The sequence below is a fragment of the Stenotrophomonas sp. 364 genome, from assembly GCF_009832905.1.
GTDB classification, from domain to species: domain Bacteria; phylum Pseudomonadota; class Gammaproteobacteria; order Xanthomonadales; family Xanthomonadaceae; genus Stenotrophomonas; species Stenotrophomonas maltophilia_AP.
In genome coordinates, this window is record NZ_CP047135.1 from 3,052,379 (window position 1) to 3,110,049 (window position 57,671).

39 protein-coding genes (2 of these 39 running past the window's edge) are annotated in these 57,671 nt (G+C 68.9%); 16 read left to right on the forward strand and 23 right to left on the reverse strand.

The window, feature by feature from the left end:
* Window positions 1–3,777: the 3' portion of an autotransporter domain-containing protein gene (locus GQ674_RS13930; RefSeq protein WP_159497554.1), read on the forward strand. It extends 1,236 nt beyond the left edge of the window; the window shows 3,777 of its 5,013 coding nt (coding positions 1,237–5,013); the start codon falls outside the window, past its left edge; the stop codon is at window positions 3,775–3,777.
* A 506-nt stretch (window positions 3,778–4,283) separates the two neighbouring features.
* On the opposite strand, the gene GQ674_RS13935 is transcribed toward GQ674_RS13930, so the two are convergent.
* The 5 genes from GQ674_RS13935 to hflK all read right to left on the reverse strand — a co-directional run bounded on the left by GQ674_RS13935 (window position 4,284) and on the right by hflK (window position 10,567).
* Window positions 4,284–6,407 (reverse strand): methyl-accepting chemotaxis protein, encoded by a 2,124-nt coding sequence (locus GQ674_RS13935; protein WP_159497555.1) that lies wholly within the window; start codon window positions 6,405–6,407, stop codon window positions 4,284–4,286.
* A 268-nt stretch (window positions 6,408–6,675) separates the two neighbouring features.
* Window positions 6,676–7,968, reverse strand: a complete 1,293-nt coding sequence (locus GQ674_RS13940; RefSeq protein WP_088432983.1) for an adenylosuccinate synthase — start codon at window positions 7,966–7,968, stop codon at window positions 6,676–6,678.
* Between the two features lie 354 nt (window positions 7,969–8,322).
* Window positions 8,323–8,511, reverse strand: coding sequence for a DUF2065 family protein (locus GQ674_RS13945; protein WP_159497556.1), 189 nt, complete (start codon window positions 8,509–8,511; stop codon window positions 8,323–8,325).
* A 71-nt stretch (window positions 8,512–8,582) separates the two neighbouring features.
* The gene (locus GQ674_RS13950) at window positions 8,583–9,446 is read right to left on the reverse strand and encodes a protease modulator HflC (RefSeq protein WP_128098129.1); all 864 of its coding nucleotides are present in this window, start codon (window positions 9,444–9,446) and stop codon (window positions 8,583–8,585) included.
* Window positions 9,443–10,567: an FtsH protease activity modulator HflK gene (hflK, locus tag GQ674_RS13955; protein WP_128098128.1), complete on the reverse strand. Its 1,125-nt coding sequence runs from the start codon at window positions 10,565–10,567 to the stop codon at window positions 9,443–9,445. The genes GQ674_RS13950 and hflK overlap by 4 nt, the downstream gene beginning before the upstream one ends.
* A gap of 204 nt (window positions 10,568–10,771) precedes the next feature.
* Here hflK and GQ674_RS13960 point away from each other — a divergent pair, with 204 nt between their 5' ends.
* Window positions 10,772–11,767 carry a YhdH/YhfP family quinone oxidoreductase gene (locus GQ674_RS13960; protein WP_159497557.1) on the forward strand — a complete coding sequence of 332 codons (996 nt, stop codon included), beginning with the start codon at window positions 10,772–10,774 and terminating at the stop codon, window positions 11,765–11,767.
* Between the two features lie 89 nt (window positions 11,768–11,856).
* Window positions 11,857–12,240, forward strand: a complete 384-nt coding sequence (pilH, locus tag GQ674_RS13965) for a twitching motility response regulator PilH (protein ID WP_128098127.1) — start codon at window positions 11,857–11,859, stop codon at window positions 12,238–12,240.
* A gap of 145 nt (window positions 12,241–12,385) precedes the next feature.
* Here the strand turns inward: pilH and GQ674_RS13970 are convergent, their stop codons facing one another.
* On the reverse strand, window positions 12,386–13,282 hold the full coding sequence (locus GQ674_RS13970; protein ID WP_038686926.1) for a DnaJ C-terminal domain-containing protein: 897 nt from the start codon (window positions 13,280–13,282) through the stop codon (window positions 12,386–12,388).
* Window positions 13,283–13,528: 246 nt separating this feature from the next.
* Here GQ674_RS13970 and GQ674_RS13975 point away from each other — a divergent pair, with 246 nt between their 5' ends.
* The gene (locus tag GQ674_RS13975; RefSeq protein ID WP_128096978.1) at window positions 13,529–14,011 is read left to right on the forward strand and encodes a peroxiredoxin; all 483 of its coding nucleotides are present in this window, start codon (window positions 13,529–13,531) and stop codon (window positions 14,009–14,011) included.
* A gap of 29 nt (window positions 14,012–14,040) precedes the next feature.
* Window positions 14,041–14,628 carry a ferritin-like domain-containing protein gene (locus tag GQ674_RS13980; RefSeq protein WP_159497558.1) on the forward strand — a complete coding sequence of 196 codons (588 nt, stop codon included), beginning with the start codon at window positions 14,041–14,043 and terminating at the stop codon, window positions 14,626–14,628.
* Between the two features lie 105 nt (window positions 14,629–14,733).
* On the opposite strand, the gene pbpC is transcribed toward GQ674_RS13980, so the two are convergent.
* The 8 genes from pbpC to prpB all read right to left on the reverse strand — a co-directional run bounded on the left by pbpC (window position 14,734) and on the right by prpB (window position 30,531).
* Window positions 14,734–17,109 (reverse strand): penicillin-binding protein 1C, encoded by a 2,376-nt coding sequence (gene pbpC, locus GQ674_RS13985; RefSeq protein WP_159497559.1) that lies wholly within the window; start codon window positions 17,107–17,109, stop codon window positions 14,734–14,736.
* Window positions 17,110–17,164: 55 nt separating this feature from the next.
* Window positions 17,165–22,084 (reverse strand): alpha-2-macroglobulin, encoded by a 4,920-nt coding sequence (locus tag GQ674_RS13990; RefSeq protein WP_159497560.1) that lies wholly within the window; start codon window positions 22,082–22,084, stop codon window positions 17,165–17,167.
* A 110-nt stretch (window positions 22,085–22,194) separates the two neighbouring features.
* Window positions 22,195–23,652, reverse strand: coding sequence for a bifunctional 2-methylcitrate dehydratase/aconitate hydratase (locus tag GQ674_RS13995; protein WP_159497561.1), 1,458 nt, complete (start codon window positions 23,650–23,652; stop codon window positions 22,195–22,197).
* An 18-nt stretch (window positions 23,653–23,670) separates the two neighbouring features.
* Window positions 23,671–24,861 (reverse strand): 2-methylaconitate cis-trans isomerase PrpF, encoded by a 1,191-nt coding sequence (prpF, locus tag GQ674_RS14000; RefSeq protein ID WP_159497562.1) that lies wholly within the window; start codon window positions 24,859–24,861, stop codon window positions 23,671–23,673.
* Window positions 24,862–24,889: 28 nt separating this feature from the next.
* Window positions 24,890–25,597: a hypothetical protein gene (locus GQ674_RS14005; protein ID WP_159497563.1), complete on the reverse strand. Its 708-nt coding sequence runs from the start codon at window positions 25,595–25,597 to the stop codon at window positions 24,890–24,892.
* 99 nt (window positions 25,598–25,696) lie between these two features.
* On the reverse strand, window positions 25,697–28,312 hold the full coding sequence (gene acnD / locus GQ674_RS14010; RefSeq protein ID WP_159497564.1) for a Fe/S-dependent 2-methylisocitrate dehydratase AcnD: 2,616 nt from the start codon (window positions 28,310–28,312) through the stop codon (window positions 25,697–25,699).
* A 138-nt stretch (window positions 28,313–28,450) separates the two neighbouring features.
* Window positions 28,451–29,611, reverse strand: coding sequence for a 2-methylcitrate synthase (gene prpC / locus GQ674_RS14015; protein ID WP_128097020.1), 1,161 nt, complete (start codon window positions 29,609–29,611; stop codon window positions 28,451–28,453).
* 29 nt (window positions 29,612–29,640) lie between these two features.
* On the reverse strand, window positions 29,641–30,531 hold the full coding sequence (gene prpB / locus GQ674_RS14020; protein WP_159497565.1) for a methylisocitrate lyase: 891 nt from the start codon (window positions 30,529–30,531) through the stop codon (window positions 29,641–29,643).
* Window positions 30,532–30,691: 160 nt separating this feature from the next.
* Here prpB and prpR point away from each other — a divergent pair, with 160 nt between their 5' ends.
* Complete coding sequence (prpR, locus tag GQ674_RS14025; RefSeq protein ID WP_159497566.1) at window positions 30,692–32,311, forward strand: propionate catabolism operon regulatory protein PrpR; 1,620 nt, start codon at window positions 30,692–30,694, stop codon at window positions 32,309–32,311.
* A gap of 9 nt (window positions 32,312–32,320) precedes the next feature.
* On the opposite strand, the gene GQ674_RS14030 is transcribed toward prpR, so the two are convergent.
* Window positions 32,321–33,157 carry an ankyrin repeat domain-containing protein gene (locus GQ674_RS14030; protein WP_201290163.1) on the reverse strand — a complete coding sequence of 279 codons (837 nt, stop codon included), beginning with the start codon at window positions 33,155–33,157 and terminating at the stop codon, window positions 32,321–32,323.
* Window positions 33,158–33,276: 119 nt separating this feature from the next.
* Complete coding sequence (pdxH, locus tag GQ674_RS14035; protein ID WP_159497567.1) at window positions 33,277–33,876, reverse strand: pyridoxamine 5'-phosphate oxidase; 600 nt, start codon at window positions 33,874–33,876, stop codon at window positions 33,277–33,279.
* A 41-nt stretch (window positions 33,877–33,917) separates the two neighbouring features.
* On the opposite strand from pdxH, the gene GQ674_RS14040 reads away from it, so the two are divergent.
* Entirely contained in the window at window positions 33,918–34,748 is an 831-nt protein-coding gene (locus GQ674_RS14040) for a kinase (RefSeq protein ID WP_159497568.1), read from the forward strand.
* Between the two features lie 52 nt (window positions 34,749–34,800).
* Here GQ674_RS14040 and GQ674_RS14045 read toward each other — a convergent pair whose 3' ends face one another.
* Window positions 34,801–35,004 carry a dodecin family protein gene (locus GQ674_RS14045; RefSeq protein WP_159497569.1) on the reverse strand — a complete coding sequence of 68 codons (204 nt, stop codon included), beginning with the start codon at window positions 35,002–35,004 and terminating at the stop codon, window positions 34,801–34,803.
* A gap of 95 nt (window positions 35,005–35,099) precedes the next feature.
* Between GQ674_RS14045 and GQ674_RS14050 the strand changes: the two genes are divergently transcribed.
* The 4 genes from GQ674_RS14050 (at window position 35,100) to hemE (ending at window position 38,206) form a co-directional block, all read left to right on the forward strand.
* On the forward strand, window positions 35,100–35,642 hold the full coding sequence (locus GQ674_RS14050; RefSeq protein WP_159497570.1) for a shikimate kinase: 543 nt from the start codon (window positions 35,100–35,102) through the stop codon (window positions 35,640–35,642).
* A gap of 46 nt (window positions 35,643–35,688) precedes the next feature.
* Window positions 35,689–36,747, forward strand: coding sequence for a 3-dehydroquinate synthase (aroB, locus tag GQ674_RS14055; protein ID WP_159499458.1), 1,059 nt, complete (start codon window positions 35,689–35,691; stop codon window positions 36,745–36,747).
* A gap of 70 nt (window positions 36,748–36,817) precedes the next feature.
* On the forward strand, window positions 36,818–37,069 hold the full coding sequence (locus GQ674_RS14060; RefSeq protein WP_128097105.1) for a WGR domain-containing protein: 252 nt from the start codon (window positions 36,818–36,820) through the stop codon (window positions 37,067–37,069).
* 63 nt (window positions 37,070–37,132) lie between these two features.
* Window positions 37,133–38,206, forward strand: coding sequence for a uroporphyrinogen decarboxylase (gene hemE / locus GQ674_RS14065; protein ID WP_159497571.1), 1,074 nt, complete (start codon window positions 37,133–37,135; stop codon window positions 38,204–38,206).
* 448 nt (window positions 38,207–38,654) lie between these two features.
* Here the strand turns inward: hemE and GQ674_RS14070 are convergent, their stop codons facing one another.
* Window positions 38,655–38,801, reverse strand: coding sequence for a hypothetical protein (locus tag GQ674_RS14070; RefSeq protein WP_159497572.1), 147 nt, complete (start codon window positions 38,799–38,801; stop codon window positions 38,655–38,657).
* A 1-nt stretch (window position 38,802) separates the two neighbouring features.
* On the opposite strand from GQ674_RS14070, the gene mdtD reads away from it, so the two are divergent.
* Window positions 38,803–40,206, forward strand: coding sequence for a multidrug transporter subunit MdtD (gene mdtD / locus GQ674_RS14075; RefSeq protein WP_159497573.1), 1,404 nt, complete (start codon window positions 38,803–38,805; stop codon window positions 40,204–40,206).
* Between the two features lie 62 nt (window positions 40,207–40,268).
* Here mdtD and GQ674_RS14080 read toward each other — a convergent pair whose 3' ends face one another.
* From GQ674_RS14080 to GQ674_RS14095, 4 genes are all read right to left on the reverse strand, one after another.
* A complete protein-coding gene (locus tag GQ674_RS14080; RefSeq protein WP_236546085.1) occupies window positions 40,269–43,799 on the reverse strand; it encodes a two-component regulator propeller domain-containing protein in 3,531 nt (1,176 codons plus the stop codon).
* 103 nt (window positions 43,800–43,902) lie between these two features.
* Window positions 43,903–47,112, reverse strand: coding sequence for a two-component regulator propeller domain-containing protein (locus GQ674_RS14085; RefSeq protein WP_159497575.1), 3,210 nt, complete (start codon window positions 47,110–47,112; stop codon window positions 43,903–43,905).
* A complete protein-coding gene (locus tag GQ674_RS14090; RefSeq protein ID WP_236546311.1) occupies window positions 47,112–50,561 on the reverse strand; it encodes an ATP-binding protein in 3,450 nt (1,149 codons plus the stop codon). The genes GQ674_RS14085 and GQ674_RS14090 overlap by 1 nt, the downstream gene beginning before the upstream one ends.
* Before the next feature lie 205 nt (window positions 50,562–50,766).
* Window positions 50,767–54,207: an ATP-binding protein gene (locus GQ674_RS14095; protein ID WP_236546086.1), complete on the reverse strand. Its 3,441-nt coding sequence runs from the start codon at window positions 54,205–54,207 to the stop codon at window positions 50,767–50,769.
* Window positions 54,208–54,505: 298 nt separating this feature from the next.
* Here GQ674_RS14095 and GQ674_RS14100 point away from each other — a divergent pair, with 298 nt between their 5' ends.
* Genes GQ674_RS14100 through GQ674_RS14110 form a run of 3 tightly spaced genes read left to right on the forward strand, consistent with a single transcriptional unit; the run spans window position 54,506 to window position 56,327 of the window.
* Window positions 54,506–55,189, forward strand: a complete 684-nt coding sequence (locus GQ674_RS14100) for a YceI family protein (RefSeq protein ID WP_159497577.1) — start codon at window positions 54,506–54,508, stop codon at window positions 55,187–55,189.
* Complete coding sequence (locus tag GQ674_RS14105; protein WP_128097170.1) at window positions 55,186–55,758, forward strand: cytochrome b; 573 nt, start codon at window positions 55,186–55,188, stop codon at window positions 55,756–55,758. Before GQ674_RS14100 ends, GQ674_RS14105 begins: the two co-directional genes overlap by 4 nt.
* Before the next feature lie 2 nt (window positions 55,759–55,760).
* On the forward strand, window positions 55,761–56,327 hold the full coding sequence (locus GQ674_RS14110; protein WP_159497578.1) for a YceI family protein: 567 nt from the start codon (window positions 55,761–55,763) through the stop codon (window positions 56,325–56,327).
* Between the two features lie 172 nt (window positions 56,328–56,499).
* Here GQ674_RS14110 and GQ674_RS14115 read toward each other — a convergent pair whose 3' ends face one another.
* A complete protein-coding gene (locus GQ674_RS14115) occupies window positions 56,500–56,718 on the reverse strand; it encodes a glutaredoxin family protein (RefSeq protein ID WP_236546087.1) in 219 nt (72 codons plus the stop codon).
* 97 nt (window positions 56,719–56,815) lie between these two features.
* Here GQ674_RS14115 and GQ674_RS14120 point away from each other — a divergent pair, with 97 nt between their 5' ends.
* Window positions 56,816–57,671, forward strand: the 5' portion of a protein-coding gene (locus tag GQ674_RS14120) for an L-serine ammonia-lyase (RefSeq protein WP_159497579.1). 527 nt of this gene lie beyond the right edge of the window; 856 of the gene's 1,383 nt are visible here — the first part of the coding sequence; it begins with the start codon at window positions 56,816–56,818; its stop codon lies beyond the right edge, outside the window.

A 57,671-nucleotide genomic window follows, 5' to 3' on the forward strand; every position in this document is an offset into this window, starting at 1 on the left:
CCCGGCGCGCCCACCGTGGGCGTGGCCACCCCGGGCAACGGCCAGGTTTCGGTGACCTTCACCGCACCGGCCAGCGACGGCGGTTCGGCGATCACCGGTTACATCGTGACCTCTTCCCCGGGCGGCTTCACCGCCAGCGGCGCGGCCTCGCCGCTGGTCGTCACCGGGCTGGCCAACGGCACCCCCTACACCTTCACCGTCACCGCGACCAATGCCACCGGCACCAGCGTCGCTTCAGTCGCCTCGTCGGCGGTAACGCCGAAAGGCGCGCAGACCATTGTCTTTGGCAATCCCGGCACGCAGACCTTCGGCACCGCGCCCACTCTTGCCGCGATCAGCAGCGCCGGTCTGCCGGTCAGCTTTACCTCCGCCACCACCGCCGTGTGCACCATCACCAGTGGCGGCACCTTGACCTTCGGCGGCAGCGGCACCTGCAGCATCCACGCCGACCAGAGCGGCGATGGCACCTTCCAGGCAGCGTCGCAGGTCACCCAGACGTTCACCGTGGCGGCCGTAGTGCCGGGTGCGCCCATGGTCGGTACCGCTACCGCGGGCGATACCCAGGCCACGGTGAGCTTCACCGCACCGGCCACCACCGGCGGTGCGGCGATCAGCGGCTACACCGTGACCGCCCAGCCGGGCGGCATCACCGCTACCGGCGCCGGCTCGCCGATCACGCTGACCGGCCTGACCAACGGCATCGCCTACACCTTCACCGTGACGGCGACCAACAGTGCCGGGACCGGCGGGGCCTCGGCCGCCTCCAATGCGATCACCCCGGCGGCCGCCCAGGTCATCACCTTCAGCAACCCGGGTGCGCAGAATTTCGGCACCACGCCGACGCTGACGGCATCGTCCGATTCCGGGCTGACCCCGACGTTCACCTCCACCACCATCGGGGTCTGCACGATTACCAGCAGTGGTGCGCTGACCTTCCTCACTGCCGGCACCTGCAGCATCGCGGCCAACCAGCCCGGCAACAGCAGCTTCCTGCCGGCCCCGACCGTGTCGCAGACGTTCCAGGTCAATGCGGTCGCGCCCGGTGCACCGCTGATCGGCACGGCCACGCCCTCGGGCACCGGCGAGATCAAGGTGAGCTTCACCGCGTCGGCCTTCACCGGCGGCAGCGCGACTACCGGCTACACGGTGACCGCCGCTCCCGGGGGCATCACCGCCACCGGCGCGGGCAGCCCGATCAAGGTGACCGGCCTGACCGTCGGCCTGTCCTACACCTTCACCGTCACCGCCACCAACGGCACCGGCACCGGCAGCGCGTCGGCGGCGTCCAATGCCGCGGTGGCCGCCGAGGCGATCGTGGCCCACCCGTCCAATGCGGTCGTGGCATACAACACGGCCACGCCGATCCCGTTGGACATCGGCGGCATCGCCAGCAGCGTGAGCGTGACCACGGCCGCCGCCCACGGCGTGGCGACCATCAATGGCACCCAGGTGACCTACACGCCCAACGCCGGCTATGCCGGCCCGGATGCCTTCACCTACCGCGCCACCGACGGCAACACCACCTCCGCCGCAACCGTGGTGAGCATCACCGTGTCGCCGCCTACGCTCAGCCTGGCAGCGACCCCGCTGGCCGCCGGCACCGCCGGCAGCACCTATCAGCAAACGCTGAGCACCACCGGTGGCGCAGCGCCTTACCGCTATCAGGCGCTTGGCGGCCTGCCCGCCGGCATCACCCTGGCGGTCACCGGTGAGTTCAGCGGCACGCCGACCACCGCCGGCAGCTACAGCATCCTTGTGCAGGTGACCGACAGCAGCTCCGGTACCGGGCCGTTCACCAGCACCCGCAGCTACACGCTGGTGATCGCCGCCCCGCAGATCGCCTTCACCCTGCCCAGCCTGCCGCAACCGTTCACCGCAACGTCCTACAACCAGCGCCTGCAGGTCTCCGGCGGCGTCGCGCCGTATACGTTCGCCGTTACCGGCGGCGCGCTGCCGGGCGGCCTGAGCCTGGCCAGCGACGGCCTGCTGTCCGGCATGGCGACGGTCGCCGGCAGCCATGCCTTCGACGTCACCGTGACCGACGCCAATGGCTTCACCGCCCGCCAGTCCTACACGCTGGTGGTGATCGAAGCGCTGCAGCAGATCGATACGTTCGTGGCCAATCCGACCGCGCCGACGTACAGCGTGGACGGCCGCTTCTCGGTCTCGGCCAGCGGGGGTGCGTCCGGCAATCCGGTCGTGTTCGCCACCACCACGCCGGCGGTGTGCCGCGTGGACGGCAGCAGCGTGCTGATGCTGGACGCCGGGCGCTGCAGCCTGACCGCCAACCAGGCCGGCAACGCGCAGTACCAGGCCGCCACCCAGGCCGTGCTTGAAGTGGACATCACCGCCGCCGTGCCGGTGCTGCAGTGGCCTCAGGAGCTGCAGAAGCTGTACGGGCAGGCCGCGTTCGACCTGGTCGATCCGGCCAGCCCCAGCCGCGGCACATTCAGCTACAGCAGCAGTGCACCGACCGTGGCCAGCGTGCAGGGGCGCACCGTCACCCTGCACGGTGAAGGCGTGGCGATCATCACCGTTACCCAGGCCGCCGCCGGTGGCTTCGGCATCGGCACCGCACAGCTGCGCCTGACCGTCGCCCAGCGGCCCGACCCGACCCGCGACCCCGGCGTGGTCGCCGGCGTGCAGGCGCAGGTGGACGCGAGCGTGCGCTTTGCCAGTGCGCAGCAATCCAACATCCGCGATCGCCTGCGCCAGGTGCGCAGTGGCGACAACGGCTCCAGCAACCAGCTGTCGCTCGGCCATGCCGGCGGCCGCGACCGCCCCGGCCTGGCCTTGCCGCTGGGCCCGATGCAGGCCGCGCCCTGGCCCTCCCTGCCCACCGGCTGGGGCCTGTGGGCCTCGGGCAGCGCTACCTTTGGCGACGGTGACCGCAGCAGCAGTTACGCCTTCCACACCGATGGCCTTACCGTCGGCCTGGACCGCACTGTCGGCGAGCGCCTGCTGCTGGGCGTGGCGGCCAGCCTGGCGCGCAACGATAGCGAGAGGGACGGCAGCGAGTCGCGCGTGGAAGGCAGGCAGCACTCGCTGGCCGCCTACGGCCTGTGGCGCAGCGGCGAGCACCTGTTCGTCGACGGCGTCATCGCCGGCGGCGCGCTGGACTTCGCTACCCGCCGCTGGAGCACGGACGCGGACGCCTTCGCGCGCGGCAACCGCGACGGTGACCAGTGGTTCGGTTCGCTGGCCTTCGGCTACGAACACCGCAACGCCGGTATGACCCTCACCGGCTACGGTCGCGTGGAAGCCAGCCGCACCAGGCTTGATGCCTACCGTGAGACCGGGCTGGATCTGTACGACCTCGACTACCGCCGCCAGGTGGTGCGCAACAGCGCGGTCGCACTCGGCCTTGAAGGGGCCTACCTGGCAGGCGATGGCGAAGGACGCGTGCGACCGTTCTGGAACATCGAATACCGCCAGGCCATCGACGACAAGGGCGCGGCCTACCTCAACTACGTGGTGGGCCCACGCGCGCAGGACTATCGCCTGGACATGCACAGCTACAACGACAATGCCCTGTCGATGGCCGCCGGCATGGACGTGCGCCTGCAGCGTGGCTGGTTGCTGTCGCTGCTGCTGGGCCATGAGCAGACCCGCGGCTCCAGCCGTGCCAGCAGCGTGGGACTGCGGGTGAGTTATGGCGGTGCCGGTACGGGCGCTGCGGCCGACGCAATGCAGGGGAGCGATCTGGACCACGCAGCCGGTACCGCACAGCGCTGCCCGCCGCGTCGCTGCGGAGCCGGCAACGCCGCCGCGAAGTAACACGCTGCGGTGGCAGACCGACCGATCCTGCATGGGATCGGTCGGTCGATGGGTCAGCGATGGGATCAGCGAACCGAAAAAAGCACGCGCGTAGAGCCGACCGTTGGTCGGCTTCCGGCAACGCCCGGCGATCACCCGTAGAGCCGACCGTTGGTCGGCTTCCATCAACGCCCGGCGATCACTCGTAGACCCGACCGTTGGTCGGCTTCCGGCAACGCCCGGCGATCACGCGTAGAGCCGACCGTTGGTCGGCTTCCGGCAACGCCCAGCGATCACGCGTAGAGCCGACCGTTGGTCGGCTTCCGGCAACGCCCGGCGATACCAACGCAAGTCATCCCAAGATCGCGCCAGGTGGGCGTGTGCGCCAAGGGCGTCACCACCAACGGTGGTGACCTACCGTGTTGGAGCGAACCGCCAAAAAAGAAGGCCCTGCGCAAGCAGGGCCTTTTCATTGCCACCCCGGCGCCACGCTGCCGGGGCAGCGCGACGTGCGGGGGCGCGGAGCACTACGCCGCGCGGCGGGCAGCCACGGCCCGGCTGCCCTGCTCCAGCTTGAACACCGCCACCGATTCGCTCAGCGCGTGCGCCTGTTCTTCCAGCGCGCGGCTGGCCGCGGTGGCTTCTTCCACCAGCGCCGCGTTCTGCTGGGTCACCTGGTCCATCTGCACCACCACCTGGTTCACCTGCTCGATGCCGGCGGCCTGTTCCTTGGTGGCTGCGGCGATATCGCTCATCAGCTGGTTGGTGCGTGAGCTGGCCTGGGTCAACCGGGCAATGGCGGCTTCGGATTCCACGGTCACGCTCAACCCGGTCTTGACCTTGTCGCTGGCCTCGCCGATCAGGTCCTTGATCTCCTTGGCCGCCGTACCCGCACGCTGTGCGAGCGTGCGCACTTCGCTGGCGACCACGGCGAACCCGCGCCCGTTCTCGCCGGCACGCGCAGCCTCCACGGCGGCGTTCAGCGCCAGGATGTTGGTCTGGAAGGCGATGCCGTCGATCACCGAGGAAATCTCGGAGATGCGCGCGGAGGATTTGTCGATCTCGCTCATCACCGTGGCCATCTGTGCGATCGCCTGTTCGGTAGCGCGCACGGCAACGCCGGACGCGTGCGCTTCCTGGTCGGCCTGGCTGGCGAGCTCGGCGTTCTGGCGCACGGTGGAGGTCAGCTCTTCCATCGAGGCGGCGGCCTCTTCCAGGTTGGCGGCCTGCTGCTCGGTACGACGCGACAGGTCGTTGTGGCCGGCCGCCAGCTCCTGCGCGGCGTCGTTGATGCTGCCAGCGGCGCCCTGGATCTGCTGCACGATAGCGGTCAGCTGAGCGGCGGTGACGTTGGCATCGTCGCGCATCTGCGCGAACACACCTTCGTAGTGGCCTTCCATGCGCGTGGTGAGGTCACCGGTGGAAATGGCGCGCAGCACCTCCGACAGATCGGCAATGCTCGACTGCGAGCTGGCCATCATGCCGTTGAGGTTGGCCACCATGGCGCGGAACTGGAACTGGAACGCGGCTTCGTCGCCACGTACCGAGAAGTCACCGGCGCGCGCGGCGCTGGCCAGCGTATCGATCTGCTGGTTGATCGCCATCAGGCTGGTCTTGACCGTGGCCATGGTGCGGGTCAGCAGCGCCTTCTCGCCCGGGTAGCTGTCCAGGTCACGACTGAGGTCGCCGATGGCGTAGTCGGCCATCACATCGACCATGTGCGACTGCACGGCAACGTGCGAGCCGACCAGTTCGTTGGTAGCGCGCAGCATGCGGCCGTAATCGCCCGGCAACACGGCCGCGTCCATCCGGTAGCTGATCGCGCCGGCTTCGTGCTGCTGCGCCATCTGCAGCTGCGCGGTGATCGCGGCCTGCACGTTCTGGCGCACGCTGCCCATCGCGTTGCCCAGCAGGGTGAGCTCGTCGCGGCCGCCCAGGCGGAAGTCCTGGTCCAGCTCGCCACGGGCCATGCGGTCTGCCAGGCCCACCGCGCGGGCCAGCGGGCCGGTCAGGCTGCGCCCGATCAGGATCGAGGCGGCAATGCCGACCAGCAGCGCGATGCCACCGAGCACCAGCAGCTGCAGCAGGGTGCGCTCGCCCAGGCGGATCGCTTCGGCAGCGGCCTCGCGGCTTTCCTTCTCTTCATAGGCCACGCCATTGGCGAGCGCCTTGTTCCAGCCATTGGCCGCTTCCTGCACCGGGCCCAGGGTCAGGGCGACGGCGCCGGGGAAATCGCCCTGTCCCATCAGCTCGCTGGTCTGCTTGTTGAGCGGGCGTGCGGTGGCGCGCCTGGCCGCGATCTGCTCGCCGATCGCCTTGCCTTCGGCATCGGTGGGCAGCGCCTGGTAGGCGGTCCAGCTGGCCTCATAGCGCTTGACCAGCGCGGCTATGCGCGCCTCGTCGGCCTCGCGCTCCTGACCCTGGCGGATCAGCATTTCACGACGCACGACCATCATCTGGTTGTTCGCATCGAGCATCTCCGACAGCAGTCGCACCTTGGCGACGCCAACCTCGACCACCTGCTGCATCGCGTGCTTCTGCACCGCGCTGCCGGTGGCACCGGTGGCCACCACGGCCGCCACCAGCAACAACAACAGGCCAAAGCCCATACCAAGACGCCAGACCACTCTGACGTTACGCAAAAAATCCATGGGGACATCCAAGAACGTGGGGGGTGAGGGGGTATCGGCCCCCTGTTGCGCGTTCTTGACCACACTTTCTTAACAACTCGGCCGCGGTTCACGTTGCCACCGCCATGGCCGGGCGCTTCCTACCCAGAGTGGGTAGGCTCGTACCCAGTTTGGGTATCCAGGCCCACAGAGGCGCCGCCCCACGAAAAAGCCCCGCTTTCGCGGGGCTCCATCGTGCATCTGCCTGGACTGGGGCAGTGCCAAGCTGGGCTCGGCACTACCGGGGCACTCAGGCGAACGGATCCTGCAGGACCATGGTGTGGTCGCGGTCCGGGCCAGTGGAGACGATGCTCACCGGGCAACCGGCCAGCTCTTCCAGCGCGCGCAGATAGGCGCGGGCGGCCGGCGGCAGGTCGTCCCAGTTGGTGATGCCGTGGGTGTTCTCGGTCCAGCCCGGGAACTCCAGGTACACCGGGGTGCACTCTTCCCAGCCCTGCGCGTCCAGCGGGGCGTACTCGGTACGCTTGCCGCGGTATTCGTAGGCGATGCAGACCTTCAGCTTTTCCATGCCGTCCAGCACGTCCAGCTTGGTGATGCACAGGCCGCTGATGCCGTTGATGGCCACGGCGCGCTTGAGCGCGACGATGTCCATCCAGCCGCAGCGACGCGGGCGGCCGGTCGAAGCGCCGTACTCGGCACCGCGGTCGCGGATGCCCTGGCCGACTTCATCGTCCAGCTCGGTCGGGAACGGGCCACCGCCGACGCGGGTCGCGTAGGCCTTGGCGATGCCCAGCACGTAGTCGATCGCATCGGCGCCGACGCCGGCACCGGCCAGTGCGCCGCCCACGGTGGTGTTGGAGCTGGTGACGTACGGGTAGGTGCCGTGGTCGATGTCCAGCAGCGCGCCCTGGGCGCCTTCGAACAGCACGCGCTTACCCTGCTTGCGCAGGTCGTGCAGGATGCCGGCGACGTCGGACTTCATCGGCTCGACGTATTCGCCGAAGGCCAGGGCTTCGTCGTAGGTCTTCTGGAAGTCGACCGCGTCGGTCTTCAGGTAGTTGGTCAGTACGAAGTTGTGGTAATCCAGCGCGGTGCGCAGGAGTTCTTCCAGCTGGGCCGGGTAATGCAGGTCGGCGATGCGGATACCGCGACGCGCCACCTTGTCTTCATACGCCGGGCCGATGCCACGGCCGGTGGTGCCGATCGCCTTGCCGCCGGCAGCGCGTTCGCGCGCCTGGTCCAGGGCGATGTGGTACGGCATGATCAGCGGCGCGGCCGGGGAGATCTTCAGGCGCGAACGCACTTCCACGCCGGAGGTTTCCAGCTCGGCGATTTCCTTCTGCAGCGCGGCCGGCGAGATCACCACGCCGTTGCCGATCAGGCACAGCGCGTCTTCGCGCAGGATGCCCGACGGGATGAGGTGCAGCACGGTCTTCTTGCCATTGATGACAAGGGTGTGGCCGGCGTTGTGGCCGCCCTGGAAACGCACTACGGCACCGATTTCCTCGGTGAGCAGATCGACGATCTTGCCCTTGCCTTCATCGCCCCACTGGGCACCAAGCACTACGACAGACTGACCCATGACGGGCTCCTCATATGTTGCGGCCATCGGGGCCGCGGACGGGTAAACCGTGGCAGGGCTGGCCAGCGCGGTGATGGCGGCTCCAAACGGGGAGCGGCCGGCGATGGAAGGCCCAGACACGGAAAAAGCCGAACGGGGAGGCCCGTCCGGCTTTTTTGCATTATCCGGGTTTCCCTGGGCAGGTGCCACCCCGGTGGAGGCGGGCGTTGGCAACCGGTCAGGACCGGGGTCCGTAGCACCGGGCTCTGCCCGGCCGCTGGTCCGATCCGGTAGTGCCGCCCGCTGGCCGGCTCCGGTAGTGCCGGCCGCTGGCCGGCTCCTCAGCCAAGGTCGGAAGCCGGGCAGAGCCCGGCGCTACGCGTGGCGGAGCCACCACAGGGTGGTCAGCCCGGCCAGCAGGATCGCCCCGCCCCAGGTGCGCAGCGTGGCGCTGCGCAGCATCAGCAGCTGTTCGGCCATGCGCTTCCAGGCCAGCGGAGCGGCGAACAGGAACAGGCCTTCGAGCACGGCCACCAGGCACAGGGCCGAGAACAGGTCTTTCATGACATCTCCACCAACAAAACGGGGACCCGGTCTGCACCGGGTCCCCGTGGGGCTACCTGCCGCCTGCGTCCTCAGCGATCGCTCTTGAGGTACTGCAGGAACGGGTCGTTCTTGTCGAGCACGATCACGCCGTTACCGTCGGCCATCGACCCACGATAGGCCTCCAGGCTGCGGTAGAAGGCGTAGAACGACGGGTCGGCCGAGCCGGCCTTGCCGTAGATGCGCGCGGCTTCGGCATCGCCGGCACCGCGCAGCTGCTGCGCATCGCGCTCGGCTTCGGCCACGATCACCGTGCTGTCGCGGTCGGCCTGGGCGCGGATGGTCAGCGACTGCTCCTCACCCTCTGCACGCAGCTTGGCCGCTTCCTGCTTGCGCTGGGCGCGCATGCGCTCGTACACATCGTTGATCACCTGGCTGTCGGTGGGCAGGTCGATCTGCTTGATGCGCAGGTCGATGATCTGCATGCCGAGGCCCTTCACCGCTTCGTTGATGCCGGTCAACTGCCCGGCAATCAGTTCGCTGCGGTCACCGGACACCAGCTGCTGCAGCGAGCGCGAGTTGATCTGGTTGCGCAGCGAGTCGGTGATGATCGGGGCCAGGCGCGCATCGGCCACGCTGGCATCGCCACCGGTGGCACGGTAGTAATCGCGCACGTTGGAGATGTACCCGATGGCGAAGAAGTCGACGCTGACGTCCTTCTGCTCGGCGGTGAAGTAACGCGCCGGGGCAGTGGCAAGCACCTGGAAGCGGCGGTCGAACACCCGCACCGTTTCCACCAGCGGCACCTTGAAGTGCAGGCCCGGCTTGATGTCCGCACGGACCACCTTGCCCAGGTTCAGCACCATCGCGGTCTGGTCCTCACGGACCACGTACACCGAGCCCAGCAGGCCCAGCAGGGCGGCCACGGCCAGCCCGATCCAAAGGGAACTCTTCATCGGCTGACTCCTTCACGACCGGTGGGGCGGGTGGTCGGGCGTTCGGTATTGCGCACCCCATCCACCGGCGTGCTGGCCGGCAGCGATGGCAGCATCACTTCCGGGGTCACGGCCGGTGCGGCCGGTGCGGCAGCGCCGCGGTTGTCGCCGGGCATCGGCACGTAGATCAGCTGGCGGCCATCGCCACCGATGATCTTGCGGTTCTGGCCGAGCACCTGCTGCACGGTTTCCAGCCACAGGCGCTTGCGGGTGACTTCCGGGGCGTCCTTGTATTGGGCCTGCAGCAGGGTGAAGCGTTCGGCGTCACCCTCGGCCTTGGCCACGGCCGCCTGCTTGTAACCTTCGGCAGTGGTACGCGCACGCGAGGCCTGGCCGCGCGCTTCCGGCACCACCTTGGCCGCGTAGGCCTGGGCTTCGTTGATCAGGCGTTCCTTGACCTGCTGGGCGCCGTTGACCTCGTCGAAGGCCGGCTTGACCTCCTCGGGCGGGCGCGCATCGGGCAGGGTCAGGCCGGTCACGGCCAAGCCGGTGCGATAGGCCTTCAGTGCGGCCTGCAGGCGCTCCTGGGCCACCAGTGCCAGCGGGCCACGGTTGTTGAGGACCGCGTTGAGGTCGGCACGGCCCACCTGCTCGCGGACCGCGCTCTGCGCGGACTGCTCCAGCACCTGGTCGGCCGCGACCGTCCCGAACAGGTACAGGCGCGGGTCGTCGATGCGGTACTGCACGTTGACCGAGACGTTGACGATGTTCTCGTCACGGGTCAGCACCGGTACCTGGCTGCTGAACGTCTTGATCTGGGTGGCATTGACCTTGGTCACCGATTCGATCGGCCAGGGCAGCTTGAAGTTGGGGCCGGGCTGCAGGATCCGCGAGAACTGGCCGAAGCGCAGCACCACGCCGCGTTGCTGTTCGCCGATCAGCTGGAAGCTGGAGAACAGCAGCAGCAGAACCACCGCGACCGCCACCCAACGCAGGATGTTGCCGTCGAAGAGATCCTTGAGCGGGCCGGGAAACCCGCCCCAACCGCTGCCATTGCCGCCACCGCGGGGTCCAAACGGCCCTCGTCGGTTCTCGTCGGGACCTTGTCCGCCCTTGTTGCCGCCGGGTGTATTCCAGGCCATGCACGCTCCATCAGTGAAAGGTTGCCTGCGGGCCATTCCGCACCGTCAACCATGAATCCGGTTCGATTCTACTAGATGGGGCGGATTGGCAGGATTGGAAGGGGCAACGTGCCGAAGGGAGCGATTCATGCGCCACCGCCACGGGGGTCCCGGCCCACGCGGGCACCGGGTAAGGTGTCGTTCCACACCCCATCAGGCCACCCCATGCCCCTCCCCGACCGCTTCAACGCCTTCCGCATCCACCAGGACGAGCACGGCCACCGCAGCGGCATCGAGGCCATCGGCCTGGACCAGCTCAACCCGGGCGAGGTGGTGATCCGCGCGCAGTGGTCGTCGGTGAACTACAAGGATGCCCTGGCCGGCACCGGCAAGGGCCGCATCCTGCGCCGCTTCCCGCTGGTGGGGGGCATCGACGTGGCCGGCACGGTGGTGGCCTCCACCGACCCGGCCTACCGCGAGGGCGATGGGGTGCTGGCCACCGGCTGCGGGCTGAGCGAGACCCGCGACGGCGGCTACAGCCAGTACGTGCGGCTGGCAGCGAGCGCAGTGATCGCCCAGCCGGCCGGGCTGAGCCCGCGCGAGGCGATGGTGCTGGGCACCGCGGGCTTCACCGCCGCGCTGGCGCTGCTGCGCATGACCGACAACCGGCTGACTCCCGCACATGGCCCGCTGGCAGTCACCGGGGCCACCGGCGGGGTCGGCTCGCTGGCGGTGGACATCTTCAGCCGCGCCGGCTTCGAGGTGCATGCCGTCAGCGGCAAGGCCGACCAGGCCGACTACCTTCACGGGCTGGGCGCCAGTCAGGTGTTGCCGCGCGAGGCGCTGGCCACGGGCAAACCGATGGAATCGGCGCGCTTCGGCGGCGGGCTGGACAATGCCGGTGGCCCCATGCTGGCCAGCATGCTGGCGCAGACGGTGCCCTACGGCAGCGTGGTCAGCGCGGGCCTGGCGGCCAGCCCGGCGCTGGACATGACGGTGATGCCCTTCATCATCCGCGGTGTGTCACTCCTGGGGGTGTCTTCGGCGGCTGCGCCACGCGCGCTGCGCGAGCAGGTCTGGGAAAAGCTCGCCGGCGACTGGAAGCCGCGTCACCTGGCGACCATCTGCACGCGCGAAGTGGGCCTGGACGGATTGGCCGACGTGTTCGAGGCGATGCTTGCAGGCGGCGCAGTAGGCCGCACGGTGGTGCGGATCGACTGAGCGTTGCAGGGGGGCGACGGACGGCATGCCGGACGCTTCCCGGCCATGCGCGCGCCGCACTACACTGCGGGCATAACCTGGGGAACAACATGGCACGCATTCTGATCGTCGACGATTCACCGTCGCAGCTGCTGGGGATACAGCGCATCGTCGAAAAGCTCGGGCACGAGATCCTGACCGCCACCGATGGCGCCGCCGGGGTGGAAGCCGCCCGCGCGCAGCTGCCCGATCTGGTGCTGATGGACGTGGTGATGCCCAACCTCAACGGTTTCCAGGCCACCCGCACGCTGGCGCGCGATGCGACCACCAAGCATATTCCGGTGATCCTGGTGACCACCAAGGACCAGGACACCGACCGCATGTGGGGCATGCGCCAGGGCGCCAAGGCCTACATCACCAAGCCGTTCTCCGAGGACGAGCTGTCCGAAGTGCTGGAGCGGGTCTTCAGCAACCAGGAACCGCCGACGGCGTGAGCCCGGCGGTGGGGTGAGCCGACCAACGGTCGGCGCCTCCCCAAAACCGGCCGGTAGGTACCGACCGTTGACCGGTACGCAACGCCGGTCGGCACGCAACGCGCAAGAATGGCCGGTACGCCGATGCAACGGCGCACCGCCTGTCTCACACCTTTTCGCCGAACGCCTTGGCCAGGGCCTTGTAGGCCTTCTTCTGCGCCTCTTCGGTCGGGGCCGGCGCCACGATCTCCAGCTCCACGATCTGGTCGCCGTCGGGATTGCCCGGCAGGCCGCGACCGCGCAGGCGCAGCTTGCGCCCGGCATCGGATTCGGCCGGCACCTTCAGTTCCACCGACCCGCCCAGCGTGGGCACGCTGATGCTGGTACCCAGCGCGGCCTGCCACGGCGTCACCTGCAGGGTGTACAGGATGTTGCGGCCGTCGACCTCGAACTGCGGGTGCTCGGCATATTCCACTTCCAGCAGCAGGTTGCCGCCGCCGGTGCCCTGCCCGGTCAGCCGGATCACTTGGCCGGGGCGGATGCCCTTGGGCACGCGCACGTCCAGCTGCTTGCCGTTGACGTTGATGCGCAGGCTGTCGCCGGTGTGGGCTGCTTCCAGCGGCACCGACAACTTGGCGCGGGTATCGCGGGTGGGCTGCGGGCCCTGGCTGGCGCCGCCGAAGCCACTGGCCCGGCCACCGCCACCGCCGCGCTGGCGGGCGAACAGGCTTTCGAAGAAGTCACTGAAGCCGCCACCGCCGGCGCCGCCGCCAAACACTTCCTCGTAATCGAAGCCCTGCCCGCCGCCGTAGTTCGGCGGTGCATGGAACTCTTCGCCCGGCCGGTAGCCCTGGGCCTTGAGCTGGTCGTACGCGGCGCGCTTCTGCGGGTCGCGCAGGGCCTCGTAGGCCTCGTTCACGGCCTTGAACTTGTCTTCCGCCCCGGCCTCTTTGCTCACGTCGGGGTGGTACTTGCGCGCCAACCGGCGGTAGGCCGTCTTGATCTCGGCATCGCCCGCGGTCGGTTCCACCCCGAGCGTGGCGTAGTAATCCTTGAATTCCATCGATACACCTCGAATAAGTTCGGTCGCCCGCGCTGGCGGGCACCGTCCCGCAATTCTAGCTGCTGCCGTCGCCGCTGCCGTGACGCGCAGGCTTGATCCGGCGCAATGCGCCACCCACGGGCGGCGGCTACGCTGGCCCCGGCAGCGCTGCTCTGCCGTTGAAATGGGTGCCCACGCGTTTTTTTCAACGTTTTGACGCCACCCTCCCACCCCGCTCACTACGCTGTCCGTGTCCAAGGAGTCCGCATGACCATCCACGTTGGCGACCGCATTCCCGAAGTCACCCTCAAGCGCATCCGCGAGGGCATGGAGACCATCGACACCCATGCCCTGTTCGACGGGCGCCGGGCGGTGCTGTTCGCCGTGCCCGGTGCGTTCACGCCCACCTGTTCGGCCCGCCACCTGCCCGGCTATGTGGAGCACTTCGCCGATTTCCGCCACCGCGGCATCGACGTGTTCTGCATGGCGGTCAACGACCCGTTCGTGATGAAGGCCTGGGGTGAGAGCCAGCACGTGCCCGACGGCCTGCAGCTGCTGTCCGACGGCAACGGCGAGTTCACCCGCGCGCTTGGCCTGGAGATGGATGCCAGCAGTTCCGGCATGGGCCTGCGGTCGCGCCGCTTCGCGCTCTACGTCGAGGACGGCGTGGTGCGCCAGACCTTCATCGAGGCCCCCGGCCAGTTCGAGGTCTCCTCGGCAACCTACGTGCTGGAGCACCTGCCCAGCTGAACCCACGCAACAAAGGAACCCGGCCAGCCATGTCAAAGCCAGCCAAGCAACCCAGCTCCGCCCCCGCCCCCCACAGCGCGCGTCCTGATGGCATCAGCGACACCGCCACCCTGCGTGCCCGCGCGCGCAAGGACATCGACGATGGCGCGATCACGCCGACCTACAGCGCCGACCGCGAGGCGGTGATCAAACTGCTCAACGATGCACTGGCCACCGAGTATGTGTGCGTGCTGCGCTACTACCGCCACTACTTCATGGCCAAGGGCATGCTCGCCGATGCGGTCAAGGCCGAATTCCTGGAGCACGCCCAGCAGGAGCAGGCGCACGCCGGCAAGCTGGCCGAGCGCATCGTGCAGCTGGGCGGCGAACCGGACCTCAACCCGGACACCCTGACCGCGCGGTCGCATGCCGAGTACAAGGAAGGCAAGGACCTGCGCGACATGGTCCGTGAGAACCTGATCGCCGAGCGCATCGCCATCGACAGCTACCGCGAAATGATCAACTTCGTGGGCGACAAGGACACCACCACCAAGCGCATCCTCGAAGAGATCCTGGCCCAGGAAGAGGAACACGCCGACGAGTTCGCCGACCTGCTGGACGGGTGGATCGGGGAGTAATCCCGCCGCCGAAGGACGTCGGAAACGGGTAATGCCGGCCGCTGGCCGGCGCGCGAACGACCGAACCGGTCACAGTGCACTGGATGCACGCGAGGTCGCCCGCCGCTACCGCAGGATGCGGAACCGCACCTGCGTCCAGGCACCATCGGAGGCCAGCGCGGTGAGTGTGTGCTCACCGGTTTCGTCGAAATCGCACTGGAACAGGCGCGCGCCCTCGGTGCGTGCGATCCAGCGCCCATCCAGCAGCCAGTCGATGCTGTTGTCGTTGCCCAGCGCGCGCAGCTGCAGGCGCACGCCGTGTTCGGCATTGGGCGCGCGGGCCAGCGTGGCGCGGTCGTTGAGGCCCTCGATGTGCAGGCTGCCTCCGCTCTCGCGTCCATCGTCGCTGCAGTCCGGGGACAACGCCGGGAGCTGCGACGCATGCCGTTGCGCCAGGGGCAACCACGGTGACAACAGGGCCGGCCAGCGCGCGATCTCGCGCACCTCGGTCTCGTGCGGCAGGCGGCAGTCCGGCGACACCCGCAGGCCGGTGCGTGCGTCCACGTTGAAGCGCTGGCGCCCCGGCTGCCACAGCCGCGCGTCGCGCTCGGCGAAGGTGGGCGGCACCACGCCATCCAGCACGAACGCATCCAGGCGGCGCTGGCACAACGCGTCCTCGGTGCGCTCGGCCAGCTCCCCGGTCGGCCAGCAGATCGCCTCGCGGGTCACGTTGGGCGGCATCGGCGCGCCGCTGGCATCGCCGGCCTGGCGCGGCAGGCTGTCCACCACCTCGAACATCAGCGGCAGCGCGGTCACCGCGCCGTACTGCCCGGGCAACGGCGTGCCATCGGGCCGGCCCACCCACACCCCCACGGTGTAGTGGCGGGTACTGCCGATCGCCCACGCATCCCGGTAACCGTAGCTGGTGCCGGTCTTCCACGCCACGCGCGGGCGCCCGGTGACATCGAAGGTGCCGCTGCCATACCCGGGCCGCGGATTGGACTCGAGCACCTCGCGGGTGATCCACGCCGCGCCCGGCGACATCAGGCGGCGTTCGATCACCGGGTCGGCCGCGGTATAACGCACACGGCCGGCGATGCCGTTGCGGTTGAATCCGGCGAACGCACCGACCAGGTCTTCCAGGCGGGCGCCGGTGCCCCCCAGGATCAGCGAGAGGTTGGGCGCACTGCCATGCGGGAAGCGCAGGGTGATGCCAGCGTGCGACAGCCGCGCGGCGAAGCGGGCCGAGCCGACCCGGTCCAGCAGGTCCACCGCCGGCACGTTGAGCGACAACCGCAACGCCGTGGCCGAACTGACCGGGCCGTTGAAGGCCGCATCGAAATTGCCCGGGCGGTAACCACCGAACGCCTGCGGTGCATCCACCATCAGGCTTTCCGAATGGATGAGACCGTCATCCAGCGCCATGCCGTACAGGAACGGCTTGAGCGTCGAGCCGGGCGAGCGCCAGGCCTGCACCATGTCCACGTGGCCCAGCCGCTGTTTGTCGCCGAAGGCCACCGAACCCACGTAGGCGCGGGCTTCCAGGGTGCGGTTGTCGACCACCAGCAACGCAGCGGACGTCCGTTCGGGCAGCTGCGAGAAGTACGACGACACCCGTTCTTCCAGCGTGCGCTGCAGGCCGATGTCCAGCGTGCTTTCGATCCGCGCCGCACGCGGCTGCGCCGAGCGCAGCCGTTGCGCCAGCAGCGCGGCATGCAGCGGCGGCTGCAGCGCGCGGGTGACCACCGGCTCGATGCGGGCATCGTCCACGTCGTCACGGCTCCACACGCCCAGCGCGACCATGCGCTCGAGCACCTTGTCGCGCGCGCGTTGTGCCGCTTCGGGGTGGCGGTCCGGGCGCAGCCGGCTGGGCGCCTGCGGCAACACCGCCAGCAACGCCGCTTCGGCCTGTGACAACCGCGCCGCGGGCTTGCCCAGGTAGGCCCAGCTGGCCGCCTCCACGCCTTCGATGGTGCCGCCATACGGTGCGCGCTCCAGGTACAACGCCAGGATCTGCGCCTTGCTCAGGTGCACTTCCAGCTGCACCGCGCGCAGCATCTGCTTGGCCTTGCCCCACGGCGTGCGCGTATGCGGGTCGAGGATGCGCGCCACCTGCATGGTCAGGGTGGACCCGCCGGACACGATCCGCCCCTGCAACAGCCATTGCTTGCCGGCACGCAGCAGCCCCCACGGGTTGATGCCCGGGTGCCGCCAGAACCAGCGGTCTTCGTAATTGAGCAGGGCCTGCAGGTACAGCGGCGATACGCTGTCGATGGACGCCGGGTACCGCCACACGCCGTCGGCATCGGCGAACGCGCGCAGCGGCGTGCCGTCGCGGGCGACCACCAACGTGCTGGTGTCACGCAGCTTCGGCAGCGGCGGCGGGAACGCCAGGTCCAGCACCAGCAGCAGGCTGAGCACGGCCACGGTGCCCCAGCGCAGCGTGGGCAACAGCCACGGCCGCGCCCGTCGTGCCAGGCGCTTGAAAGGGTATGACGTCATCGGCTGAACGACAGCGCGGTGCGGGCCATCGCCGTGGCGACGGCCCGCACCCGGCTCACGGTTGGACCACGGTCAACGTGGTCGGGTAGCTGCGGCCCACCCCACGCAGGTCGGGGCGGTACATGTCTTCCACCAGCGGCGGCGGCACCGTGTAAGTGCCCGGGCTGACCGCGCGCACCAGGTAGAACACCTTGGCGGTGCTGCCCCGCGACAGCTTCAGCGCGGCCACGTAGCGGTCGTCGCGGAACTCTTCGTGGCGAAGCGTGGCGGCATCGCCACGGTCGTTGACGTTGAGTCCGTCCACCACTACGTCGGCCCACTGCTTGGCATCGCCCAGGTTGAAGTTCTCGATCTCCAGGCCCGCGGGCAGCAGGTCGGTGAGCAGCGCGTCGGGCATGTCCACGTTCGGGGTGATGCTGACCCGCACGATCAACGCCTCGCCTTCCTTCAGCGCACGCGGCGTCCACGGCTTGCCGTCGGTGGTGTACCAGGTGCGTTCCACGCCCAGGTGGCGGCTGTCCGGCTCCGGCGCGGTGCGCGGAATGCCGGCCACGTCCAGGCTGGCGAACATCGGCGGCTCCCCCTGCGGGGTGAAGCGCACGCCCTTGGCCAGCGCGGCGTAGTCGAAGCTGCGCCCGAACAGGCGGCGCGCGGCGATGGCCTCCACCTCGCCGCCCACGGCCAGCTCGCCGGACACCAGCTTCTTCTGGTTGGCCGACAGGGCCTTGCCCAGGCGCGCGATGGCCACCTGTTCCTGCGTGCTCAACCACAACCCGCTGCTGCTGCGGCGTGCATCCAGGGCCCGTCCCAGGTCGACTGCACGCGCGTCATAGCCCGGCTTGGACAGCTTGCGCTCGTGCAGCAGCGCGATCATCAACGCATCGTCGCGCACCGCGCTGCCGTAGTCACCGAAGTACTGCGGGCGCTCGCTGCTGGGCTTGGCGAAACCGGCGGCAATGGCCGCATCGCCGCGTTTGTGGTCGCCCTGCAGCGCCAACGCGATGCCCAGGTGGACCAGCGGCAGGCCGGTCAGCGCCTTGCTGCGTTCGTTGTCGTACAGCGCGCGCAACGTACCCAGCGGCGCGCGATTGACCCGGGCAAGCACGTAACCGGAATACGCCTGGTTGGCGAACTTGAGGTTCTCCCGGCGATCTTCACCGTAGAACTGGTTGCCACCGGACAGCAGGTCTTCGCTCAGGCGGTTGAGTGCCTTCTGCAGCACGGTGTCGGGCACCGCGAAACCACCGTCCTTGGCATCCAGCAGGAACTCGGCGATGTACGGGGTCAGCCACGGGTTCACATAGCCGTCGTCGCCCCACATCGAGAAGTTGCCATTGGCCACCTGCATCGAGGCCAGCCGGCCGAACGCGCCTTCCATGCGCTCGCGGCGGGTCTTGGCATCCAGGCCATCGGCGCCGAGCATGGCCGAGGTCGCCTCGTCCAGCATCAGCGCCGCGTAGCCCTTGCTGGTGGTCTGCTCGGCGCAGCCATAGGGATACTTCAGTGCATCGTTGAGCGCGCTGGCAAACGGAATCGGCGGCAGCGCGCTGACCAGCATGCGTGCGGTCACCGAATCGGTCATCAGGCCATCGGCCAGGCCGCTGCCCATCTCCACCGCGCCCAGCGGGTCCAGCGTGCGGGTCTGCGAGCGCAGGATCTGCGGCCAGGCCGCGCGCACCGGCAGGTCGTAACGGCGGTCTACCTTGAAGCCATTGCCGTCCACCCGCACCCGCACCTTGGCCACGGTGTAGCCCTCGCGCGCGGTCAGCGGGAAGCTGAGGGTGGTCTTGCCGTCGGCCTTGAGCTGCAGCGTGCGGGTCGGTTCCCCCAGGGCGAGCGGACCGATGCCCTCGACCTGCACCTTGAACTCGCCCGGCGTGCCGGTGAAGTTCTGCACGTCCAGGGTGACCGTGCTGCGGTCGCCCGGCGCCATCACGCGCGGCATGCTGGCTTCGGCCAGGATCGGCGCGCGCACCACCGTTTCCACATCGCGCTTGCCGTACTGGTCATCGGAATACACCACCGCCGACACCCGCAGGGTGCCGTTGAAGTCCGGCACCTTCAGCGCGACCCGGGCGATGCCCTTGGCGTCGAGCTTCACCGGGCCGGAGAACAGGTCCACGGTCTGCACGCGCGCGGTGGGACGCTTGGCCTGCGGCATCGCCGCCAGTGCCATGTCGCCGCCGAACTTGAGCTTGCCGCTGCTGCCGTCGAAGCTTTCGATCACGCGGCTATAGATGTCATAGGCATCCACGTCCAGGCGGCGCTGCGCGAAGAAGTGGCCGGCCGCGTCGGGCACCGGGAAGCGGGTGATATTGAGGATGCCCACGTCCACCGCCGACACGGTCACGTGCGCGACCTTGCCCGCCAGCTGCGGCGCGCTCACCGTCACCGGCAGGGTCTGCTCGGGGCGCATCTGCCTGGGCGCCGACAGGCCGACCGCGATCTGGCGCGCCTTGCGGTCCATCGGCACGTGCACCACGCCCACCGCACGGGCCGGGGTGATCTTGCTCGGCGCACTGCCGCCACGGAACACCAGCGCGGTGATGTAGACGTCGTGACGCTCCCACTCGGCGGTGACCGGGATGTCGAAGGTGCTGCCCGGCTTGGCGTCGATCTCCTGGACGTACAGCATCTTGTCGCTTTCCACCATCAGGATGCCCTTGCCGGCATGCGGCGGGGTGACGGTCACGCGGACCTTGTCGCCGGCCTTGTAGCCGGTCTTGTCCAGGCCCAGCTTGATCTTGTCCGGGCGTGCATCCAGGCCGCGGTTGTCGTCGTTCCAGCTCCAGCCGGCGCGGAACGGATAGCGGCTGGTCAGCCCGGTGGTCGGATCGAACACCTCCAGGCGGTACTCGCCCCACTCCACCGGCAGGTCGACCGTGGTGGCCGCGGTGCCGGCGTCGACGGTGCGGGTGTCCTTGTTCTCGAAGCGGCGGGTGAAGTCGTAATCCCAGCGGTTGTCGTTGAAGGTCCAGTGGTAGTCGCGCAGCTCGCGCACCAGGGTGATCTTCAGCCCCTTGGCCGGCTGCGGCTTGCCTGCGGCGTCCACGCGCATCACTTCGAAGCGCGCGGTGCTGTTGGCGTCGGCGCCGTCATCGGGATTGAACAGCGGACGCACGCCGACCAGCGCCGGCGCCGGCCACATCACCCGCTTCAGGGTGCGGGTGACGGTGCGCCCGCCGGTTTCGTACACGCTGCCGGACACCACCACCGCGATCGGGGCGGTCGGCTTGACCTCATCGGGCAGCGCCACGTCCTGGCGCAGCTTGCCGTCGGCGGGGAATTCGGTGTCGATGATGTCGCGTGCCTCACGCGGCAACGCGATGGTGGGGTCACCAAAGAAGTAGCCCGGCAACGCCTCCACCGGGGACTGCTCGGCCGCCACGGCCAGGCGCGCGGTGAAGCGGTTGCCGTCGGCGGGCGCACCGTACAGGTAGGCCGCATCGGCGATCAGCTTGAGCGGCTCACCCGGCTTGAGGGTCTTCTGGGCACTGTCCAGGTCCAGCTTCATGCGCTCGGGCAGGAACTCCTCGATGCGCAGGGTCATGCCCTGGATGGCTTCCTTGCTGGCCGGGTTGGTGCGGAACTCCACCTGCCAGCGCCCGGTCGGGGCTTCGGCCGGAATGGTCTGTTCGAAGCTGAAATAACCCTGCTCGCCCGGCTGCAGGCGGGTTTCGCGGAAGGTCTTGCCGTCCGGCTGCTTCAGGCGCAGGAAGACCGGCTGCGGCTTGGTCGGCTTGCCATCGTTGTCGCGCAGCAGCGCGGAGATGCGCACCGTTTCACCGGGGCGGTACAGGTCGCGGCCGGACCAGGCGAACACGTCGAACCAGGCGTTGTCGCGCCCGGCCACCGCGAACTCGCTCAGATCCAGCGCCGGCTGGTTGAACGGCAGCATCGAGGTGTCGGCACCGCTGCTGGCGATCAGCACGTGGCTGGCGTCCAGGGTGTAGTTGAGCAGGGCGTTGCCGTTGCCGTCGGTACTGCCCTTGAGCACCACCTCGCCCTTGCCGTCGAGAATGCGCAGCTCGATCTTCTTCAGCGCCGCCCCGCTCTGCAGCGAGGCGGTGTGCACGAACAGCTTGTCCTTGTAGGCGCGGGTGTGCAGGCCGATGTCGCTGACGGTGAAGAAGGCGGTATCGAACTCGCTCTCGAACGAGCCGCTGCGCTTCATCACCGCGAAGTACAGGCCGGGCTCCTGCAGCTGCTTGATCTCCTGGGTGGGCAGGTAGGTCAGCACGCGTTCGTTCTGCTTGCCGCCCAGCACGAACCGGTTGACGTACACCGGCTCGGCCAGCTTGGACATCGGCACACGGTCGTCATAGTCGCTGTCCAGATCCCAGCTGCCGCGACGCCCGCCGCGCTGGTACTGGCTGAAGAAGGTGGGCAGCTGGTTCTCGCGCACGCGCAGGAACTCCACGTCCACTTCCTGCACGTTCACCGACACCACCGGCAGGCCACGGCTGTCCTTGGCCGGCAGCACGCTGCCCTGCGAAGCGAAGCCGGCCACCGGCTTGAGCTCGCCGGTGAACACTTTCTGGCGCAGCTCCTTGCCGATGCGGCTGCCATCGGCGGCCAGCAGGTCGGGCGAGACGATCAGGTTGTATTCCTTGGCCGCCTCCACGAACGGGTAGCGCAGGGTCAGGCCGTCATCGGACAGGGTCCAGCTGCTGTCCTCGGTGCCCACCTTCTCGGCGAAGCGGACCAGCGCGTCGAAATCCTGGGTGCCCACCAGCGGGCGCGAGAATTCCAGCGCCAGCGACACGCCATCGCCTTTCTGATCGGGGTAGGCCCGCACCAGGGTGAACTCGCTGACCTTCTCGGCCTTGGCCGCGATCGGTGCGCCGGACGGGGTGGGCAGCTGCCCGCTGTTGTTGCGGTTGCAACCCCCGATGCCCAGGGCGAGCCCGGCGACCAGCGCCAGGCCCGCGATTCCCTTCCAGCTCCACTGCCCGACCCGACTGCGGCTAGCCATGATGACGCTCCTTGATCAAGGCGGCCAGTATAGAGGGCGACCCGGCTTGAGCGGTGTCCGGGGCGCGCGGGGCAAGGGTCGGTTGTGTGGTAGCCGACCAACGGTCGGCTCTACCCGGGCAGGTAAAGGTCTACGTAGTCGTGCACGGGCATCGCTTCCAGCACCACCGGGTCCAGCGAGGCGTCCAGGATGCGGCGCTGCTGCTGGGTCGGGTAGGTGGCGGTGAGGTGGGCGCGGAACTTGTCCTCCAGCAGCGGGATGCCCTCCGCGCGGCGGCGGGCATGGCCCAGCGGGTACTCCACCTCCGCATCCAGGGTGCTGCCGTCGGTGAACGTCACCGCCAGCGCGTTGGCGATGCTGCGTTGGTCCGGGTCCAGGTAGTCGGCGGTGTAGCGCGGCTCCTCGACGCAGGTGATCTTCGCGCGCAGCGCATCGATGCGCGGGTCGGCGGCCACGTCGTCCTCGTAGTCCTCGGCCACCAGGCGGCCGAAGATCAGCGCGATGGCGACCATGTACTGCACGCAGTGATCGCGGTCGGCCGGGTTATGCAGCGGGCCCGGCTTGTCGATGATGCGCAGGCAGGCCTGCTGGGTGCGCAGGGTGATGTGGGCGATGTCCTCGCTGCGCTTGCCAGCCGCGCGCATCCGCGCGTGCAGTTGCATCGCCGCCTCCACGGCGGTCTGCCCGTGGAATTCGGCCGGGTAGCTGATCTTGAACAGCACGTTTTCCATCACGTAACTCCCATACGGGCGCTGGAAGCGGAACGGCTGCTCGCCGAAGCTGACATCGTAGAACCCCCAGGTGGGGGCGGTCAGCGCACTCGGGTACCCCATCTCGCCCGCCGCGGCCATCAGTGCCAGCCGCACGGCGCGGCTGGTGGCATCGCCGGCCGCCCAGCTTTTGCGCGACCCGGTGTTGGGCGCGTGCCGGTAGGTGCGCAGCGCCTGCCCGTCGACCCAGGCCAGCGACACCGCATTGAGCATGCGCTCGCGGTCCAGGCCAAGCAGGTGCGCGACCACGGCGGTGGAGGCCACCTTGACCAGCACCACGTGGTCCAGCCCGACCCGGTTGAAGGCGTTTTCCAGCGCCAGGCAGCCCTGGATTTCATGCGCCTTGACCATCGCCGCGAGCACGTCGCGCATGGTCAACGGCGGGCGCCGCAGCGCTTCTGCGTTGCGGCTGAGCCAGTCGGCGGTGGCCAGGATGCCGCCGAGGTTGTCCGACGGATGGCCCCACTCGGCAGCCAGCCAGGTGTCATTGAAGTCCAGCCAGCGCACCATCGCGCCGATATTGAAGGCCGCCTGCACCGGGTCCAGTTCGAAGCGCGTGCCCGGCACGCGCGCGCCATTGACCACGCGGGTGCCAGGCACCAGCGGGCCGAGCAGCTTGCTGCAGGCGGGAAACGCCAAGGCCGCCAGACCGCAGCCCAGGGTGTCGATCAGGCAGTGGCGCGCGGTGCTGAAGGCCAGCGGCGACTCCACCCGGAAGTCGCGCACGTAATCCACGATGTCGGTCATGACCGCATCCCATGGCGGTCGCTGGTTGCTGCTGTTGTCGTGACCGGACATCGTGATCTCCTGTTGAACCTACAAGGTGTCGCCGGGTACCCGCACCGTACCTTCCATCAGCACGCGCGCACTGCGGCTCATGATGGCCTTGGTGACCGTCCACTGCCCGTCAACGAACGCCGCCTGTGCGCCCACCCGCAGCGTGCCGGACGGATGCCCGAAGGTCACCGCCTCGCGCTCGCCGCCACCGGCGGCCAGGTTGACCAGCGTGCCGGGGATCGCGGCGGCGGTGCCGATGGCGACCGCCGCGGTACCCATCATCGCGTGGTGCAGCTTGCCCATCGACAGCGCGCGCGCGTGCAGGTCGATGTCGCCGGCCGCGATCTGCTTGCCGCTGGAAGACACGTAGTCCTGCGCGGGCGCAACGAAGGCCACTTTGGGCGTGTGCTGGCGGGTGGCGGCCTGGTCGATGCTGTCGATCAGGCCCATGCGCATCGCACCGTGCGCACGGATCGCCTCGAAGCGGGCCAGTGCGGCCTTGTCCTCGTTGATCGCCGGCTGCAGTTCGGTCCCGGTGTAGCCCAGGTCGGCCGCGTTGAGGAAGATGGTGGGAATGCCGGCGGTGATCATCGTCACCTGGAAGCTGCCCACGCCGGGCACGTCCAGGGTGTCGACCAGGTTGCCGGTCGGAAACATCGACCCGCCCTCGCCGTCGCCATCATCGGACGGGTCGAGGAACTCCAGCTGGATCTCGGCCGCCGGGAAGGTCACCCCGTCCAGTTCGAAATCGCCGATCTCCTGCACCTGGCCGTCCACGATGGGCACGTGCGCGAGGATGGTCTTGCCGATATTGGCCTGCCAGATCCGCACGGTGCAGGTACCGTTGCGCGGGATGCGCGCCGGGTCGATGAAGCCGTTGCTGATCGCGAACGGGCCCACCGCCGTGCTGAGGTTGCCGCAGTTGCCGCTCCAGTCGACGAACGCGGTGTCGATGGCGACCTGGCCATACAGATAGTCCACGTCATGATCGGGCACCGACGCGGCGGCGATGATCACGCACTTGCTGGTGCTGGAGGTGGCACCGCCCATGCCGTCGGTGTGCTTGCCATACGGGTCGGGCGAGCCGATCACGCGCATCAGCAGCGCATCGCGGGCCGGGCCCGGCACCTGCGCCGCCACCGGCAGGTCGGTCAGCCGGAAGAACACACCCTTGCTGGTACCACCACGCAGGTAGGTGGCCGGAATGCGGAGCTGGGGGAGGAAGGTCATAGCGGATGCCCTGGAAGTCTCGGAAAAATCAGCGCTGGGCGACCAGCGCGGGAAGAGGATGACGTTTGTGCGCGGCCAGGGCGCTGCGCTGCTCCCAGCGGAACAGCCACAGGATGGCAATCTTGGTGCTGCCGCTGACCAAGGCCAGCAGCAAGAGCGGCCAGCCCAGGTGCAGCCCCATCGCGAAGGCGAACACGACAGTGGAAATATCCATCAGCAGGATCAGCTGGCTCATCCGCAGCGATACCGCACCGGTGCGGCCGGAGCGCCAGATCAGCAGGATCTGGTGCGCATACCCCTGCGCCAGCAACGCGGTGATGGCCACGATCATCGCCGAGGCCAGCACCCGCCCTTCGTCGACGTGGCGCTGCCCCCACACCAGCCCGGCCAGCGCACAAAACAGTGCCACGCAGGCCAGCGCCAGCCCGGTGGTGGCCGCGCGGCTGCGCCGGTCCGTCCAGATCTCGCGCAGGATCAGCAGCACCAGCACCGAGGCGAGCAGGCGCGGCCAGACAATGAAGTGGTTGAACGGCTGGATGGTGTAGCCGTAGACGAAGAACGACAGATAGGCCAGGAAACTGACCGTGAACTGGTTGAGCGACAGGATGTCGGTGGCGCCACCGTTGGCCGCGCCCGCGCTGCGGCGGCGCCAGACCGTGCGCAGCTGCGCCCACACACCGACCAGGCTGAGCAGGATGAACGCGGTGTTGATGATGCCCGCCACGGTGTAGAACATGTCGCCGACCGTCCTGTCTGGTATCGCTTGCCAGCGCATCGGTGGCCCCATGCCACCGACGCTGCGGGCGCGCACACCGGGTGCGCGCCCGTGTTGCCCTCACGCCACCTGCGCAGCTTCCAGGAAGTCCTGGGCGAAGCGCTGCAGCACGCCACCGGCCTCGTAGATGGACACTTCCTCGGCGGTGTCCAGCCGGCAGGTGACCGGCACCCGCAGCTGTTCGCCGTTGCGGCGGTGGATCACCAGGGTGAGCTCGGCGCGCGGCACCCGCTCGCCGATCACATCGAAGGTTTCGGTGCCGTCGATGCCCAGCGTCCTGCGGTTCACGCCTTCCTTGAACTCCAGCGGCAGCACGCCCATGCCGATCAGGTTGGTGCGGTGGATGCGCTCGAAGCCTTCGGCGGCAATCGCCTCCACGCCGGCCAGGCGCACACCCTTGGCGGCCCAGTCGCGCGAGCTGCCTTGGCCGTAGTCGGCACCGGCGATGATGATCAACGGCTGCTTGCGCGCCATGTAGGTTTCAATGGCTTCCCACATGCGGGTGACCTGCCCTTCCGGCTCCACGCGCGCCAGCGAGCCCTGCTTCACCTGACCATCGACCACGGCCATTTCGTTGATCAGCTTGGGGTTGGCGAAGGTGGCGCGCTGCGCGGTGAGGTGGTCGCCGCGGTGGGTGGCGTAGGAATTGAAGTCCTCCTCCGGCAGGCCCATCCTGGCCAGGTATTCACCGGCGGCGCTGCTGGCCATGATCGCGTTGGACGGCGACAGGTGGTCGGTGGTGATGTTGTCGCCGAGCACGGCCAGCGGCCGCATGCCACTGAGCGAGCGTGCGCCAGCCAGCGCGCCTTCCCAGTACGGCGGTCGGCGGATGTAGGTGCTCTGCGCGCGCCACGCGTACAGCGGGCTGATCGGCGCGCCGTGCTCCACCTTGAAGGTGAACATCGGGTCGTAGACCTGGCGGAACTGTTCCGGCTTGACGCAGGCCTTGACCACCGCATCGATCTCGGCGTCGCTGGGCCACAGGTCCTTCAGCGTGATCGGGTTGCCGTCGGCATCATGGCCCAGCGCGTCCTTCTCGATATCGAAGCGCACAGTACCGGCGATCGCATAGGCCACCACCAGCGGCGGCGAGGCCAGGAACGCCTGCTTGGCATACGGATGGATGCGCCCGTCGAAGTTGCGGTTGCCCGACAACACCGCCGTGGCGTACAGGTCGCGGTCGATCACTTCCTGCTGGATTTTCGGGTCCAGCGCGCCGCTCATGCCGTTGCAGGTGGTGCAGGCGAAGGCCACGATGCCAAAGCCCAGCTGTTCCAGGTCGCCCAGCAGGCCGGCCTCTTCCAGGTACAGCTGCACGGCCTTGGAACCGGGCGCCAGCGAGCTCTTCACCCACGGCTTGCGGGTCAGGCCGGCGCGGTTGGCGTTGCGCGCCAGCAGCGCGGCGGAGATGACGTTGCGCGGGTTGCTGGTGTTGGTGCAGCTGGTGATGGCGGCGATGATCACCGCGCCATCGGGCATCAGGCCCTGTTCCTGTTCCAGCTTGCCCGAGGCCAGCTTGGCTTCGTCGGCGATGCCGCGTGCGGCCAGGTCGCGGGTGGCCACGCGCTTGTGCGGGTTGGACGGGCCGGCCATGTTGCGCACCACGCTGGAGAGGTCGAACTGCAGCACGCGCTCGTACTGCACGTTGGCCAGGTCGTCCGACCACAGGCCGGTAGCCTTGGCGTAGGTTTCCACCAGCTGCACCTGGGCTTCCTCGCGGCCGGTCAGGCGCAGGTAGTCCAGGGTCTGCTGGTCGATGGAGAACATCGCCGCGGTGGCGCCGAACTCCGGGGTCATGTTGGAAATGGTGGCGCGGTCGCCGATGGTCAGCGCGGTGGCGCCTTCACCGAAGAACTCGATCCACGCCCCCACCACGCGTTCCTTGCGCAGGTACTCGGTCAGCGCCAGCACGATATCGGTGCAGGTGATGCCCGGCTGCGGGCGGCCGGTGAGTTCCACGCCGATGATGTCGGGCAGGCGCATCCAGGAGGCGCGGCCGAGCATCACGCTTTCGGCTTCCAGGCCGCCGACGCCGATGGCGATCACGCCCAGCGCGTCCACGTGCGGGGTGTGGCTGTCGGTGCCCACGCAGGTATCGGGGAAGGCCACGCCGTCGCGCACCTGCACCACCGGGGACATCTTCTCCAGGTTGATTTGGTGCATGATCCCGTTGCCCGGCGGAATCACGTCGACGTTCTTGAACGCCTTCTTGGTCCAGTTGATGAAGTGGAACCGGTCTTCGTTGCGACGGTCCTCGATGGCGCGGTTCTTCTCGAACGCGGCCTTGTCGAAGCCGGGGAACTCCACCGCCAGCGAGTGATCGACGATCAGCTGGGTCGGTACCACCGGGTTGATCTGGGCCGGGTCGCCACCGGCATCGGCGATGGCGTCACGCAGGCCGGCCAGGTCCACCAGCGCGGTCTGGCCGAGGATGTCATGGCACACCACGCGCGCGGGGAACCACGGGAAGTCCAGGTCCTGGCGGCGCTCGATCAGCTGCCGCAGCGAGGCCTCGAGGGTCGCCGGGTCGCAGCGGCGCACCAGGTTTTCCGCCAGCACGCGCGAGGTATACGGCAGCGTGGCATAGGCGCCGGGCTGGATCGCATCGACCGCGGCCCGGGTATCGAAATAGTCCAGCGCGGTGCCGGGGAGATTCTTGCGGTACTGAGTATTCATGGCTGGCGATAGCTGCTTGTTGGCGGGCCGGGGCGTCGTGACACCGGCAAAAAGGGAGTGGCGACGCCGCAACGGAGACGGGCTGGCATGGCCAGCCCGCTCCGCGTTGCACCCGTTACCGGGTGCGGGAGGAACACATCACCTGCGCTGGTCGATCGGCACGAAGGCCTGGTCTTCCGGGCCGGTGTAGTTGGCGCTGGGGCGGATGATCTTCCCATCGATGCGCTGCTCGATGATGTGCGCGCTCCAGCCGGAGGTGCGCGCGATGACGAACAGCGGGGTGAACATCGCCGTCGGCACGCCCATCATGTGGTAGCTGACCGCGCTGAACCAGTCCAGGTTCGGGAACATCTTCTTGATGTCCCACATCACCGTTTCCAGACGCTCGGCAATGTCGAACATCTTCACGTTCTGCTGCTCGGCCGACAGGTCGCGCGCCACTTCCTTGATCACGTTGTTGCGCGGGTCGCTCACGGTGTAGACGGGGTGGCCGAAGCCGATCACCACTTCCTTGCGTTCGACACGGGCCTTGATGTCGGCCTCGGCGTCGTCCGGGCTGTCGTAGCGCTTCTGCACTTCGAAGGCCACTTCATTGGCGCCGCCGTGCTTGGGACCCCGCAGCGCGCCGATGCCGCCGGTGATGCAGCTGTACATGTCGCTGCCGGTGCCGGCGATGACGCGGCAGGCAAAGGTGGAGGCGTTGAACTCGTGCTCGGCGTACAGGATCAGCGAGGTGTGCATCGCCTTCACCCACGAATCCTGCGGCTTTTCGCCATGCAGCAGGTGGAGGAAGTGGCCGCCGATGGAGTCATCGTCGGTTTCCACGTCGATGGCGCGGCCGTTGTGGCTCCAGTGGTACCAGTACAGCAGCATCGAGCCCAGGCAGGCCATCAGCTTGTCGGCGATGTCGCGCGCGCCCGGATGGTTGTGGTCATCCTTTTCCGGCGACACGCAGCCCAGCACGGACACACCGGTGCGCATCACGTCCATCGGATGCGCCGACGGCGGCAGTTCTTCCAGCGCGGCCTTGACCGCGGCCGGGATACCACGCAGCGACTTCAGCTTGGCCTTGTAGGCCACCAGCTCGGCGCGGGTGGGCAGCTTGCCGTGCACCAACAGGTGAGCGATTTCCTCGAACTCGCTGGTGTTGGCCAGGTCCAGGATGTCGTAGCCCCGGTAGTGCAGGTCGTTGCCGCTGCGGCCGACGGTGCACAGCGCGGTGTTGCCGGCGGCGGTGCCCGACAGGGCGACGGACTTCTTCGGCTTGAAGCCGGGGGCGGTGGTTGCTGCTTCGCTCATGATCCCTCCAGAAAACAAGTGGTGCGACGTTACTTCTTGGCGGCGAACAGCGCATCGAGCTGCTGCTCGAAGGCGTGGTAGCCGATACGGTCGTACAGCTCTTCGCGCGTCTGCATCGCATCGACCACATTACGCTGGTGGCCGTCGCGGCGGATGGTTTCATACACGTTCTCGGCGGCCTTGTTGGCGGCGCGGAACGCGGACAGCGGGAACAGCTGGATGGCAACGCCGGCCGAGGCCAGTTCGTCGCGGGTGAACAACGGGGTCTTGCCGAACTCGGTGATGTTGGCCAGCACCGGCACCTTCACCGCGTCGACGAAGCGGCGGTAGGTGGCCAGGTCGTAGGCGGCCTCGGCGAAGATGCCATCGGCACCGGCCTCGACGCAGGCGATGGCACGTTCGATCGCCGCATCCACGCCGTCCACCTGGATCGCATCGGTGCGCGCGATCAGGAAGAAGTCCGGGTCGGTCTTGGCATCGGCAGCCGCCTTCACGCGATCGACCATCTCGCCCTGGGTGACGATTTCCTTGCCCGGGCGGTGACCGCAGCGCTTGGCGCCCACCTGGTCTTCGATATGGCAGGCGCCCGCGCCGGCCTTGATCAGCGACTTCACGGTCCGCGCGATGTTGAACGCGCTGGGGCCGAAGCCGGTGTCGATGTCCACCATCAGCGGCAGGTCGCACACATCGGTGATGCGGCGCACGTCGATCAGCACGTCTTCCAGGGTGTTGATGCCCAGGTCCGGCAGGCCCAGCGAACCGGCAGCGACGCCGCCACCGGACAGGTAAATGGCGCGGTAGCCAGCGCGCTGCGCCAGCAGGGCGTGGTTGGCGTTGATCGCGCCGATCACCTGCAGGGGCGATTCGGCAGCCAGTGCGGCGCGGAAACGGGCGCCAGCGGAAGAAACAGGGGTGCTCATCGGGCAGCATTCCAGGGTGGTAGACGGGAGTGAAGGCGCAAGGGCCGTGCCAAGTGCCAAGTGTCTGATTTGATTGAGACAGTGCGGCAACACACATGTTTCACCGTGCAACATTGAAACACCTGTAACATGGATGGAACTGAAACATTGAAACGCCACCATGTCGATCAGCCTGCCCCGCCACCGCTCCCGCCTGCCCGACCCCGACGGCGGCAGCCTGCCGGTGATCTGGACCGTCAGCGTGTCGCGCCTGACCGGGCTGCTCGGCGATGTGATCCCCGAGTTCGACCGCCGCGCCCGGATCGTGCCGATCAACCTGGGCTTTGAGGAAGCGGTGGACGTGATCGGCCAGCGCCTGCGCCGCGAGCACTGCGACGTGGTGATCGCCGGTGGCTCCAACGCGGCGTACCTGCGCAGCCGGCTGGAGGTGCCGCTGGTGCCGATCCAGGCCAACGGCTTCGACCTGATGGAAGCGCTGGCGCGGGCGCGCCGGATCGCGCCCCGGATCGGGCTGGTCACCCACGCCACCGACGTGCCCACCTTCGGCAGCTTCCAGCACAGCTTCGGACTGGACATCGAACACCGCCGCTTCGTGACCCGTGAAGACGCCCGCGACTGCATCGCCGACATGCGCGCCAACGGCATCGAAGTGATCGTCGGCACCGGCATGGCCATCGACCATGCCGAACAGATGGGCCTGCCCGGCGTGCTGCTGTACTCGGCCGATTCGGTGCGCCAGGCGTTCGAACACGCGCTGGAACTCACCCAGACCCTGGCGCGGGTGGGCGCGCCCTCGCCGCGACGTCGCCCGCCGGCCCGGCGCCGCGAAACCGACCACGCGCTGCTCGGCGACAGCACCGCGATGCAACAGGTCCGCGACCGTATTGCGCTGTACGCCCCGCACGACAGTACGGTGCTGGTCACCGGCGCGACCGGCACCGGCAAGGAGCTGGTGGCCCGGCAACTGCATGGCGCCAGTGGCCGGCGCGGGCGTTTTGTCGCGCTCAACTGCGGGGCCATCAGTGAATCGCTGCTGGAAGCCGAGCTGTTCGGCTACACCGAAGGTGCCTTCACCGGCGCACGACGCGGCGGCCGTGTCGGCCTGGTCGAGGCGTCCGATGGCGGCACCCTGTTTTTGGATGAAATCGGCGAATTGCCACTGCCGTTGCAGACGCGGCTGCTGCGGGTACTGGAGGAACGCGAAGTGCTGCGCGTGGGTGCCACCGAACCCACGCCGGTGGACGTGCGCGTGGTGGCGGCCACGCTGCAGACGCTGGAATCGCTGGTGGAGGCGCAGCGCTTCCGCCGTGACCTTTACTACCGCCTGGCTGCGTTGCGGATCGCGCTGCCCACCCTGCACGAACGCCGCGAGGACGTGCCGCTGCTGCTGGAACACTTCTTCAACGTGCTCGGCGGCATGCCCTCCCCGCTTGCCGCCACCGCGTTGCAACGGCTGTGCGATTACCCGTGGCCGGGCAACGTGCGCGAGCTGCGCAACATGGTCGACCGGTTGCGCATCCATTGGTCGCAGGGGCGCGGCGAACTGCCGTTGGCGCAGATGCAGGCCTGGCTGCCGGAGCTGGCGTCCTCGCCTGTCGCCGTGCGCGCCGTGGCAGACGCCGCGCCGGACGGCCTGCCCCAGCGCGCGGCCACGCGTCCCGGCAACGACACGCTGCAGCAGCTGCTCGATGCCCACGGCGGCAACCGTGAGCAGGTCGCCCAGGCGCTGGGCGTGTCGCGTACCACGCTGTGGCGCTGGCTGCGCAGCACCGCCGGGTAAGGACGCGGCTTACGCCACGCCGCGCAGGTCCACCGTGGGCCGGTGCGCTGCCGAGCCATCCCAGTGCACCGCCAGCCCTGCTGCAGTGAATGCATCCACGATCCTGCGCCCGACCTGCTCCATGGCAGCGCTGGCGCCCTCCGGCCCGGCCCAGAAGCCCAGGCTCAGATCGCTGCTGCGCTTGGCGCGGTTGAGGTCCTGCCGGGTGTAGAAGCACAGGCCGACCAGGCCGGCCTCCATACCGCCGCGTTCGATGAACTGCTGGGCGGTGTCGGTGAAGCCATCGTCCTGGGTGAGTCCAACGTCCTGCGCGGTGACGATGCCCTGGTCTTCCAGGCGGGCGAACACCGCGGTGATCTTCGCGTGGGCGGCGCGCCAGTGGGTGGCCCGCATCTTCTGCGGCGGCCGGGGCTCTGCCTCCACCGGGATGGGGTAGCCGGTCACCGCAGACAGCAGCGCCTGCACTTCCGGCACCATCGCGTTGACGACGATGGAGTTGCCACCGCCGTCGTGCACCGCCGGGTTCGCACCGGCGTCGAGCAGCATCTGCACGGGCGCACACGCCAGCGCGAATTCAGCGGCCAGGTACAACGCAGTCCGCCCACCGCCACCGAGGTGCTCCAGCGGGCTTCCTGCATCGATAAGCAAGCGCAGGACCTGCAGATGCTGGGCCGCCGGAGTGTCATGGGTTGCGCGCGCCGCACATTCCAGCGCAGTGAAGCCGTAGGCGTCTTCCGCGCTGACATCGGCGCCCGCTGCAAGGGCGGCCTGCACTGCCGCCACGTCCGCCGCCAGGGCGGCCGCGCACAGATCGATGGCAGGCGAAGAAGTGGATGCGGTCGTCATGCAGCAGGTCCGTGCGCGGATGGATTCCTCCGCAAGTATGCAGGACATCGTCGTCCGCCCGATTCTCACCGGCGCCTTCCCACCCGGCGCACCCCGTGCGGTGGCCGATGGATACGCCCTTACGGGAACAGCAACCGCTTGCTCCACTGCCCCTCGTGATCGACCTCATAGCACCAGCGCTCGTGCAGCCGGAACTGCGCGCCGTACCAGAACTCGATCCGCTGCGGCACTACGCGCAGCCCGCTCCAGCCCTCCGGGCGTGGCACCTCGCGGTCGGCGAAGCTGGCCTCGGTGGTGGCCACGCGCGCGTCGAACTCCTCGCGCGATGCCAGTGTCTTTGACTGCAGCGACGCCCATGCGCCGATCTGGCTCATGCGCGGACGCGAGGCGAAGTAGGCATCGGCGTCGGCATCGTCCACCTGCTCGACATGGCCTTCGATCCGCACCTGGATGCCCGCCTCGCGCAGGCTGCGCCACAGGAACAGCAGGGCGGCGCGCGGGTTGCTGCGCAGTTCGCGGCCCTTGTGGCTGTCCAGATGCGTATAGAACACGAACCCGCGCGCGTCGAAGGCCTTGAGCAGCACGGTGCGTGCCGACGGCTGGCCGCTGGTGTCGGCCGTGGCCACGGTCATCGCATTGGGTTCGACTTCCGCGCTGCGTTTGGCTTCCTCGAACAACGCGGCAAAGGTGGACAACGCTTCGGTATACAGATCGGTCATGGTTGGTTTCTTGCCATTCGATTTGGGTTTATTGTCACCGCATGCCTGCCAACGCGTACATGCCCCGCAACAAAGGATTTCCCGACGCACTGGTCGCCCAGGCACTGGACGATGCGCTGGCAGCAGGTTCGGGGGTACCAGTATTGGCGATCAGCGGGCTGCAGGGCAGCGGCAAATCGACGCTGGCCGCCCAGGTGGTCGCGTTGGCCGAACAGCGCGGGCTGCGCGCCGCCGCCCTGTCCATCGATGATTTCTACCTCACCCGCAGTGACCGCCAACGCCTGGCCCGCCAGGTACATCCCCTGCTGCTCACCCGTGGCCCACCGGGTACGCACGACCTGCCACTGGCGCATGCCACCCTGGATGCCATCGCCGCACGCCAGCCGGTGGCCTTGCCGCGTTTCGACAAACTGGCCGACGAACGCGTGGCACGGTCCGATTGGCCACAGGTGCACGGCCCACTGGACCTGCTGGTGTTCGAAGGCTGGTTCCTGGGCACGCCCGCGCAGCCCGAGGCGGACCTGCAGGCACCGTTGAACGCCCTGGAGCGCGACGCCGACGCCGACGGACGCTGGCGGCAGTGGTGCAACCAGGCGCTGGCCGCACACTACCCCGCGCTATGGCAGCGCTGCGACCGCCTGTGGTTCCTGCAGCCGCCGGACTTTGCGGTCGTGCCGCGCTGGCGCTGGCAGCAGGAACAGAACCTGCAGGCTGCGCAACCCGAACGCAGCAGCATGAGCCGCGCCCAGCTGGAGCGCTTCGTGCAGTACTACGAACGGGTCAGCCGACAGGCGCTGCGCACCCTGCCCGGCCTGGCCGACCGGATCATCACGCTGGACGAGCAGCGGCAGGTCGTCACGCCACCTGCGTAAGCGACGCCGACGCCGTCCCCGGCCGTACCGACCGGGCGGCCGCCGGGTGTCCTCAGCCCACCACGAAGGTCACGCGCAGGTTGACCCGCCATTCGGTGATGTTGCCCTCCCCGTCGGTGACCACCTTGGTTTCATTGATCCATGCGCCCTGAATGCCCTTGACCGTTTCGGACACCTTCTTCAGCCCGCTACGCACCGCGTCTTCGACGCTGGTCGTGGAGGACGCGTTGATCTCGATGATTTTGGCCACTGACATGGGCACGCTCCGGCTGCCTGCGGGACATTCCGCAGCCCCCACCATGGGGGCCGGCGCGTAAAGGCCACGGCACGGAAATGTTAGGATCGGGGGTAATGAACCCTGCTCCGAACCTGATCCTGATTGGCCCGATGGGCGCCGGCAAAACCTGCATCGGACGCCGCCTGGCCGAGCGCTTCACGCTGGACTTCGTGGACGCCGACCAGGCCATCGTGGACGCCGCAGGGGCCAGCATCCCGGCGATCTTCGAGCACTCCGGCGAGGCCGGCTTCCGCCAGTACGAACGCCAGGCGCTGCAGACCCTGCTGCGCGGGCGCAACCAGCTGGTCTCCACCGGCGGCGGCGCCGTGCTGGACCCCGACAACCGCGCCATCATCGCCGGGCGCGGTTTCGTGGTGTACCTGCGGGTCAGCGTGGCCGGGCAGCTGGAGCGGCTGGCGCGCGACCGGACCCGGCCCCTGCTGCAGCGCCCGGACCGCAAGCAGGTCCTGCACGACATGGCCGCGCTGCGCGACCCGCTGTACCGCGCACTGGCCGACCTGACCCTGGACACCGACCTCTACACCCCCGCCGAGGCCACCGCGCAGCTGGTACTGCGTCTGGCCGCCCAATGGCAGCGACAGGACCCACCCGCATGACCCCCGCCCCCGTACCGTCGCCGTTGGCGGCGACACGCCCTACACCATCCATATCGGCCCCGGCCTGCTGGGCCAGGGCGAGTTGCTCGCCCGCCATGTGCGCGGCCGCCACGTGCTGCTGCTCAGCGACTCCTCGGTGGCTCCGCTGTACCTGGCCGGCGTGAAAGCGGCACTGCTCGCCGCGCGTCCGGAGCTGCTGATCGGCGAACTGGTGCTGCCGGCCGGCGAAGCGTCCAAGACCCTGGCCAACTTCGGTGAAGCCATCACCGCGCTGGCCGCGCTGGGCGCGACCCGCGATGCCTGCGTGCTCGCCCTGGGCGGCGGCGTTGCCGGCGACCTGGCCGGGTTCGCAGCGGCCTGCTGGATGCGCGGCGTCGACTGCGTGCAGCTGCCCACCTCGTTGCTGGCGATGGTGGACTCTTCGGTAGGCGGCAAGACGGCGGTGGACATTCCCGAAGGCAAGAACCTGGTCGGTGCGTTCCACCCGCCGCGTGCGGTGATCGCCGACACGGCCGCTCTGCGGACCCTGCCGCCGCGCGAACTGCGCGCCGGGCTGGCCGAGGTGATCAAGTACGGCGCCATCCGCGATCCGCTGTTCTTCCGGTGGCTGCAGGCCGAACACGCCGCGTTGCTGGCCGGCGACGATACCGCGCTGGCCCAGGCGATCGCACGCAGCTGCGAGCACAAGGCCGAGATCGTCGCCCGCGACCCGCATGAAAAGGGCGAACGCGCCCTGCTCAACCTGGGCCACACCTTCGGCCATGCAATTGAAACCGAACAGGGCTATGGCGCGCCCGGCAACGACAACCTCAACCACGGCGAAGCGGTGGCGGTGGGCATGGTACTGGCCGCGCGCCTGTCCGCGCAGCTGGGCATGAGCAGCGAGGCCGACACCGCGCAGCTGCGCGACCTGCTGCTGCGCTACGAACTGCCGGTGGAAATTCCCGCCGGACTGGCCCCCGAGGCACTGCTGGCGCGCATGCGCCTGGACAAGAAGAACATCGCCGGGCGGCTGCGGCTGGTGCTGTGGCGGGGCATCGGCCGCGCCGAAGTGGTGGCCGACGTCGACGAAGCCGACGTGCTGCGCGTACTGGCCGCGGCCTGACCTGCGACTGTTGGCCGCAGGTGGGGGGCCGTTACGGCCTGCCCCGGCGTTCACGGCTACAATCGCGGCCATGCGCGTCTTCCTGCAGCACCACCCCGGCGGCACTGAACCGGCCCGCTACCTGCAGCTGACCCTGCAGCCGGACCTGTTCGGCAGTTGGGAACTGCTGCACGAATCGGGCGTGGTGGGCGGTCGCGCGCGGTTGCGTTGCGAGGTGTTCGCGCAGGCCGAGCCGGCCCAGCGCGCCTTCGAAAAGACGCGCGATATCCACCTGCAACGTGGCTACCAGATCACCTACACCAGCGGCGTCGCGCCGCGCTGAGCGCCGGCACAGCCCCGCTCTTTCACCCCGGCCCCGCGCCACCAGAGTCCAAGGAAGCGTTACGTGACCAGCCCCTCCCGCCATGATCGCCTGCTGCGCGCCCTGCGCCGCGAACCGGTGGACTGCACCCCCGTCTGGCTGATGCGCCAGGCCGGCCGCTACCTGCCCGAGTACCGCGCCACCCGCGCCAAGGCCGGCAGCTTCCTGGCCATGGCCAAGAATCCCGACATCGCCTGCGAAGTGACCCTGCAGCCGCTGCGTCGCTTCGACCTGGATGCGGCGATCCTGTTCTCGGACATCCTCACCATTCCCGACGCGATGGGCCTGGAGCTGTACTTCGTCGATGGCGAAGGCCCCAAGTTCCGCCACCCTGTACGCGACACCGCCGCCATCGCCAGACTGGCCGTGCCGGACATGGAAACCGAACTGCGCTACGTCATGGACGCGGTCCGCGTGATCCGCCGCGAGCTGGACGGCAGCGTGCCGCTGATCGGCTTCTCCGGCAGCCCGTGGACGCTGGCCTGCTACATGGTGGAAGGCGGCGGCAGCAAGGACTTCGCGCGCATCAAGGCGATGGCCCTGAACGAACCGGCCGCCCTGCACCAGCTGCTGTCGGTGGTCACCGACGCGGTCATCGCCTACCTCGCCGCCCAGCGCGCCGCCGGCGCCCAGGTACTGCAGGTGTTCGACACCTGGGGCGGCGTGCTCAGCCCCGGCATGTACCGCGAATTCTCGCTGCGCTACCTGACGCGCATCGCCCAGGAACTCGAACGCGGCCAGGGCGAGCAGCGCACCCCGCTGATCCTGTTCGGCAAGGGCACCGGCCTGCACCTGGGCGCACTGGCCGACACCGGCGCCGACGCCCTCGGCGTGGACTGGACCCTGGACCTGTCCGACGCGCTCGCCCGCACCGGCGGCAAGGTTGCCCTGCAGGGCAACCTGGACCCCGCCACCCTGTACGGCAACCCCGAAGCCATCGAACGCGCCGCCCGCCGCGTGCTCGACAGCTACGCCGACGGCAACGGCGGCTCCCGCGAAGGCCACGTGTTCAACCTCGGACACGGCATGTCCCCCGACATGAACCCCGACCACGTGGGCGTGCTGGTCGAGGCCGTGCACCGCTTGAGCAAGCGCTGATCCATCGGCGCGGAGGGCAGCCGACCAACGGTCGGCTCTACCCCCCAAGCACCCCGCAACCGGCAGCCCCCATGCGCCGCGACCGGTAGAGCCACCCCACGGGTGGCTGCACGCAGGCGACGCCGAGCACGGGTAAAGCAAGCGCCGATTGATCGGCACGAACGGCAGCCGACCAACGGTCGGCTCTACCGCCCAAGCACCCCGCAACCGGCAGCCCGCATGCGCCGCAACCGGTAGAGCCATCCCATGGGTGGCTGCACGCAACCCCAGAACATCGTCAGCCACGCATGGCGTGGCTCTACCGCTGTTGCCATGCGCACCGACACCGTGTCGGGGGCTGGCGTGGGTAGGTTGGCGGGACCGTTGGGCGCCATGGATGGCGCCCACGAGCCTCCAAGGATGGATGTACGGCGTGTCCCGCCAACCTACCCACGCCAGCCCAGCCAGGTCACCACCACATCAACAGCTTCGGCTCTGGCTCCAGCTCTGCTTCCACTCGGCAAAGAACTTTGCCCATCCAGTCCACAACCGCATCTTGACCACACCCTGATCCCACATCGGCGATCATGTGCGCCTCGTTGATGAAGGCACCCACGATGACGACCAGCAGCTACGCCTCGATCCGGCCCCTGTTGTGGCTCGTATCGCTGGCGATCTTCATGCAGATGCTGGACTCCACCATCGTCAACACCGCTCTCCCCGCCATGGCCCGCAGCCTCGGCGAAAGCCCCCTGCAGATGCAGTCGGTCGTCTTCAGCTACGCCCTCGCCGTCGCCACCTTCATCCCCGCCTCCGGCTGGATCGCCGACCGCTTCGGCACCCGGCGCACCTTCCTCGTCGCCATCATCCTGTTCACCCTAGGCTCGCTCGCCTGCGCCCTCGCCCAGACCCTCCACCAGCTCGTCGGCGCCCGCGTCCTGCAGGGCATCGGGGGCGCCATGCTGCTCCCCGTCGGCCGCCTCGCCGTCATGCGCTCGGTCTCCCGCGAAGAATTCCTCCGCGCCATGAGCTTCATCGCCATCCCCGCCCTCATCGGCCCCCTCATCGGCCCCACCCTCGGTGGCTGGCTCGTCGAAGTCGCCTCCTGGCACTGGGTCTTCCTGATCAACCTGCCCATCGGCGTCATCGGCTACATCGCCGCCATGAAGGTCATGCCCGACCACTACGCCGAACACCGCACCCGCTTCGACATCGCCGGCTACCTCATGCTCGCCTTCGGCATGGTGGTCCTGTCGCTTGCCCTCGATGGCATCTCCGGCATGGCCACCCCGCACGCCCTGGTCATGCTCATGACCGTAGCCGGCCTAGCCGCCCTGGTCGGCTACTGGCTGCACGCCGCCAATTCCACCGCCCCGCTGTTCTCGCTGGCCTTGTTCCACGTACCCAGCTACCGCATCGGCATCCTCGGCAACCTGTTCTCGCGCATCGGCAGCAGTGCCATGCCCCTGCTCATCCCGCTGCTGCTCCAGGTCGGCATGGGCATGAGCCCCATGAATGCCGGCCTGCTCATGATCCCGGTCGCCGCCGCCGGCATGGTCTCCAAACGCTACGCCGTCAAACTGGTTGAACGCTTCGGCTACCGCCGCGTGCTCATGGTCAACACCGTGCTGGTCGGCCTGGCCATGGCCAGCTTCATCTTCATGACCCCCGGCCAGCCGCTGTGGGTACGCGTCGTCCAGCTGGCCCTGTTCGGCGCGGTCAACTCGCTGCAGTTCACCGTCATGAACACCGTCACCCTGCGCGACCTGGATCGCGACTTCGCCAGCGCCGGCAACAGCTTGCTGTCGATGGTGATGATGCTCGCCACCGGCTTCGGCGCCGCCGCCGCCGGCAGCCTGCTGGCCGCCTTCGCGCATCTTGACCAACTGCACGGTGCCACCGCCGCCCTGCACGCCACCTTCGTCTGCGTCGGCGCCATCACCCTGACCTCCACGCTCATCTTCTGGCAGCTGCCCGATACCCGCCCGTCCCCACGGGATGTGGAGGAGGTCGCCGAATAGGCGACCTCGAGTTGTCATCGGACCCTTGGTCCGATGACAACCCAGCGCACCCACGGTGCGCTCTACCCGCGGGGGTGCCGCAATGCCCGCGCGATCGCCTCCACCAGCAGGTCACCGGTTACCGGCTTGCGCAGGAACCCGCTGAAACCGGCCTCCTGCACCTGCTGTTCAATACCCGGATCGGTACGCGCCGTCACCGCGATCATCGGCATCTCATAGCCCTGGTTGCGCAGGTGCCCGGCCAACTCGATGCCGCCCAGGCCCGGCAGGTCCAGGTCCAGCAGCGCCACGTCGAACGGGGTCCCGCTCACCTCGCGCAGCGCCGCCAGCGCATGTTCGGCATGCACCATGTCGTGCCCGCGCGCACTCAGCAGGCCGATGATCACGCTGGCCACCGTGGCGTCGTCTTCCACCAGCAGGATGCGCAGTGGCGGCAGGCGCAGGCTCTCGCTGCCCGGTTCGCCGCCAGACGGCAGCGCGGCGATGTGGAGCGGCAACGGCAGGCTCACGTTGAAGCGCGTGCCCACGCCCAGCTGGCTCTCCACCCCGATCTGGCCCTGCATGGCCAACGCCAGCTCCCGGCAGATCGCCAGACCCAGCCCACTGCCGCCATATTGCGCCGCCGTGCGCGCCCCGTCGGCTTGTTCGAAGCGACGGAACAGGCGCTGCTGCTGGTCGCTGCTGATGCCCGGGCCGGTGTCGGACACCTCGAAATGCAGGCCGCGTTCGGACGATAGCGTGGTCGCCTTCAGGCGCACTTCGCCGTGCGTGGTGAACTTCACCGCGTTGCCCAGCAGGTTGAGCAGGATCTGCCGCACGCGCACGGCATCGCCCACGCTGGCCAGACCGGCAGGCAGCTGGTTGTCCACCACGAACCGCACGTGCTTCTGCTCGGCAAGCGCGGCCATCAGCGTGCACACATCGCTGACCACGTTGTGGACGTCGAACGGCTGCGACTGCAACTGCAACCGTCCGGACTCGATGCGCGCCAGATCCAGTGCGTCGTTCACAAGATGCAGCAGGTGCTCGCCGGCATGCCGGATGGACGCGGTCCAGCTGCGCTGCTGCGGGTCCAGCGACGAGCCCAGCAGCAATTCGCTCATGCCCAGCACGCCGGTCATCGGCGTGCGTACTTCGTGGCCCAGGTTGGCCAGGAAGCGGGTCTTGGCCGCCGATGCCTGCTCGGCCAGCTCCTGTTTCTGCAGGGCCAGCTGGTAGGCATGCCGACGCTGCAACCGGCGCCGGTACAACCAGGCAATCAGGCTCATCAACAGCAGCGTCATCGAGGTCAGCACCAGCAGCCCGGACATGCTCCGCCACCACGGCGGCATCACCCGGAATTCCAGCGACTGCACCCGCGACCACACCTGGTCGGCCGAACGCGCCTGCACTTCCAGCCGGTAGCGGCCCGGCGGCAACCGCGAGAACACGCGTTCGCCCGCAGGCCCCACTTCCACCCAGTCCGGGTCGTAACCGGCCAGCCGGTAGCGGTAGCTGTTGGACGACGAATCGGCGAACGACAGCAGACGCGCCACGATGCGCAGGTCACGATCGGCGTCGGCCACCTCCAGCGGGGTCAGGTGGGTCAGGTCGGCGACACGGTCACCGCGGCGCACCTCGACCCGCTCGATCACCAGCGGCGCGCGCCGGTTGGAGGGCCGCACCTGGCGTGGGTCGAACACCACCACGCCCGCCGGCGTGCCGCCGACGATGCGGCCGCTGGCGGTGCGGCTCAGCGTGCTGCGGCGGAACTCCTGGCTGGGCAGTCCATCGTGCACCCCATACAGGCGCACATTGCCCATCTGCGGGTCGACGCGGATCAGGCCGCGTGCGCTGGCGGCCCAGACCACGCCCTGCGCATCGACCACCAGCCCAGTCGCCGACACTTCCGGATAGCCCGCACCGCCGCCGATGACGGCCTGCAACAACAGCCGCCCGCCCTGCCACCGGTACTGGCTGAGCCGCCCTTCCTCGGACAGCCACAGGCTGCCGTCGTCACCGCGCGCCAGTGCGTGGATCGCCGCCGAAGGCCCACCGGCCACCGGCTCGAACCGCGAGCGGCCCGGCATCCATTGCAGCAGCCCCTGGTTGGTCGCCACCCATAGCGTGTCGTCCGGTCCGCACAGCAGGTCCAGGGTCAACTGGCCCGCCGCGAGCCCTGCATGGCCGGCGGGCACGCGGTGCAGCACGCGACCGTCCAGGTCGCGCTGCTGCAACCCGGTGGACGCGGCACTCCACAGGCGTTGGCCATCGCAGACCGCCAACGATTCCAGCTGGCCCTCCATCGCCGCGTCAACCGCGGCATCGTGGCCCCACCGTCGGATCGCTCCATCCCGCGGGTCATAGCGCAGCAAGGCCGACATCGAGCCGATCCAGACCTGACCACGGGGGTCCTCCTGCACCGATTGCAGCCACTGCGTGCCATCCACGCCGGTCCGGTGCTGGGTCACCCGGCCGCTGACCGGGTCGAACTTGTCCAGCGCCCCGTGCGTTCCCACCGCCCACACTTCGCCATCGGCGGCGGCGGACATGCCCAGCACGTAGCCATTGCGCAGTGACGCCGGATCATCCTCCAGGCGCGACAGCACCGAGAACTGCCACCACCGCGGCAACAGGTGCCACAACCCGCCATTGACGCTGGCCAGCCAGATCCCGCCTTCGCGGTCTTCATAGGCGCCGGTCCAGTTCGGGCGTACCTGGCCACGTGCCACCGCGCTGTACAACGGCACCTGCTGGAACTGGTTGTCGTAGGCGCGCCCCAGCCCGGAACGGGTATCCAGCCAATAGCCGCCCTGCTCATCGCGCAGCATCATGCCCAGCACCTGATCGCCGGCGGACACCTTCCACGGTGCCGGTTCGAAGCGCCCATCCGGTCGACGGACCAGCACGCCGGTATTGGTGCCGATCCACAGGCTGCCATCGATCTCGGCGGTCAGGCCGTTGATCACCTGCGCCGGCACGTCGCGGCTGGGCACCCGTTCGAAATCCGTGCCGGTCCAGCGTGCCAGGCCCGCCTGCGTGCCGACCCACAGGCTGCCGTCACGGGTGGTGGCCAGGTGGGTCACCGACGCGGCCGGCAGGCTGCGCGGGTTGCCGCGCTCGGGCATGAAGCGGGTCACCTTGCCGTCACGGTCCAGCCGGTGCAGGCCCCCTTCGTAAGTCCCGAACCACACGGTGCCATCGGCGGTCGAGGTGATCGACCAGATCGTGTTGCTGCCGATCTGCGGATGGCTGGCACGGTCGAAGAAGCGCAACTCACGGCGATCGGCCGACATCATCGCCAGGCCGGCATTCTCGGTGCCGATCCACAGCTGGTTGCGCGCATCCACGTGCACGCTCCAGACGTGGTTGTCGCGCAGACCGTCCTCGGCGCGCCAGACGCGGTAGTTGCGTCCGTCGTAGCGGGCCAGCCCGTCGTTGGTGGCGATCCACAGGTAGCCATAGCCATCTTCGGCCATGCGGTTGACCGTGTTGGACGGCAAGCCATCGAACACCGTCAGCTGGCGTGGCGTAGGTGGCACGGGCTGGGCCTGGCCGACGGTCGGCCACAGCCATGCGATCCCGATCAGGAGCAGCCAACGCAATGACACCACTGGTGGATCTCCCCCATCGTCCATGGATGCATCCCAGGGGGCTATGCGCGCGCGATGCTGCCGGCGCGCCGATCCCGGGCCTGTCCGCATGGTAAACGGTTCGCTACGCGGCGACGATCCGCCCAGGCCGCCGCGCGGCGCGCACCGCCGCCAGCAGCTGCTCGCCGCCGGCCGGCTTGTGCAGCCAGCCTGCCGCACCCGCCGCCGCCGACCGTTCTGCAAGGTCGGGGTCGCGGCGCGCCGTGAGGACCACCACCGGCACCGGGCAGCCCTGTGCGCCCAGCATGTCCAGCAGCTGCCACCCGTCCACGCCGGGCAGGTCCAGGTCCAGCAGCACCACGTCGAACCGTGCCACCGCCAGCTCGCCCAACGCGGCCAGTGCGTGCGGCGCGGTGACCACCTGTGCGCCGCCGGCCGCCAGCAGGCCGGCGTGCACATCGGCCACCAGCGGTTCGTCTTCCACCAGCAGCACCCGCTCGCCGTGGCGTACCCCCGCGCTGTCCATGGCCACGCCGGAAGGTGCCGGCGCGCAGGTGGGGCATGCTTTGCCCGTGGCCATCGGCAGGCTCAGCAGCACCCTCCCACCCGAGCCGCCCCGCGCGCAGACCAGCCGAACCCGCCCCCCCAGCGCGCGCGCGCCGGCTCGGGCGAACTCCAGCGCATCACCGGACAGGATCCCGGACGGCAGCGGGGTTGCGCGCGCGGCGAACGCATCGATATCCACCAGCACGCCACTGCGCCCGGGCAACCAGCTGGCACGGAACGACATCCTGCACGCGCCCAGCGTCTGCACCATGACATCCACTATTCGCTGCAGCACCTGCTGCACGCGCTCGGGATCGGTATGCACGCGCGCTGCACCGGGCAGGTCCACGCATGCCGCCAGGCTGCTGCCCTGCGCGCACAGGTCCAGCTGCGCGCTCTGCCGCCAGCGCTGCAGCAACGCGGGCAATTCAACCTCGCGGCACTGCAGTGGCAACCGGCCCGCATCCATGCGGGCGTCATCCAGTGCCTGGTTGACGATAGCCAGCAACTGCCGACCACCGCGATCGATCCGTTGCAGCCGACGCCGTTGCTGCGCATCCAGCGGCGAGGCCAGCAGCAGTTCGGTCATCCCCAGTACGCCTGTCAACGGCGTACGCACTTCGTGCCCGAACGTGGCCAGGTAGTGCGCCTTGGCCTGCGCCGACTGCTGTGCCCATGCGTGCCGCTGCGCCGTGGCGCGGCGCGCGCGTGACCGCGACAAGCTGCGCCCGCCCAGCCAGGCCAGAATCCCCAGCACCCCGACTACGCTGGCGGCGTGCGCAACGGACGGCTGCCCGTACTGCCAGCCATCGGGCTGTACGTCCAATACCAAGGTGTGCGCCGCCGACCAGCATCCCTCGCCGCTACGCTCCTGGTACTCCAGCACATGGCGACCGGGTGCCAGCTTCGGAAAATCCACCGTGCCACGGCTGCGGGTGCGGTGCCATCCACGTGCGCCATCGCGCAGCCGAAAACGATACTGCTGGTCCGGGTCGAGCTGGGCGGACAGGACCCTGGCGGTGATCTGGATGTCACGATCCTCTGCCCGCAGCTGCAGCGACGCCGCCGGTGGCAGCGTGAGCAGGCGCTGGTCCCGGCGTACCTGCACCCGTTCGATCACCAGCGCCGACGGCGTGGCCGGGCGCGCCAGAAGCGCAGGGTCGAACGCGATCGCGCCGTCGGCGTCGATGGCCAGCATCTGCCGCCCCTGCGCCTGCAGGCGTGCCTTCAGCAGGGGGGCCGGGATGCCGTCATCGCGCGTGAACACGCGGAGCTCATTCCAGGGAGGTGCAACCCGCAGCAGGCCATGGCTGGAAACGCCCCACAGCACGCCATCGGCGTCGGTGGCCATTGCATGCACCGCCTGTGCCGGCACGCCATCGCGCTCATCCAGACGTAGGCTGCGCAGCAGGCGCCCGTCGTGCCATTGGTAGCGATGAAGTGCGCCCGTGCTGGCCACCCACAGGTGCCCATCGGCGGCAACGTGCAACGCAGTGATTGCCGTGGGTGCACCGGCGACAGGTTGCAGCTGCGCGCCGCTCCAGCGCATCAACCCCTCGCGGCTGCCCAGCCAGACGCCGCCGTCGCTTGCACAATGCAGCGACACGGGCCCGTGCAGCGGTGCCTGCCCGGCCCCCTGCAGCGGCCAGCGCACCTGCCGACGCCGCGCCGGTCCGCGGCCCTCCAGCATGCCGGCGTGGAGGCGCCAGTAGCGGGCGTCGTTGCAGGCCAGCTCCTCGCTTGTCCGCGCCGACGCGGGCAGAAAACCGTCCAGCCCCACCTGCCCTGCGGGCGCCTGCCGTCGCGTGAACTGTGACCATCGCGGTGGCAGGCGCCACAGCCCCAGATGGCTTCCCAGCAGCCACGCGCCGCCATTCCGATCTTCAAAGGCGCCCCGCAGGCTCGGGGGCGCACCGCGTCCGGCCATGGCGAACGACACGGGGGTTGCAGCGCCGCCATCCACGGGCTGGTGCCAGATCCGACCGGGTTCGGCCAGCCAGTGCGCGCCATCGCCACCGATACCCAACAGGCGACGCTGGGCAGGGACGGGGGCGGCCTGCAACGCGGTGCACGCGGTGCCACGCCACTGGCCCAGGGCCGTGCTTGCCCACACCACGCCTGCGCTGTCCTGGTGCAATCCAAGGACCGCCGCGTGCGCCACGCGTGGATCGGGCGGGCGATGGAAGCGCCCGGCCTGCCAACAGGCCAATCCCTGCGATGTGCCTATCCAGAGCACACCACGATCATCGACCACCAAATGCCCGACATCTCCGGCCGGCACGCCGTCATCGCGCAGCGTCGGCAGGAACTGCCGGAGACGCTGCTGACGGTCCAGCCGAAACAGCCCGGCGCCACGGGTACCGAACCACACCCCGCCTTCTGCGTCAGGCAGCACCGCGCTGATCGGCACCCCGGCCAGGGCCGGGTGGCCGGCGCCACCAAACCCGTCGATCCGGCTGCGGTCGGCCGACATCCGCATCAGCGTGCCGTAACCGGTTCCCATCCAGAGCTGGTCCTGGGCGTCCACGGCCAGGCTGGGCAACACGTTGTCGGCCAATCCCTGCTCGCGGCGCCAGAGGCGGAACTGGCGCCCGTCGAAACGCGCCAGCCCGTCGTCGGTGGCAAACCACAGATATCCCTGCCGATCCTGGACAACCTGGTGCACGGCATTGGAAGGCAGGCCATCGGCCGTCGTCACACGGGCGGCCTCGGGCACGCGCGACGCCGCTGCCGAGGCGATCGATGCCAGCAGCAACAGTGCCAGGGTCCGCCATGCCAACCGGCGCATCATCGCACTGCCCGGCACTGCAGCAGCGCCGCACGCAGCGCGGCATCGCCGAGTGGCAGCCGGACGAAGGCAGTGAAGCCGGCCGCCATCGCATCGCGTTCTGCGTCGGCATCGGCACGTGGGGTCAACGCCAGTCGCGGTACCCCCGGCCAGCGTTGCGCCAGCCACGTCCCGGCCAGCGCATCGCCCATCCGCAGGTCCGGGTCGGTTGCGATCAGTTGCCAGGACCCCGCCGGTCCGCCTGGCAGCGCGCTGGGATCGTCGCATCCCACGACCACCCGACACCCCTGCGCGCGCAGAAGCGCCGCAACGACGTCGGCGATGTCCGGATCCGGCAACAGCAGCAGGATCGTTGTACCGACCAGAGCCGCCCCATCGGTCTCCGCGTGCGTGGCAGGCGCGGTTGTCGGCTGCGGCGTGGTTTCCAAGGGCAGCTGCACCTCGAAACGGGTCCCCAGCCCGGGCCGGCTGTCCACCGTGATATCGCCCCCCATCGCCTGGGCCAGTTCGCGGCTGATCGCCAGGCCCAGGCCGCTGCCACCGTGGCGGGCCATCGTCGCGGCCTCGTCGGCCTGCTCGAAGCGCTGGAACAACCGCTGCACCTGTGCGGCGGTCATGCCCGGCCCTGTGTCGGCCACCACCAGTTGCAGGCCCTGCCCTTGCGGGCCGGCCTGTATCGATACCTCGACGCGTCCCTGCGCGGTGAACTTCACCGCATTGCCGACCAGGTTGAGCAGTATCTGGCGCAACCGCCGGGGGTCGCCCAACAGCCACCGCTGCGGATCCAGACGGCTGCTCCAGTGCAGCTGCACGTGCTTGGCATCGGCCACGGGCGACATCAACGCATGGAGTTCATGCAGCAGCACCACCGGCGAAAACGCCACGTGGTCCAGCTGAAGACGCCCGGCTTCAATGCTGGCCAGGTCCAGGGCATCGTCCACCAGCTGCACCAGGTGCAGCCCCGCACGGCGCAGGCTGTCGGCCCGTGCACGCTGCGGCGGCGTTAGCGGACCCTGCAGCAGCAGTTCGCTCCAGCCGGCGATGATCGTGATCGGAATGCGGATGCGCCTGCCAAGACGCCTCAGGAAGCGCGTGCGGCGCGCCGACGCCTGCTCGGCCAGGCAGCGCTGCATGCGTGCCTCGCGCAGGGCGGCGCGCTGCCGCAGCGCGTAGGTGACCAGCCGTCCCAGCAGGACCACCGCCAGCGCCGCGGTCAGCAGCGCTACGCCTTGGCCTGCAGCCATCTCCCACCATCCCGGCGCCACCTGCAGCAGCCGCTCGGCCGGGGCCGACCACGCACCGTCGCCGTGCCGTGCCTGTACCGCCAGTCGGTGCTCACCGGCGGGCAGGCGCGCAAACGTGCGCAGCGCCACCGGCCCGGTCTCCACCCAGTCCGGGTCATGGCCTTCCAGACGGAACCGGTGCTGGATGCGATCGGCATCGCCCGGGCCCAGTAGATTGACTGCGACCTGGATGTTGCGGTCGCTGCTGGCCAACGGCACCGTCGCCGCATCGGTGCGCAGGGTCAGCGGCGTGCCCTTGCGCTCGACCCGTACCGCGTTGACCACCAGTACAGGCGTCGGCCCCTGTTCGACCACGGCCGCGGGCTCGATCAGCAGCAGCCCGCCCTCGCGCACGGCCGCAGCCAGCACACCGGTGCCCAGCCGTACCAGACGGTGCGCGAGGACTTCCTGCACCGGCAGGCCGTCGGCACTGCCCAGCACGCGCACCCGGCCCCGCTCCGGGACCAGCCGTACCATGCCGCGCGCGGCACCGGCCCACACGATGCCCTGGCCATCCACCACCAACGCCTCTGCGCGCAGCAGCGGGTAGCCCTGCGCGCCCTCGAACCGGCGCAGCCGGTGCAGCACGCGTCCATCCCAGCGATGCTGTTCCAGCGCGTCCTGACGGCTGAGCCAGAGGCTTCCATCGTCGGCCTCGGCCATGGCCGCCACTGCACTGCCCGTGGGTTCTGCTGGCACGAAGCGGCCGCGGGATGTATCCCATGTCTTGAGCCCATCGCGATCGGTCGCCCACAGCACACCGTCCCGGCTGCACAACAGCTGCCGTCCCGACATCGACGCGCTCAGGCCCAGGGTGCCGGGGGACTGCGCCAGCTGTCGCCTGCCCTGCGCTGACCAGTGCTGGATCTGGCCGCTGCCGGCCACCCACACCGTGCCATCCGGACAGGTCTGCAGGTGCGCGCCCGCGTCGTTGAATGACCCGCCCAGCGACCACCGACGCACCTCCCCGCGCGCAGGATCGTAGCGCGTCAACTGCCCGGCACTGGCGATCCAGAGCCGCTGCTGCCGATCCTCTGCCATGCCCACCGGCTGCGCGCTGGGGCCGGCATGGGGCAGGTCAAGATGCGCGCTGCTCGCACCGGTGCGCAGGTCAAGGCGCTGCAGCCGGCCCTGGCTGCCCGCCACCCACAGCCGGCCATCGGCCGCCGCGGCCAGGGCCAGCACGTCATGACTGCGAATGCCCGGCAGCCCGTCGCCCGCCATCGGCAATGCGGTGAATTCACGCCACCGCGCGGGCAGCCGCCACACGCCGTGCGCCCTGCTCAGGAACCAGATGTCGCCGTGCCGGTCCTGCACCGCCGCGTACATCTCCACCGCGCGCGTTGATGGTCCCTGCAACGGCCTGAGGGGAACGCGCTGGCGGTGCGTTCCGCGCGTCAGGTACAGGCCCGTGCCCCGCTGCGTCCACAACGCGCCATCGGCGCTGCGCAGCAGCGGTCGCCCGGACGCCGACACGCTGCCGGACCGCCTCCCCATGGCTTCTCCCCATGTACGTACGCCATTGCTGGCATGGATGCCGCCCTGGGGATCAGGCCACAGCGCCTGTATTGGACCGTCAGCGCCCTGGGCGGTGCCGGCACGCTGCAGACGGCCGTCGGCAAAACGACGCACCCCCTGCGACGTTCCTACCCACAGGCGCCCGACGTGGTCGATGGCCAGGGCAGTGACCGAGTCTGCGGCGGCATCCACCAGCTGCCAGCGCGCATCCAGTGCCGGCAGCATGTACAGACGATGATCCGATCCAATGACCCACAGCGGGCTGCCACCACCGCCGGCAATGGCATGGATGGTGCCGCTGCGCACGGCCCACGGCACCTGTGCACCGGCGCGCTCGAAGCGGCGGCGGTCAACACCCAGCATCAGCAGCCCCTGCGAGGCCGTGCCCACCCATACCCTGCCTGCGGGGTCGACGTGCAACGCGTGCAGGGTGGTGTCGTGCAACCCGTGTTCGTCCCCCCACACCCGCGACCGCCGTCCATCAAAACGCAGCAGGCCTTCACTGCTGGCCATCCACAGATAGCCGGTGGCATCTTCGGCCATCGCATGGATGCCCGTGGTGGGCAGGCCATCGATGACACCCAGTTGCCGTGGCCAGGGCAGATCAAGCACCGACGCCAGCAGCGCCCATGGCCAGCACCCCAGCATCAGTGCCACCAGCCCGCGGCCGCCGATCCGCCGCCCTGTCCTGCCTACACGCACCTGTGATTGAACGGGAAACAAGTCATCGCGCGACAGTAAAGCGGCGACATCAGGACCACAGCCCTGATCCCGGTCCGGGATCACAGTCTGGACAATTCCAGATTTGATCGAACGCCACCTATCAACTGATGCACTTAATCACGAACGGCATTCAGCTCTCGCGCTGGCGCAGTGCCCGTGCCTGGGCGATGGCATCGATGAGCAGATCACCGGTCACCGGCTTGCGCAGGAAACCGTCGAAACCGCCCTGCAGCACCTGCTGTTCGGCGTAGGCATCCGACCGTGCCGTCACGGCGATCAGCGGCAACTCATAGCCCATTGCGCGCAACTGGCCGGCGATGGCGATGCCATCCAATGCCGGCAGGTCCAGATCGAGCAGGCCGACATCGAAGCGGCCGGCAGCCACTTCCGACAACGCGGCCAACCCATGCAGCACGTGCACCACCTCGTGGCCACGCGCCTGCAGCAGGCCGGCGATCACATCGGCCACGGTCGGGTCGTCTTCCACCAGCAGCAACCGCAAGGGCGGCAATTGGATACGCGCGGCATCGGACGCGTGGCTGGCGACGGTGCCCTGCTGCTGGGTCCACGGCAGCGGCAACTGCACGCTGAAACGCGCGCCGTGGCCCAGCCGGCTGTCGATATCGATACGCCCGCCCATCGCCACCGCCAGTTCCTGGCAGATCGCCAGGCCCAGCCCGCTTCCGCCATAGCGCGATGCCGTCCGTGGGCCATCGGCCTGTTCGAAGCGATGGAACAGGCGCTGCTGCTGGTCGGTGTTGATGCCTGGCCCGGTGTCGGCCACCTCGAAAATGATGCCCATGCCGCCATTGATCAGTTCCGCGCCCAGGCTTACGTGCCCGCGCTCGGTGAACTTGATCGCATTGCCCAGCAGGTTCATCAGGATCTGCCGCACGCGCATTTCGTCGCCGCTGACCAGGATCGGACCGGGCAGATTGAAGCTGCGCTCGAACGCCAGGCCACGGTGGTGCGCCATCGGCTCCATCAGCGCCTGTACCTGGGCCAGCATCGACATCAGGTCGAACGGGCGGATGTCCAGTTCCAGCCGCCCGGCTTCGATCCGGGCCAGGTCCAGCGCATCGTTGACCAGCCGCAGCAGGTGGGTGCCGGCATGCTGGATCGAGGCCGCATAGCCGCGCTGCAGTTCATCCAGCGGCGTGGCCAGCAGCAGTTCGCTCATGCCCAGCACACCGGTCATCGGCGTGCGCACCTCGTGGCCCAGGGTGGCCAGGAACTGGCTTTTGGCCTGCGATGCCTGCTCTGCGATCTGCTGCTTGTGCACGGTCAGCTGCCATTGCTGGCGACGGCGCAGGCGCGCGCGTGCCACGTACGCCACCACCGCCACCAGCAGCAGCCACAGCAGCAGGTACGCCAGGATCGCCCAGCTGCTGCGCCACCACGGCGGCAGCACTTCCACGCTGAGCGTGCGCGAGGGCGTCCACTGCCCCTGCGGCGTGGCCGCCTGCACGTCGATGGCATAGTGGCCCGAGGGCAGGCGCGACAGCAGGCGTTCGCCATCGGCGGCCTGCATCACCCAGTTCTGGTCGTAGCCGGAGACGCGGTAGCGATAGCGGTTGCCCTGCGGATTGGCGTAAGACAGCAGCCGTGCGCTGATGATCAGGTCGCGGTCCTGCGGGCCCAGCACGATCGGTGCATCCGGGGGCAGCGACTGCTGGCCTTCGGCGTCGTCGCGGCGTACCTGCACGTTGTCGATCACCAGCTGCGAGGGCGGCAGCGGCACATCGGGGGCATCTGGATCGAAGCCGACCAGCCCGGTGGCGGTCACCGCCAGCATGCGCCCGTTGGCCGCACGCACCGGCGGCCGGCCACTGAACTCCACGTCGGGCAGCCCGTCGCGCTCACCATAGACACGCAACCGGCGCTGCGCGCCATCCCAGCGCACCAGCCCGCGCGGCGTGGTGGCCCAGACCTGGCCCTGACGACCGGTGACCACCCCGCCCATCGATACCGCCGGCAGGCCCTGCGCAGCGCCCACCCGCTCGCGCAGGGTCATGCTCAGCCCGTCCCAGCCGTACCGCTCCAGCGCGCCGTTGCGTGCCAGCCAGAGCTCGTTCGGACTGGTCCAGGTGAGGTCGTAGATGCTGCCGCGGGAAATGCCCGGGACCTGCTCGAAGCGGTCTTCGGTCCAACGCAGCAGGCCCATGCCGCCCATGATCCAGAGCTGTCCGCGCGGGTCGAACAGCATCTGCTCGACCGGGTTCTCGGTCAGCCCGCGGCCTTCTTCGATGCGGATGGTGTCCAGCAGGTTGCCCTGCGCATCGCGCCGCTGGATGCCAAGGCTCATGACCGACATCCACAACTCACCATTGGGGGCCTGACGGATCAGGTCGATGCGCTGGCGCACGTCCGACCCGCCCCCGATCTTCCACTCGCGCAGCTGACCGGTGCGCGGCTGGTAGAGGCCCAGCCGCCCGCCCCGGCCGATCCACAGCGCGCCGTCGGCACGCGGCAGCACCGACCAGATGGCGCCCACGCCCAGCTGCCTGTCATCGGCGATCTGGCGTAGGGTGCCCTGCGCGTCCAGCCGGTAGATGCCGTGCGCACCGCCGATGTAGAAATCGTCGCCGGCCGCGGCGGCGCTCAGCAGGTACACACTGTCCAGCGGCTTGCCGTCGAGCTGGTACCAGGTGGAAAAGCGCTTCCACCCCGGCGGCAGATAGGCCAGCCCCTGGGTCAGCATGGCGACCCACAGCCCCCCTTCGTGGTCCTGCAGCATGTCCAGCACACCGCTGCGCGCGGTCAGGAAGCCGCTGCCGGCATCACCGGCCAGCAGGTGCACCGCGGCTTCGTCGCCGCGGTACAGGCCATCGGCCGTGCCCAGCCAGTAGCCGCCGTTGCGATCGTGGATGACGGTGGCCGCACGTACGTCGGCACTGAGCGTCCACGGTGCCTTGCGCACGCTGCCATCGGCGCCGATGCGGAACAAACCGCCTTCGGTGCCGGCCCACACGGTGCCATCAGGTTCGCGGGTCAGCCGGAACACGCTCTTGCCGCCAAGCAGCGCCGGTGCGACGCGATGGAAGCGCTGCCCGTCCCAGCGCGCCACGCCGCTGCCGGTGCCGATCCACACATGCCCGTTCGGGTCCGCCAGGAGGGTGTAGATGGTGTCATCGGGCAGGCTGTCGGGGTCGTTGGGATCGGCGTGGTACTGCACCAGGCTGCCGTCTTCCCCCCGCCGGCAGATACCGTGCCGGTTGGTGCCGATCCACAGCGACTTGGCCGCATAGGCCAGCGACCAGAACTGGCCATCACAGCGGGCATTGAGGTCGGTGAAATGCTGGAAAGCCGCGCGCCCGGGGGCCAGCATGCTGAGGCCGACGCCGTTCACCCCCACCCAGACCCGGTCCATCGGGTCCACCAGCAGGGTTTCCACTTCGTTGCCGGGAATCGAGCCGGGGTCGGCCGGGTCATGCCGCCACACGCGCAGGCCCACGCCATCCACGCGCGCCAGGCCGTCGTCGGTGGCCGCCCAGATGTACCCCTGGCGATCCTGTGCGAGCGCCAGCACCATGCGCGACGGCATGCCGTCGGCAGCACCGAGGCGGCGCATGCGCGGCGTTTCTGCCGATGCTCCTGCCGTTGTTCCTGCGGCCCATGCCGCCACCGGCACCAGGCACAATGCCAGGACCAGCAGCACGATGCCCGCGCAGCAGCCACGCGTCCCCATCGCCATCCAGATCTCCCTGTAGCCGCTGATTGTCCCACAGCCCCTGCGGCCGCGCGCGGGCCGACGCAGCCTCGGGACCGCCGCCGACGGAAAGTTGCACCACGATCTGTTGCAGCCATGACACTGCTGCCGGTGACGGTGCTGTGCGTATGATCGGCCCTGACCTTCCCGGAGCCCGGCCATGATCCTGCGCCTGACCCTCGCCCTGCTGCTGTGCACCGCCCCCTGGGCAGCGCAGGCCGCGCCCGATACCTACCGGCTGGATCCGGTCCACACCCGCGTGCTGTTTGCGGTGGAGCATGCCGGCTTCTCCCACGCGCTGGGCACAGTGTCCGGCAGCGAAGGGGTGCTGGTGTTCGATCCGCAGGACTGGCGGACCGCCACGCTCAGCGTGAGCGTGCCGCTCCAGCGGCTGGACCTGGGCGATGAAAAATGGAACACGGCCACGCTGGCGCGCAACCTGCTGGACGCCGAACGCTTCCCGCAGGCGCGGTTCGTCTCGACCCGGGTGGAGCCCATTGATGACACCCACGCCAACGTCATCGGCCAGCTGACCCTGCATGGCGTCACCGCCGAAGTCACCCTGGCGGTCACCCTCAATGCACTAAAGCGTCACCCGCTGCCGCCGTTCCGCCGCACCGCCGGGTTCTCCGCCACCGCCACGCTCAGCCGCAGTGCGTTCGGCGTATCTGGCTGGCCGTCGATGATCGGCGACACGGTGGCGCTGCGGATCGAAGCGGAGGCCGTTCGCGACAGAAATGCCGCCGATCCGGCCGACACCCCGCCGGTCGACGCCACGGGAACGCCGCCGCGCGACGACGCCCAGGTTCCATCCCCACCGCCGGTCGAGGAGACCACGCCATGACTGCCAAGAACACCGCGACCCGCTGGGGCGGCGTCAGCCAGACCCTGCATTGGGTGATCGCCCTGCTGATCCTGGCCATGGGCATCCTGGGCCTGACCATGGGCGAGTTCCCGAAGACGCCCAAGTACTTCTGGATCTATACCCTGCACAAGTCGGTGGGGATTACCGTACTGGCGCTGGTGGTGGCCCGGCTGGGCTGGCGCCTGTACGCCGGCGCCCCCGCCCCGGTGCCCGGCACGCCCACCTGGCAGGAACGCATCGCCTCGGCCACGCATTGGCTGCTGTACGTGCTGATGTTCGCCCTCCCGCTGTCGGGCTGGCTGTACGACTCGGCCAGCGGGTTGCGCCCGTTCCGCTGGTTCGGGCTGGTCGACGTACCCAAGCTCAGTGGCCCGGATGAACGCACCACCCAGCTCTCCCACGCCATCCACGAATGGGGCTTCTGGCTGCTCATCGCGGTCGTGCTGGCCCACGCCGGCGCGGCGCTTTACCACCATTTTTACCAACGCGATGCCACCCTTGCGCGCATGCTGCCGCAGCGCTGGCTTGCCTCCCCCCAGAAGGACTGACGATGACCATCAAGCTCACCTCTCCCGCCGCCGTAGCCGCCGCCTTGGCCGGCCTGATGGCCACCGCCCCGGTGCTGGCCGCCGATTATGTGCAGGCCCCCGGTTCGGTACTGGTGTTTGCCACCAAGTACGACGGCGAAGTGTTCACCGGCACCTTCCCGGGCTTCGATACCAAGCTCAGCTTCGACCCGGCCAAGCTGGAAGGATCCAAGCTGGAAGTGACCATCCCGCTGGCCGGTGCCAAGAGCGGCAACAGCGACCGCGACTCGACCCTGCAGGGCGCGGACTTCTTCAACGTCGGCAAGTTCGCCCAGGCCAAGTACAGCGCCACCACGTTCCGGGCGCTGGGCAACAACCAGTACGCCGCCGACGGCACCCTGGAACTGCGCGGGGTGAGCAAGCCGGTCACCCTCACCTTCACCTGGACCCCTGGTACGCAGCCGGTGCTGAGCGGCAAGGCGACGGTCAAGCGCCTGGACTTCGGCGTGGGCGGCGGCGACTGGGCCGACACCAAGACCATTCCGAACGAAACGGCGATCAGCACCAAGGTCGTACTGAAAGCAAAATAAGCCGCGCCGGCTACGGTAGAGCCGACCGTTGGTCGGCTCCTGTGACGATGATGCCTTCCGGTAGAGCCGACCGTTGGTCGGCTCCTGTGACGATGATGCCTTCCGGTAGAGCCGACCGTTGGTCGGCTGCCGCAACGATGATGCCACCCGCGCAGCCGACCAACGGTCCGCTCTACCGGCGCCAGGCGTCTACCGCCGCCACATCGAACGGCCAGTCCAGTTCCCGCCCCTGTGCATCGCGCAGCACCGGCACGCGCAGGCCGTAGCGGGCCTCCAGGGCGGCATCGTCGTCAACGAACACGCTCTCCAGGCCAGGCACCCGGGCCTGGGCCAGGACCGCCAGGGCCTGGTCGCACAGATGGCAGTCATCACGCTGGAACAAGGTAAACACCGGCCCACCCGCCTTGGGAAATGTTGCGCCGCACTCAAGGCTGGCGCCTGCGACAGCATAGAATAGTGCTCCATCCGATACCCGCAGTTTGGCAATCATGGCTGTCAGCACGTTCGACGTTTTCAAGATCGGCATTGGCCCGAGCTCCTCGCACACCGTGGGACCGATGAAGGCCGCCGAACGCTTCGTGCACCGCTGGTTGCTGGACCCGGGCCGCCTCCACGACGTGGTGCGGATTCGCGCCGACGTATACGGCTCGCTGGCCCTGACCGGGCGCGGGCACGGTACCGACAAGGCGGTGCTGCTCGGGCTGGAGGGCCAGCGCCCGAACCTGATCGACCCGGACATCATCCCCGAGACCCTCGAGCGCATCCGCGGCAGCAAGCGGATCCGCCTGATGGGCACCCACGAGATCGCCTTCGACGAGAAGCGCGACCTGGGCCTGAACAAGCGACAGAAGCTGCCGTACCACACCAACGGCATGCGCTTCACCGCTTATGACGCCGACGAACAGGTCATCGCCACGCGCGATTACTACTCGGTCGGCGGCGGCTTCGTGGTCAACCAGGACGATGCCGCCGACGACCGCATCGTGCCCGATGAAACCCCGCTGCCCTACCCGTTCAAGAGCGGCGACGAACTGCTGGCGCAGACCGCGCGCAGCGGGCTGAGCATCGCCCAGATGATGTTCGAGAACGAGAAGTGCTGGCGCAGCGAAGACGAGATCCGCGAGCAGCTGCGCGAGATCTGGAGTGCCATGCAGGCCTGCGTGGCCCGTGGCATCCGCCAGGAGGGCACCCTTCCGGGCGGCCTGCATGTGTCCCGTCGCGCCCCGGCGCTGTACCGCGAACTGTCGTCCAAGCCCGAAGCGGGCATGCGCGATCCGCTGACCACCCTGGACTGGGTGAATCTGTACGCGCTGGCGGTCAACGAAGAAAACGCCGCGGGTGGCC

Bases quoted from the DNA above. Each gene is read 5' to 3' on its own strand.
- GQ674_RS13945 (WP_159497556.1), bottom strand. From the start codon at position 8,511: ATGAAAGACCTGTTCTCGGCCCTGTGCCTGGTGGCCGTGCTCGAAGGC.
- GQ674_RS14085 (WP_159497575.1), bottom strand. From the start codon at position 47,112: ATGCGCCGGTTGGCATGGCGGACCCTGGCACTGTTGCTGCTGGCATCG.
- pbpC (WP_159497559.1), bottom strand. From the start codon at position 17,109: ATGACGTCATACCCTTTCAAGCGCCTGGCACGACGGGCGCGGCCGTGG.
- GQ674_RS13940 (WP_088432983.1), bottom strand. From the start codon at position 7,968: ATGGGTCAGTCTGTCGTAGTGCTTGGTGCCCAGTGGGGCGATGAAGGC.
- GQ674_RS13935 (WP_159497555.1), bottom strand. From the start codon at position 6,407: ATGGATTTTTTGCGTAACGTCAGAGTGGTCTGGCGTCTTGGTATGGGC.
- GQ674_RS14050 (WP_159497570.1), top strand. From the start codon at position 35,100: ATGAACCCTGCTCCGAACCTGATCCTGATTGGCCCGATGGGCGCCGGC.
- GQ674_RS14005 (WP_159497563.1), bottom strand. From the start codon at position 25,597: ATGTTCTACACCGTGGCGGGCATCATCAACACCGCGTTCATCCTGCTC.
- GQ674_RS14040 (WP_159497568.1), top strand. From the start codon at position 33,918: ATGCCTGCCAACGCGTACATGCCCCGCAACAAAGGATTTCCCGACGCA.
- GQ674_RS13970 (WP_038686926.1), bottom strand. From the start codon at position 13,282: ATGGAATTCAAGGATTACTACGCCACGCTCGGGGTGGAACCGACCGCG.
- GQ674_RS14110 (WP_159497578.1), top strand. From the start codon at position 55,761: ATGACCATCAAGCTCACCTCTCCCGCCGCCGTAGCCGCCGCCTTGGCC.
- GQ674_RS13990 (WP_159497560.1), bottom strand. From the start codon at position 22,084: ATGGCTAGCCGCAGTCGGGTCGGGCAGTGGAGCTGGAAGGGAATCGCG.
- GQ674_RS14045 (WP_159497569.1), bottom strand. From the start codon at position 35,004: ATGTCAGTGGCCAAAATCATCGAGATCAACGCGTCCTCCACGACCAGC.
- GQ674_RS14095 (WP_236546086.1), bottom strand. From the start codon at position 54,207: ATGCGCCGCCTCGGTGCTGCCGACGGCATGCCGTCGCGCATGGTGCTG.
- hflK (WP_128098128.1), bottom strand. From the start codon at position 10,567: ATGGCCTGGAATACACCCGGCGGCAACAAGGGCGGACAAGGTCCCGAC.
- prpC (WP_128097020.1), bottom strand. From the start codon at position 29,611: ATGAGCGAAGCAGCAACCACCGCCCCCGGCTTCAAGCCGAAGAAGTCC.
- GQ674_RS13975 (WP_128096978.1), top strand. From the start codon at position 13,529: ATGACCATCCACGTTGGCGACCGCATTCCCGAAGTCACCCTCAAGCGC.
- GQ674_RS14100 (WP_159497577.1), top strand. From the start codon at position 54,506: ATGATCCTGCGCCTGACCCTCGCCCTGCTGCTGTGCACCGCCCCCTGG.
- acnD (WP_159497564.1), bottom strand. From the start codon at position 28,312: ATGAATACTCAGTACCGCAAGAATCTCCCCGGCACCGCGCTGGACTAT.
- GQ674_RS13960 (WP_159497557.1), top strand. From the start codon at position 10,772: ATGCCCCTCCCCGACCGCTTCAACGCCTTCCGCATCCACCAGGACGAG.
- GQ674_RS14090 (WP_236546311.1), bottom strand. From the start codon at position 50,561: ATGCTGGGGTGCTGGCCATGGGCGCTGCTGGCGTCGGTGCTTGATCTG.
- pdxH (WP_159497567.1), bottom strand. From the start codon at position 33,876: ATGACCGATCTGTATACCGAAGCGTTGTCCACCTTTGCCGCGTTGTTC.
- pilH (WP_128098127.1), top strand. From the start codon at position 11,857: ATGGCACGCATTCTGATCGTCGACGATTCACCGTCGCAGCTGCTGGGG.
- GQ674_RS13950 (WP_128098129.1), bottom strand. From the start codon at position 9,446: ATGAAGAGTTCCCTTTGGATCGGGCTGGCCGTGGCCGCCCTGCTGGGC.
- prpB (WP_159497565.1), bottom strand. From the start codon at position 30,531: ATGAGCACCCCTGTTTCTTCCGCTGGCGCCCGTTTCCGCGCCGCACTG.
- GQ674_RS13995 (WP_159497561.1), bottom strand. From the start codon at position 23,652: ATGTCCGGTCACGACAACAGCAGCAACCAGCGACCGCCATGGGATGCG.
- GQ674_RS14030 (WP_201290163.1), bottom strand. From the start codon at position 33,157: ATGACGACCGCATCCACTTCTTCGCCTGCCATCGATCTGTGCGCGGCC.
- GQ674_RS14060 (WP_128097105.1), top strand. From the start codon at position 36,818: ATGCGCGTCTTCCTGCAGCACCACCCCGGCGGCACTGAACCGGCCCGC.
- prpR (WP_159497566.1), top strand. From the start codon at position 30,692: ATGTCGATCAGCCTGCCCCGCCACCGCTCCCGCCTGCCCGACCCCGAC.
- mdtD (WP_159497573.1), top strand. From the start codon at position 38,803: ATGACGACCAGCAGCTACGCCTCGATCCGGCCCCTGTTGTGGCTCGTA.
- prpF (WP_159497562.1), bottom strand. From the start codon at position 24,861: ATGACCTTCCTCCCCCAGCTCCGCATTCCGGCCACCTACCTGCGTGGT.
- GQ674_RS13980 (WP_159497558.1), top strand. From the start codon at position 14,041: ATGTCAAAGCCAGCCAAGCAACCCAGCTCCGCCCCCGCCCCCCACAGC.
- GQ674_RS14105 (WP_128097170.1), top strand. From the start codon at position 55,186: ATGACTGCCAAGAACACCGCGACCCGCTGGGGCGGCGTCAGCCAGACC.